This is a genomic window from Erwinia amylovora (assembly GCF_017161565.1).
Taxonomy (GTDB): domain Bacteria; phylum Pseudomonadota; class Gammaproteobacteria; order Enterobacterales; family Enterobacteriaceae; genus Erwinia; species Erwinia amylovora.
The window spans coordinates 3,163,957-3,219,890 of record NZ_CP066796.1 but is presented as its reverse complement, the minus strand read 5'-3'; the positions used below and the strand labels follow the sequence as shown (position 1 = coordinate 3,219,890).

Annotated in this window: 60 protein-coding genes, 1 other RNA gene and 2 pseudogenes (2 of these 63 only partly in view); 40 read left to right on the top strand and 23 right to left on the bottom strand. The window is 54.6% G+C overall.

The features are described from left to right. On the top strand, positions 1–958 hold the 3' portion of the coding sequence (gene mpl / locus JGC47_RS14765) for a UDP-N-acetylmuramate:L-alanyl-gamma-D-glutamyl-meso-diaminopimelate ligase (RefSeq protein WP_004160084.1). The gene continues 395 nt to the left of window position 1, outside the view; 958 of the gene's 1,353 nt are visible here — the last part of the coding sequence; the start codon falls outside the window, past its left edge; the stop codon is at positions 956–958. 99 nt (positions 959–1,057) lie between these two features. Here the strand turns inward: mpl and yjgA are convergent, their stop codons facing one another. Then, a complete protein-coding gene (gene yjgA, locus JGC47_RS14760) occupies positions 1,058–1,600 on the bottom strand; it encodes a ribosome biogenesis factor YjgA (RefSeq protein WP_004160082.1) in 543 nt (180 codons plus the stop codon). Between the two features lie 161 nt (positions 1,601–1,761). Here yjgA and pmbA point away from each other — a divergent pair, with 161 nt between their 5' ends. Beyond that, the gene (gene pmbA / locus JGC47_RS14755; protein WP_004160081.1) at positions 1,762–3,102 is read left to right on the top strand and encodes a metalloprotease PmbA; all 1,341 of its coding nucleotides are present in this window, start codon (positions 1,762–1,764) and stop codon (positions 3,100–3,102) included. A gap of 185 nt (positions 3,103–3,287) precedes the next feature. On the opposite strand, the gene JGC47_RS14750 is transcribed toward pmbA, so the two are convergent. Beyond that, a complete protein-coding gene (locus tag JGC47_RS14750; RefSeq protein ID WP_013035809.1) occupies positions 3,288–3,956 on the bottom strand; it encodes a hypothetical protein in 669 nt (222 codons plus the stop codon). Between the two features lie 431 nt (positions 3,957–4,387). On the opposite strand from JGC47_RS14750, the gene JGC47_RS14745 reads away from it, so the two are divergent. From JGC47_RS14745 to JGC47_RS14705, 9 genes and pseudogenes are all read left to right on the top strand, one after another. After that, positions 4,388–4,726 carry a glycine dehydrogenase gene (locus JGC47_RS14745; protein ID WP_004160080.1) on the top strand — a complete coding sequence of 113 codons (339 nt, stop codon included), beginning with the start codon at positions 4,388–4,390 and terminating at the stop codon, positions 4,724–4,726. Between the two features lie 15 nt (positions 4,727–4,741). Next, complete coding sequence (locus JGC47_RS14740; RefSeq protein ID WP_004160079.1) at positions 4,742–5,101, top strand: SFCGS family glycine-rich protein; 360 nt, start codon at positions 4,742–4,744, stop codon at positions 5,099–5,101. Continuing rightward, positions 5,101–5,400, top strand: a complete 300-nt coding sequence (locus JGC47_RS14735) for a DUF4312 family protein (protein ID WP_004160077.1) — start codon at positions 5,101–5,103, stop codon at positions 5,398–5,400. The genes JGC47_RS14740 and JGC47_RS14735 overlap by 1 nt, the downstream gene beginning before the upstream one ends. A gap of 34 nt (positions 5,401–5,434) precedes the next feature. Beyond that, positions 5,435–6,211 (top strand): DUF4311 domain-containing protein, encoded by a 777-nt coding sequence (locus JGC47_RS14730; RefSeq protein ID WP_004160076.1) that lies wholly within the window; start codon positions 5,435–5,437, stop codon positions 6,209–6,211. A 13-nt stretch (positions 6,212–6,224) separates the two neighbouring features. Further along, positions 6,225–6,869 (top strand): DUF4310 family protein, encoded by a 645-nt coding sequence (locus tag JGC47_RS14725; RefSeq protein WP_004160075.1) that lies wholly within the window; start codon positions 6,225–6,227, stop codon positions 6,867–6,869. Between the two features lie 45 nt (positions 6,870–6,914). Beyond that, entirely contained in the window at positions 6,915–8,048 is a 1,134-nt protein-coding gene (locus tag JGC47_RS14720; RefSeq protein ID WP_004160074.1) for an amidohydrolase/deacetylase family metallohydrolase, read from the top strand. Next, positions 8,032–9,153 (top strand): DgaE family pyridoxal phosphate-dependent ammonia lyase, encoded by a 1,122-nt coding sequence (locus tag JGC47_RS14715; RefSeq protein WP_004160073.1) that lies wholly within the window; start codon positions 8,032–8,034, stop codon positions 9,151–9,153. Before JGC47_RS14720 ends, JGC47_RS14715 begins: the two co-directional genes overlap by 17 nt. After that, positions 9,150–9,890 carry a 2-dehydro-3-deoxy-phosphogluconate aldolase gene (gene dagF / locus JGC47_RS14710; RefSeq protein WP_004160071.1) on the top strand — a complete coding sequence of 247 codons (741 nt, stop codon included), beginning with the start codon at positions 9,150–9,152 and terminating at the stop codon, positions 9,888–9,890. Before JGC47_RS14715 ends, dagF begins: the two co-directional genes overlap by 4 nt. A gap of 108 nt (positions 9,891–9,998) precedes the next feature. Then, positions 9,999–11,935, top strand: a pseudogene (locus tag JGC47_RS14705) (BglG family transcription antiterminator). Between the two features lie 36 nt (positions 11,936–11,971). Here JGC47_RS14705 and dolP read toward each other — a convergent pair. From dolP to JGC47_RS14685, 4 genes are read right to left on the bottom strand one after another with little or no spacing between them, the layout of a single operon-like run. Then, complete coding sequence (gene dolP, locus JGC47_RS14700; RefSeq protein ID WP_004160068.1) at positions 11,972–12,544, bottom strand: division/outer membrane stress-associated lipid-binding lipoprotein; 573 nt, start codon at positions 12,542–12,544, stop codon at positions 11,972–11,974. A 10-nt stretch (positions 12,545–12,554) separates the two neighbouring features. Next, the gene (gene diaA, locus JGC47_RS14695) at positions 12,555–13,145 is read right to left on the bottom strand and encodes a DnaA initiator-associating protein DiaA (protein WP_004160067.1); all 591 of its coding nucleotides are present in this window, start codon (positions 13,143–13,145) and stop codon (positions 12,555–12,557) included. A 30-nt stretch (positions 13,146–13,175) separates the two neighbouring features. Further along, the gene (locus JGC47_RS14690) at positions 13,176–13,568 is read right to left on the bottom strand and encodes a YraN family protein (RefSeq protein WP_004160066.1); all 393 of its coding nucleotides are present in this window, start codon (positions 13,566–13,568) and stop codon (positions 13,176–13,178) included. Beyond that, entirely contained in the window at positions 13,526–15,550 is a 2,025-nt protein-coding gene (locus tag JGC47_RS14685) for a penicillin-binding protein activator (RefSeq protein WP_004160065.1), read from the bottom strand. Before JGC47_RS14685 ends, JGC47_RS14690 begins: the two co-directional genes overlap by 43 nt. A gap of 62 nt (positions 15,551–15,612) precedes the next feature. On the opposite strand from JGC47_RS14685, the gene rsmI reads away from it, so the two are divergent. Together rsmI and rnpB are read left to right on the top strand one after the other, a co-directional pair. Next, the gene (gene rsmI / locus JGC47_RS14680) at positions 15,613–16,476 is read left to right on the top strand and encodes a 16S rRNA (cytidine(1402)-2'-O)-methyltransferase (RefSeq protein WP_004160064.1); all 864 of its coding nucleotides are present in this window, start codon (positions 15,613–15,615) and stop codon (positions 16,474–16,476) included. 32 nt (positions 16,477–16,508) lie between these two features. Next, an RNA gene (gene rnpB / locus JGC47_RS14675) (RNase P RNA component class A) lies at positions 16,509–16,889 on the top strand. A 234-nt stretch (positions 16,890–17,123) separates the two neighbouring features. Here rnpB and JGC47_RS14670 read toward each other — a convergent pair. The 4 genes from JGC47_RS14670 to JGC47_RS14655 all read right to left on the bottom strand — a co-directional run bounded on the left by JGC47_RS14670 (position 17,124) and on the right by JGC47_RS14655 (position 19,061). Continuing rightward, entirely contained in the window at positions 17,124–17,444 is a 321-nt protein-coding gene (locus tag JGC47_RS14670; RefSeq protein WP_013035812.1) for a hypothetical protein, read from the bottom strand. 32 nt (positions 17,445–17,476) lie between these two features. Further along, entirely contained in the window at positions 17,477–17,797 is a 321-nt protein-coding gene (locus JGC47_RS14665; RefSeq protein ID WP_013035813.1) for a hypothetical protein, read from the bottom strand. A gap of 70 nt (positions 17,798–17,867) precedes the next feature. Then, entirely contained in the window at positions 17,868–18,107 is a 240-nt protein-coding gene (locus JGC47_RS14660; protein WP_004160052.1) for a hypothetical protein, read from the bottom strand. A gap of 249 nt (positions 18,108–18,356) precedes the next feature. Beyond that, the gene (locus JGC47_RS14655) at positions 18,357–19,061 is read right to left on the bottom strand and encodes a pirin family protein (protein ID WP_004160051.1); all 705 of its coding nucleotides are present in this window, start codon (positions 19,059–19,061) and stop codon (positions 18,357–18,359) included. 124 nt (positions 19,062–19,185) lie between these two features. Here JGC47_RS14655 and JGC47_RS14650 point away from each other — a divergent pair, with 124 nt between their 5' ends. Further along, positions 19,186–20,112, top strand: coding sequence for a LysR family transcriptional regulator (locus tag JGC47_RS14650; protein ID WP_024015347.1), 927 nt, complete (start codon positions 19,186–19,188; stop codon positions 20,110–20,112). Here the strand turns inward: JGC47_RS14650 and JGC47_RS14645 are convergent. The 8 genes from JGC47_RS14645 to JGC47_RS14610 all read right to left on the bottom strand — a co-directional run bounded on the left by JGC47_RS14645 (position 20,109) and on the right by JGC47_RS14610 (position 23,952). Further along, a complete protein-coding gene (locus JGC47_RS14645) occupies positions 20,109–20,252 on the bottom strand; it encodes a hypothetical protein (RefSeq protein WP_004160049.1) in 144 nt (47 codons plus the stop codon). The genes JGC47_RS14650 and JGC47_RS14645 overlap by 4 nt on opposite strands. A 472-nt stretch (positions 20,253–20,724) precedes the next feature. Then, complete coding sequence (locus tag JGC47_RS14640) at positions 20,725–21,117, bottom strand: DoxX family protein (RefSeq protein ID WP_004160048.1); 393 nt, start codon at positions 21,115–21,117, stop codon at positions 20,725–20,727. A gap of 209 nt (positions 21,118–21,326) precedes the next feature. Further along, positions 21,327–21,608, bottom strand: coding sequence for a YqjK-like family protein (locus JGC47_RS14635; RefSeq protein ID WP_004160039.1), 282 nt, complete (start codon positions 21,606–21,608; stop codon positions 21,327–21,329). After that, positions 21,608–22,000, bottom strand: coding sequence for a phage holin family protein (locus JGC47_RS14630; protein WP_004160038.1), 393 nt, complete (start codon positions 21,998–22,000; stop codon positions 21,608–21,610). The genes JGC47_RS14635 and JGC47_RS14630 overlap by 1 nt, the downstream gene beginning before the upstream one ends. A 1-nt stretch (position 22,001) precedes the next feature. Continuing rightward, the gene (locus JGC47_RS14625; RefSeq protein ID WP_004160037.1) at positions 22,002–22,307 is read right to left on the bottom strand and encodes an ElaB/YgaM/YqjD family protein; all 306 of its coding nucleotides are present in this window, start codon (positions 22,305–22,307) and stop codon (positions 22,002–22,004) included. A 42-nt stretch (positions 22,308–22,349) separates the two neighbouring features. Then, positions 22,350–22,721, bottom strand: coding sequence for a DUF1090 domain-containing protein (locus JGC47_RS14620; RefSeq protein ID WP_004160036.1), 372 nt, complete (start codon positions 22,719–22,721; stop codon positions 22,350–22,352). A 167-nt stretch (positions 22,722–22,888) separates the two neighbouring features. Further along, entirely contained in the window at positions 22,889–23,281 is a 393-nt protein-coding gene (gene mzrA, locus JGC47_RS14615) for an EnvZ/OmpR regulon moderator MzrA (RefSeq protein WP_004160035.1), read from the bottom strand. Next, positions 23,278–23,952, bottom strand: a complete 675-nt coding sequence (locus JGC47_RS14610; RefSeq protein WP_004160034.1) for a DedA family protein — start codon at positions 23,950–23,952, stop codon at positions 23,278–23,280. The genes mzrA and JGC47_RS14610 overlap by 4 nt, the downstream gene beginning before the upstream one ends. Positions 23,953–24,804: 852 nt before the next feature. Between JGC47_RS14610 and JGC47_RS17895 the strand changes: the two genes are divergently transcribed. Next, positions 24,805–24,921 (top strand): type I toxin-antitoxin system Hok family toxin, encoded by a 117-nt coding sequence (locus JGC47_RS17895; protein WP_306475332.1) that lies wholly within the window; start codon positions 24,805–24,807, stop codon positions 24,919–24,921. A 143-nt stretch (positions 24,922–25,064) separates the two neighbouring features. On the opposite strand, the gene sstT is transcribed toward JGC47_RS17895, so the two are convergent. Together sstT and JGC47_RS14595 are read right to left on the bottom strand one after the other, a co-directional pair. Then, a complete protein-coding gene (gene sstT, locus JGC47_RS14600; protein WP_004160030.1) occupies positions 25,065–26,297 on the bottom strand; it encodes a serine/threonine transporter SstT in 1,233 nt (410 codons plus the stop codon). A gap of 234 nt (positions 26,298–26,531) precedes the next feature. Beyond that, positions 26,532–27,512, bottom strand: coding sequence for a TerC family protein (locus tag JGC47_RS14595; protein WP_013035818.1), 981 nt, complete (start codon positions 27,510–27,512; stop codon positions 26,532–26,534). Between the two features lie 412 nt (positions 27,513–27,924). Between JGC47_RS14595 and JGC47_RS14590 the strand changes: the two genes are divergently transcribed. The 4 genes from JGC47_RS14590 (at position 27,925) to JGC47_RS14575 (ending at position 32,798) form a co-directional block, all read left to right on the top strand. After that, positions 27,925–29,616, top strand: a complete 1,692-nt coding sequence (locus tag JGC47_RS14590) for a chloride channel protein (RefSeq protein WP_004160025.1) — start codon at positions 27,925–27,927, stop codon at positions 29,614–29,616. Positions 29,617–29,891: 275 nt separating this feature from the next. Then, positions 29,892–30,953, top strand: a complete 1,062-nt coding sequence (locus JGC47_RS14585; RefSeq protein ID WP_004160023.1) for a zinc-dependent alcohol dehydrogenase — start codon at positions 29,892–29,894, stop codon at positions 30,951–30,953. Between the two features lie 4 nt (positions 30,954–30,957). Further along, on the top strand, positions 30,958–31,599 hold the full coding sequence (locus JGC47_RS14580) for an HAD family hydrolase (protein WP_004160022.1): 642 nt from the start codon (positions 30,958–30,960) through the stop codon (positions 31,597–31,599). Between the two features lie 35 nt (positions 31,600–31,634). Then, a complete protein-coding gene (locus tag JGC47_RS14575) occupies positions 31,635–32,798 on the top strand; it encodes an MFS transporter (RefSeq protein WP_004160021.1) in 1,164 nt (387 codons plus the stop codon). Between the two features lie 60 nt (positions 32,799–32,858). Here JGC47_RS14575 and JGC47_RS14570 read toward each other — a convergent pair whose 3' ends face one another. Continuing rightward, positions 32,859–33,362, bottom strand: a complete 504-nt coding sequence (locus JGC47_RS14570; RefSeq protein ID WP_004160020.1) for a M48 metallopeptidase family protein — start codon at positions 33,360–33,362, stop codon at positions 32,859–32,861. 82 nt (positions 33,363–33,444) lie between these two features. Here JGC47_RS14570 and rlmG point away from each other — a divergent pair, with 82 nt between their 5' ends. After that, entirely contained in the window at positions 33,445–34,572 is a 1,128-nt protein-coding gene (gene rlmG / locus JGC47_RS14565; RefSeq protein WP_004160019.1) for a 23S rRNA (guanine(1835)-N(2))-methyltransferase RlmG, read from the top strand. Positions 34,573–34,641: 69 nt separating this feature from the next. Here the strand turns inward: rlmG and JGC47_RS14560 are convergent, their stop codons facing one another. Beyond that, positions 34,642–36,651: an NADPH-dependent 2,4-dienoyl-CoA reductase gene (locus JGC47_RS14560; protein WP_004163302.1), complete on the bottom strand. Its 2,010-nt coding sequence runs from the start codon at positions 36,649–36,651 to the stop codon at positions 34,642–34,644. Between the two features lie 364 nt (positions 36,652–37,015). On the opposite strand from JGC47_RS14560, the gene JGC47_RS14555 reads away from it, so the two are divergent. From JGC47_RS14555 to JGC47_RS14470, 18 genes are all read left to right on the top strand, one after another. Beyond that, a complete protein-coding gene (locus JGC47_RS14555; protein WP_024015345.1) occupies positions 37,016–37,273 on the top strand; it encodes a hypothetical protein in 258 nt (85 codons plus the stop codon). A gap of 477 nt (positions 37,274–37,750) precedes the next feature. After that, a complete protein-coding gene (locus JGC47_RS14550) occupies positions 37,751–38,410 on the top strand; it encodes a carbonic anhydrase (protein WP_004160008.1) in 660 nt (219 codons plus the stop codon). Next, entirely contained in the window at positions 38,407–39,885 is a 1,479-nt protein-coding gene (locus tag JGC47_RS14545; RefSeq protein ID WP_004160006.1) for a SulP family inorganic anion transporter, read from the top strand. The genes JGC47_RS14550 and JGC47_RS14545 overlap by 4 nt, the downstream gene beginning before the upstream one ends. A 110-nt stretch (positions 39,886–39,995) precedes the next feature. Beyond that, entirely contained in the window at positions 39,996–41,045 is a 1,050-nt protein-coding gene (locus tag JGC47_RS14540) for a dipeptidase (RefSeq protein ID WP_004160003.1), read from the top strand. 170 nt (positions 41,046–41,215) lie between these two features. Further along, positions 41,216–41,290 (top strand): pyrroloquinoline quinone precursor peptide PqqA, encoded by a 75-nt coding sequence (pqqA, locus tag JGC47_RS14535; protein WP_004160001.1) that lies wholly within the window; start codon positions 41,216–41,218, stop codon positions 41,288–41,290. Positions 41,291–41,385: 95 nt separating this feature from the next. After that, complete coding sequence (gene pqqB, locus JGC47_RS14530; protein ID WP_004159998.1) at positions 41,386–42,297, top strand: pyrroloquinoline quinone biosynthesis protein PqqB; 912 nt, start codon at positions 41,386–41,388, stop codon at positions 42,295–42,297. Next, complete coding sequence (gene pqqC / locus JGC47_RS14525) at positions 42,294–43,049, top strand: pyrroloquinoline-quinone synthase PqqC (RefSeq protein ID WP_004159997.1); 756 nt, start codon at positions 42,294–42,296, stop codon at positions 43,047–43,049. The genes pqqB and pqqC overlap by 4 nt, the downstream gene beginning before the upstream one ends. Positions 43,050–43,105: 56 nt before the next feature. Continuing rightward, complete coding sequence (gene pqqD, locus JGC47_RS14520; RefSeq protein WP_229023894.1) at positions 43,106–43,327, top strand: pyrroloquinoline quinone biosynthesis peptide chaperone PqqD; 222 nt, start codon at positions 43,106–43,108, stop codon at positions 43,325–43,327. Continuing rightward, the gene (gene pqqE, locus JGC47_RS14515) at positions 43,314–44,462 is read left to right on the top strand and encodes a pyrroloquinoline quinone biosynthesis protein PqqE (RefSeq protein WP_004159995.1); all 1,149 of its coding nucleotides are present in this window, start codon (positions 43,314–43,316) and stop codon (positions 44,460–44,462) included. Before pqqD ends, pqqE begins: the two co-directional genes overlap by 14 nt. A 3-nt stretch (positions 44,463–44,465) precedes the next feature. Next, entirely contained in the window at positions 44,466–46,856 is a 2,391-nt protein-coding gene (gene pqqF / locus JGC47_RS14510) for a pyrroloquinoline quinone biosynthesis protein PqqF (RefSeq protein ID WP_004163300.1), read from the top strand. Between the two features lie 308 nt (positions 46,857–47,164). Then, positions 47,165–47,398 carry a hypothetical protein gene (locus JGC47_RS14505; RefSeq protein WP_004159993.1) on the top strand — a complete coding sequence of 78 codons (234 nt, stop codon included), beginning with the start codon at positions 47,165–47,167 and terminating at the stop codon, positions 47,396–47,398. A 752-nt stretch (positions 47,399–48,150) separates the two neighbouring features. Next, a complete protein-coding gene (srlA, locus tag JGC47_RS14500) occupies positions 48,151–48,699 on the top strand; it encodes a PTS glucitol/sorbitol transporter subunit IIC (RefSeq protein ID WP_004159991.1) in 549 nt (182 codons plus the stop codon). Between the two features lie 15 nt (positions 48,700–48,714). Further along, on the top strand, positions 48,715–49,716 hold the full coding sequence (srlE, locus tag JGC47_RS14495) for a PTS glucitol/sorbitol transporter subunit IIB (RefSeq protein WP_004159990.1): 1,002 nt from the start codon (positions 48,715–48,717) through the stop codon (positions 49,714–49,716). Positions 49,717–49,730: 14 nt separating this feature from the next. After that, on the top strand, positions 49,731–50,099 hold the full coding sequence (locus JGC47_RS14490; RefSeq protein WP_004159989.1) for a glucitol/sorbitol-specific PTS transporter subunit IIA: 369 nt from the start codon (positions 49,731–49,733) through the stop codon (positions 50,097–50,099). 14 nt (positions 50,100–50,113) lie between these two features. Then, entirely contained in the window at positions 50,114–50,893 is a 780-nt protein-coding gene (gene srlD, locus JGC47_RS14485; protein ID WP_004159988.1) for a sorbitol-6-phosphate dehydrogenase, read from the top strand. Between the two features lie 47 nt (positions 50,894–50,940). Continuing rightward, a complete protein-coding gene (gene gutM / locus JGC47_RS14480) occupies positions 50,941–51,303 on the top strand; it encodes a transcriptional regulator GutM (RefSeq protein ID WP_004159987.1) in 363 nt (120 codons plus the stop codon). Positions 51,304–51,395: 92 nt separating this feature from the next. Continuing rightward, entirely contained in the window at positions 51,396–52,163 is a 768-nt protein-coding gene (gene srlR, locus JGC47_RS14475; RefSeq protein WP_004159986.1) for a glucitol operon DNA-binding transcriptional repressor SrlR, read from the top strand. A 4-nt stretch (positions 52,164–52,167) separates the two neighbouring features. After that, positions 52,168–53,133, top strand: a complete 966-nt coding sequence (locus JGC47_RS14470) for a KpsF/GutQ family sugar-phosphate isomerase (protein WP_004159985.1) — start codon at positions 52,168–52,170, stop codon at positions 53,131–53,133. 75 nt (positions 53,134–53,208) lie between these two features. Here JGC47_RS14470 and JGC47_RS14465 read toward each other — a convergent pair whose 3' ends face one another. Further along, positions 53,209–53,823, bottom strand: coding sequence for a phage repressor protein CI (locus JGC47_RS14465; protein ID WP_004159984.1), 615 nt, complete (start codon positions 53,821–53,823; stop codon positions 53,209–53,211). 1,111 nt (positions 53,824–54,934) lie between these two features. On the opposite strand from JGC47_RS14465, the pseudogene JGC47_RS14460 reads away from it, so the two are divergent. Both JGC47_RS14460 and JGC47_RS14455 read left to right on the top strand, forming a co-directional pair. Beyond that, positions 54,935–55,125, top strand: a pseudogene (locus JGC47_RS14460) (hypothetical protein). A gap of 791 nt (positions 55,126–55,916) precedes the next feature. Continuing rightward, positions 55,917–55,934, top strand: partial view of a hypothetical protein gene (locus JGC47_RS14455; protein WP_004159978.1) — the 5' end (the start) only. It continues 150 nt past the right edge of the window; the window shows 18 of its 168 coding nt (coding positions 1–18); the start codon lies at positions 55,917–55,919; its stop codon lies beyond the right edge, outside the window.

Here is a 55,934-nt window from a genome sequence, read left to right as displayed (position 1 = left end):
GGGCTTTGTTATCGGTGGCGTACCGGGAAATTTCGAGGTTTCGGCAAATTTAGGTAAAAGCCCGTTCTTCGTAATAGAAGCCGACGAGTATGACTGTGCATTTTTCGATAAGCGTGCCAAATTTGTGCATTACTGCCCGCGTACCCTGATCCTGAATAACCTTGAGTTCGATCATGCGGATATCTATGACGATCTGCGCGCCATTCAAAAGCAGTTCCATCACCTGGTGCGTATCGTGCCGGGGCAGGGGAAAATCATCCTGCCGGAGCAGGATGCAAACCTGAAGCAGGTGATGTCGATGGGCTGCTGGAGCGAGCATGAAACAGTAGGTGAAAACGGTTGCTGGCAGGTGAATAAACTGTCGCCGGATGCCTCATGCTGGGAAGTGTTGCTTGATGGCGAACGGGTGGCACAGGTGAACTGGTCACTGGTTGGCGAGCACAATATGCGTAACGGCATGATGGCGATTGCCGCTGCGCGGCATGTGGGGGTGAAGCCGGAAGATGCCGGACGTGCGTTAAATGATTTTATCAACGCCCGTCGTCGTCTGGAGCTACGTGGTGAAAGCAACGGCATCAAGGTTTATGACGACTTTGCCCATCATCCTACGGCCATTCACGCCACGCTGGCGGCGCTGCGCGGTAAAGTAGGCGGCACGGCACGTATTCTGGCAGTGCTGGAACCACGCTCAAATACCATGAAGATGGGCATCAGTAAGGACGATCTTGCTCCGGCATTAGGGCGGGCCGATGAAGTGTTCCTCTACCAGCCACACCACATCCCGTGGCAGGTTTCACAAGTGGCAGATGCCTGCATCCAGCCAGCACACTGGAGTGCGGATATTGATACGTTAGTAGAGGCGATCGCCAAAACGGCCCATCCGGGAGATACGATCCTGGTGATGAGCAACGGGGGTTTTGGCGGTATCCATCAGAAGCTGCTGGACCGGCTGGCATAGCGCACACCGCGTGTGGAGAGCGAGTCTCCACACGCCAACAGGGCTGCCCCAGTCTTTGCCAGAGGTGAACCCTTTCAGAACCGCACGGCGTTGAGCGGATCAGGCTTCGGCCAGCTCACGAAGATACTGGAATATCTGACGATAGGCTTTTGGCGGCTTGTTGCCCGCTTTCTCTTTTTGCGCGTTACGGATCATCGCACGCAGCTGCTGGCGGTCGGCATCCGGATAGAGTGCCAGCACTTCAGCGACAGCATCATCCCCCTGTTCGACCAGACGGTCGCGTACCATCTCCAGCTTATGGAACAGGGCAACCTGCTGATTGTGACGGTTTTTCAGCTTATCCAGCGCGATGCGGATCGGTTCCTCATCGCGCGAGCGTAGCATTTTACCGATCAGCTGCAGCTGGCGGCGACGCGCCTCTTTCTTTATCTTCTGCGCCAGTTCAATGGCGTTGCGCAGATCTTCATCCAGCGGAATTTTGTCGAGGGAATTTTTCCCCAGCTCAATCAGTTCAGCCCCAAGGCGTTTTAACTCTTCGGCGTCACGTTTTATTTCACTTTTACTGACCCAGATAATCTCTTCTTCATCTTCTTCCGGGTTATCGGGTACTTCATCGAGCCACTCATCAGGCTGCTTGGTCATGGTCAGGCTCCAAAAAAAGAGGCTAATGTTATCAGGTTACGCGGCTACTGCGAAATTGTTCTCTGAGTCTGTTAGACTCAAATTAACTTAATCACCATAGCGCGATTTTTACGCAGGCTAAACGCCGAAAAATCGCCCTTTTTTAATTATATGGCAGGTCGATGAAATTACTCTCCCAAGTTGCAGAACAGCGTAAAACCCTGGAACAGGCGGTAGCGACAGCACTCGAACTGGCGAAAGCCAGCAGCGACGGAGCGGAAGTTGCGGTCACTAAAACCACCGGCATCAGCGTCAGCACGCGCCATGGCAGCGTGGAAAACGTTGAATTTAACAGTGATGGTGCGCTGGGCATAACCGTTTACCACCAGAATCGTAAAGGCAGCGCATCTTCTACCGACCTCAGCCATGACGCCATTCAGCGCACCGTGCAGGCCGCGCTGGATATTGCGCGCCACACCTCGCCGGATCCTTATGCCGGCGTGGCGGATCCTGAGCTGCTGGCGTTTGCTGCCCCGGATCTCGACCTGTTTCATCCCAGTGAGATCGATGCCGATCGCGCTATTGAGCTGGCAGCACGCGCAGAGCAGGCCGCGTTAAAATCAGACAAACGCATTACCAATACCGAAGGCGGCAGCTTTAACAGCCACGTCGGCATCAAAGTGTTTGGCAACAGTCATGGCATGATCCAGGGCTATTGCTCCAGCCGACATTCGCTTTCCAGCTGCGTTATCGCGGAAGAGAACGGGGATATGGAGCGGGATTACGCTTATACCATTGGGCGGGCGATGGCGGATCTCAAGTCGCCGGAATATGTCGGTGAAGAGTGCGCGCGCCGCACGCTGTCGCGCCTGTCGCCGCGTAAACTGTCGACGATGAAAGCGCCGGTAATGTTTGCCGCTGAAGCTGCCACCGGGCTGTTTGGTCATCTGGTCGGGGCGATTAGCGGCGGCAGCGTCTACCGCAAATCAACCTTCCTGCTTGACTCACTTGGCCAGCAGGTCCTGCCTGATTGGCTGACCATCGAAGAACATCCCCATCTGCTGAAAGGGCTGGCTTCAACCCCGTTCGACAGCGAAGGCGTGCGCACCCAACGGCGCGACATTATCAAAGATGGCGTGTTGCAGAACTGGTTACTGACCAGCTATTCGGCGCGCAAGCTGGGCTTGCAAAGTACCGGCCACGCGGGTGGAATTCATAACTGGCGCATTGCCGGGCAGGGGCACAGTTTTGATGACATGCTGAAACAGCTGGGAACCGGGCTGCTGGTGACCGAGCTGATGGGGCAGGGCGTCAGCGGGATTACCGGCGATTATTCGCGTGGTGCCTCAGGTTTCTGGGTCGAGAATGGCGTTATTCAATATCCGGTGAGTGAAATCACCATTGCGGGTAACCTGAAAGATATGTGGCGTAATATGGTATCGGTAGGCAGCGATATTGAGACGCGCAGCAATATTCAGTGTGGGTCGGTTCTGTTACCTGAAATGAAGATCGCCGGGCAGTAATTCTCCTCGCTTATTCTGCATGCGAAAAGGCGACGGTGAAAACCGTTGTCTTTATCCCCCTCGCTCATTAGCACCTGAAGCTTCTTACAGGCAAAATACGCCGGTAACGAAAGTCGCCGTGCAAATGTTCAATCCCGCCGATCACAATATTTTGAGGGCAGACGCAACCTGAATGGTGATTTAAATCACTCACAGCTCCGCTTCGAATCGCTGACGGAAGCCAGTATCCTCATAAAATCCTTCAATAAAATAGTGGGTGGGGCACCATTCTTGGTGCTTGCGAAATCTGCCAGCACCTGTGCTTTGTTAGCCGCAAATTTCGCCTGTACGGGAGGTTGTGGAGCCTGACGCTTTACACTTTGTCTAACGCGAACTGAAGCCGCTGAAGGATCGACCTCACTGCACAATGGTCTCTCTTGCAGGGGATCATTAAGCGGACTGCCAGGGGCAGCGTCCACGGCAGCTTTAAACTGCGCTAAGATGCCCGGTTGCGGAGCCGGGCGCTTGGTGCTGTGTGCAATGCGAACTGAAGCCGCTGAAAAATTGAACGCTGCATGAGAGTTGTTGTTCCCGGGTACGGGATCTGGAGACTGACCAATGAAATTATTGAGTTCATCTTTCAGCAGCGCCTCACTGAAGGGCAGACCGGTTGAATCACCGGCGAGGAAGGCTTTAAGGGAAACGCCAGGCTCATTATTTATATTCTGTGGTTTGTCAGCCCTGTTCGACGAGTTTTCAACGCCAGCGAACTTTGATACTAACAAATTACCAGGCCGTGGCATTTTTACTGGCCGTGGAGAAGCTCTCTCAGACGCCCGTAAAAAAAGAGAGGATATTTTACTAAAGTTTGACATTCCTGAACCTCATATTTATTGCTTTAGTACTCGAGTCTCGTTGTTAAGCATTAATAAGTCTATCAAAAAACGCTTTAATCTCCGTTGGTGATACGCGGGCCGGGGCAATCTATTTCAGATCGTCAGCCCAGAGGCAACTCCGTCATATAACCCATATTCAGCCCGTTATCCTGGTCGGATAAAGGTTATAAAGCCGTCCGGGACTTAATCCATCCCGCCCGATTAAGTTAAGGAGGAACGTCAGTCGCGGCGCGCAAATATTATGGTCTTGATGTGAGTTGTCTCGCTTTGCGCTGTTACACGTTTCCACGCCTTTTGCGACTCAGGCCAGTCGTTACCCATTTATTTCCACTTCGCGGCGGAAAAAGTCGTTCTATACAGTCTGCCGTCGTCGGGCTAGTTTATTGCCATTGCGAATAAGGGGGATGACAGTGAGTAAAGTAACGCTGCCGGTGAGTGCAGTGGCAGAACGGGGCGGCGATATTCAGCGACTGGCTGCGCGGGTAATGATGCAAATTGCCGCACTGTTTGCTGCCAGACATATTCAACCCAATCCGTTACAGCAACAGATGTTGACTTCCCATGTTGGCGCGATGGCTTTGCGCTCACTAACCGGTGAAGTGCTGCCTGAAATAGAAGCCGACCTGTTTGAAGATATTTCGCCACAGTCGATGGCGCTGGCGCAGCAGGTGGTGGATCTGTTCGGCAATCTGCCTGTGGCAGAGACATGGCTGCTGTCGGTGCATTTTGAAGTCGCCAAAGAAAACTAACATGAAGGAGTCACTATGTTTCGAATCACCGTTGTTATCGGCGACCGTTTAGGTAAGGGCCAGAAAGTCGCCGCAGGCATTGAGAAAGCGGGCGGCAAGGCCATCGTAGTGCCGGGCGTGGCGGCAGATATGAAGCTGGGCGACGTGATGAAAGCAGAAAACGCCGATTTCGGCATCTCCTTTTGCGGCAGCGGCGGTGCCGGGGCCATTACGGCTCAGAACAAATATGGTTACAAGGCGAAACACGGTATGCGGTCCATCGAGGAAGGCGTTACCGCCATTAATGAAGGGGCTACCGTGCTCGGCTTCGGCTTTATGGATAAAGAAGAGTTGGGTGAACGCCTGTTACAGGCGTGGCACAAGAAGCAAAGCTGATGAAAGAACAATTCGCCACCACGGTGAAGGTCAGTGGCAAAGGCGACAGTAAAGCAAAAGCCTTTGCCGCAGCGCTGAGTCAGGTGCAAAACACGGTGTTGAAATCCAGTAACAGGGTGCTGCTGCGTATTGATCCGGTCGAAGTGAAAGTGTTGCGTGCCGGGCTGTGCGTCAGCAAGGAAAAGTTTCTCTTTCTTTTTCTGACGCGTGAAAAAAAGCTTTATCGCGTTGAGCTGGAAATCGTCGTCAATATTGTCGCGATTGACAGCGATAAGGTGGAATTCACCGTCGATAACTAAAAACGTTTGGCGATAACACCAAAGGAAAAAAAGGATGTTTTTCATCATATTACTTAAATCGTTGATTATTGGCGGCCTGGTCGGCGTGGGGGTGGGGGCCGGGGCAGCGCGGATGTTCCACGCCCCCACCACGCAGGGAATGGGCGCATTTCGTACACTCGGTGAACTGAACTCCTGTGAGGGCGATCCGGCTTCTCACTTCTCTTTCGGTCTCGGATTTTTCTTTAACGCCTGGGCCTCTTCTGTTGCCGCTGGATCCTTCACCCAGGATGTTGACCACCGCATCATCCCCAACTGGGGGGCGGCGGTGCTGATGATGAAAAACCGTCACCTGAGGGAAACCCTGCACAACCCGAAGAAAATGGCGATGGCCTGTGGCCTCATCGGCATGATGGTGGTGGCGTTTCTTAATTCCACGGCATCTGCCGTGCCTGCTGCTTTGCAGGTGACCGCCGTAAAGGTGCTGGTTCCGGCAGCTAATCTGCTGGTGAATACCGTGATGCCGGTGCTGTTCTGGCTGGCGGCAATCGATGCCGGTAAAAAGTCGGGTTGTTGGGCCACTATTTTTGGTGGATTAGCGCAGCTGATGATGGGTAACGCCGTGCCGGGGCTGGTGCTGGGCATCCTGATCGGTAAAGGAGTGGAAGAGAGCGGCTGGAACCGCGTCACCAGGGGGATGATGGCAGCTATTATCCTGTTGTTTATGCTAAGCGGTTTCTTCCGTGGTTTCGATACGGAGATGCTGCAATCCTTCCAGCTCGGCGTGCCTGCATGGCTGGACATGATCCACAACACCCTGAACGGCATATAAGAGGACAACGGCAATGGATGAGTCAAAAAACGGTTTCTGGTATGCGGACGGGTCGTTTCCGATCTTTGTCGGCCTGCTTGCCGCCGGCGTGTTTGCCGGCACGCACATGTATTACGTCTACGGTTTGGGGGCATTTAATGAGGTCGCTTTCGTCTCAATGCTACGTTCCGGTATGGAAACCGGCGTCTATGGCGCAGTAGCGGCCTTTGGTGCCAGCTTTCTGTTTGCGCGCATCATAGAAGGTTCTCTGGTCGGCATTCTTGATATTGGGGGTGCTATCCAGACCGGCATTGGCCTGGGCGTGCCGGCGCTGCTGCTGGGGGCCGGGATTATCTACCCGCTGGCGAACTTTGCCGCCGCGCTGGTTACCGGGCTGGCGCTTGGCATGGCGGTGGGCTACCTGATTATTCTGGCGCGCAAATTCACCATCAATAACAGCAACGCCACCTACGGCGCTGACGTAATGATGGGGGCGGGCAATGCTGCAGGTCGTTTCCTCGGGCCGTTGATCATTCTGTCTGCCGTCAGCGCGTCAATTCCCATTGGCCTCGGTTCACTGGTCGGCTCGCTGCTGTTCTACCTGTGGAATAAGCCGATTACCGGTGGGGCCATTCTCGGTGCAATGCTGTTGGGTGCTCTCTTCCCGCTTGCACTGTAATTAACCCGCGTGGTGACGGGACGCGGTCACGCTCAGGAGTTCGCCATGTTTGATTTGATAATTCGCCAGGCCCGTCTGAGCGACGGTTCGCTGAATGATATTGCGATAAACGAGGGCAATATTGCCGCCGTTGGTACGCTGTCTGGCCCGGCACGGCGTGAGTGGCATCTGGCCGGGCGTTACTGGCTCAGCGCGGGGTGGATTGATTCACACGTCCACTGCTACCCAAACTCACCGATTTACCATGATGATGCCGACCGCATTGGTGTCGCAACCGGCGTGACAACGGTGGTGGATGCCGGCAGTAGCGGAGCCGACGATATCGATGACTTTTTCCAGCTGACTCGCTGTGCCAACACCCGGGTCTATGCGCTGTTAAATATTGCCCGCAGTGGGATCTTCACACAGAACGAGCTGGCCGATATGGCCAGCCTGGACGGGCAGGCGGTGAAAGCCGCGTTGCAGCGCCATCCGGGTTTTATTCGTGGCCTCAAGGCGCGTATCAGCAGCAGCGTGGTGGAACAAAACGGGATTAAACCGTTGCAGCGCGCCAAAGTGATGCAGCGGGATAACGGCCAGCTGCCGCTGATGGTTCATATCGGTAACGATCCGCCGCATCTTGATGAGATCGCTGATTTGCTCATGGCTGGCGACATTATCACTCACTGCTATAACGGCAAGCCGAACCGCATCCTGGCCCCCTGTGGTACTTTGCGCGCATCAGTCACCCGCGCATTGCAGCGCGGCGTGCGGCTGGACGTGGGCCACGGTAGCGCCAGCTTCAGTTTTGAGGTGGCGCGGGCGGCGATAGCACAGGGCATTTTGCCGCACACCATCAGTTCGGATATCTATTGCCGCAACCGTGTTAACGGCCCGGTGCATAGCCTGGCGCACGTAATGTCGAAGTTCCTGCATATCGGCATGACCCTGGCTCAGGTGATCGACTGTGTGACCGTGCATGCCGCAGACGGGCTGCGACTGGCAAATACGGGGCGTCTCGCACCGGGTTATGTCGCCGACCTGACGATTTTTGACCTGCAGCAGGCAGTTTGCCTGTTCGGTGATGCTGACGGGCAGACGCTGCCCGGTGAAATGCAGCTGGTGCCGCTGGCCGCCGTGGTCGGCGGACAGGGATTCGTAACCGACGAAGGGAAGAAACGTAATGACCTCAGTTTATGAAAAATATGGCTTAAAGCAGGTGATTAACGCTGCCGGCCGCATGACCATTCTGGGTGTTTCTACCCCGAGTGAGGATGTAGTGGAAACGGTAAAGTTTGGCCTGAATCACTACTTTGAAATCAACGAGTTAGTGAATAGAAGCGGTGCCTGGATCGCCGGATTACTGGGCTGTGAGGCGGCGGTGGTGGTTTCCTGTGCGTCGGCGGGACTTGCCCAGTCGGTGGCCGCGTTGATTATTAAGGATAACGCCTGGCTGCTGCATAACCTGCATGTTGCCCCGTTAACCGTGGCCCGTGATATCGTGCTGCCGAAAGGACACAACGTTAACTTCGGCGCTCCGGTTGGCACCATGGTGGCATTGGGCGGAGGGCGGCTGGTAGAGGCAGGCTATGCCAATGAATGTTCCGCGCACCAGCTTTCAGCGGCGATCACCGCACAAACTGCCGCAGTCCTGTATATCAAGTCGCACCACTGTGTGCAGAAAAGCCATCTCAGCGTAGAACAGGCAGTTGAGGTGGCGCGTCAGCACGGCGTACCGCTGATTGTTGACGCTGCCGCCGAAGAAGATTTACAGACTTATTATCATGCCGGTGCCGATTTGGTGGTCTACAGCGGTGCCAAGGCGATTGAAGGGCCGACCAGCGGACTTGTCATCGGCAAAACCCGGTATGTGGAGTGGGTGAAGCAGCAGTCGCAGGGGATTGGCCGAGCGATGAAGGTCGGCAAAGAGGGCATTCTCGGTGTGACGCTGGCGATTGAAAACTACCTGCTGCGTGAGAAGGTCAGCGGGGCGCAGATGGTAGAAAAAATGACGCCCTTTATCGCTGACCTTAACCAGCTACCGGGTATCAAGGCGCGTGTGGTGTGGGATGCAGCGGGACGGGATATTGCCCGTGCGGAAATTCATTTCGACGAGGCGAGCGTGGGGCGCACCACCGGGGAGATCGTCCAGGCGCTGAAAACCGGCGATATCGCTATCTATTTCCGTGGCTATAAGGCTAACGAGGGCATCGTCGAGGTGGACGTACGCAGCGTGACCGTCGATCGGCTGCACACCATTTATGCCTGTATTCACGCTTTGCTTTTCGGAGAGAAACGCGCATGACGCTGACCCCACAATTTTACCGTAACCGGGTATGCCTGAACGTTCTGGCCGGTTCAAAACAGAACGCCCGTGATGTCTGGGAAGCGGCCGAAGGCCATGTGCTGGTCGGCGTACTGTCGAAGGATTATGGCGACGTGGACAGCGCGGTAACCGATATGCGCGAATACGCGGCACTGATCGATAATGCATTGTCGGTGGGGCTTGGTGCTGGCGATCCGAACCAGTCAACAATGGTGAGCGCAATCGCCGCCCGTATCCAGCCGCAGCACGTAAACCAGGTGTTTACCGGAGTGGCGACCGCGCGCGCGCTGCTGGGGCAGCCGCAGACGGTCGTTAACGGGTTAATTTCACCCACCGGCCAGCCCGGGATGGTGAAGATTTCTACCGGCACGCTCAGTAGCAGGCAGGCAGAGGGTATTGTCCCGGTGGCTACGGCGGTGGCCATGCTGAAGGATATGGGCGGCAGTTCAGTGAAATACTTCCCGATGGGCGGCCTGCATACCATCGACGAGTTTAAGGCGGTGGCCGCCGCCTGCGCGGCACAGGACTTCTGGCTGGAACCGACCGGCGGCATCGATCTGCATAACTTCGCAGCGATCCTGCAGTTCGCACTGGATGCTGGCGTCACCAGGATCATCCCGCACATATACAGCTCGATAATCGATAAGACCACTGGCCTTACACGACCGGAGGACGTGGCAACGCTGCTGGCAATCACCAGGCAGCTGCTGGATTGATGTTAACCCGCCCCGCGTATCGTGCCGGGGCTGCCTTTTCATCGCGAAAAAATCAGGCTGGTGGAAAGCGTCATTTTCGCTGGCCACCAACGGAAATAGTGGCAACTCGTGAAATTCCCAAACCAACGACTGGTCCAGCTGTTTACTCTCTTGCAAAACGAAACGCTGCCGCAGGACGAGCTGGCACGGCGTCTTAACGTCTCTACGCGTACGGTGCGTACCGATATCAACGTGCTCAACGAGCTGCTGGCCGATTATGCCGCCCGCTTTGTATTAAGCCGCAGTACGGGTTACCAGCTGAAGATTGATGATGCAGACCGCTTTCAGCAGCTCATACAGCAGTCGCCTTGTCATCTGCGCGTGCCGCGCAACTCGGCAGAGCGCATCAATTACCTGTTGACCCGTTTTCTCACCTCGGCTTTTTCACTCAAGCTGGAAGATCTGGCCGACGAATGGTTTGTCAGCCGCAGCACGCTGCAAAATGATATGGCCGGGGTCAGGGAGCGGCTGGGGCGTTATCATCTGGTGATTGAAACCAAACCGCGCTACGGCATGAAGCTGTTTGGCAGCGAGGTGGCAATACGAACCTGTCTGACAAGCCTGCTGTATCAGATAGCCCTTGAGGACAGTGACAGCCCGTTGCTTAAGGCGGGAGGGGTAAACAGCGGCATACTCGCATGGCTTCAGCCACTGCTGCGACAGAGTCTGTCGCTTTTTAATATTCGCCTGGCAGATGATGGCGAATATTATCTGCTCCTCTATTTTGCCGTTTCGCTGCGGCGCATAAGTGAAGGTTACCCGTTGACGGATTTCAGCGCCGAGGATGTGGATGATGAGGTTCGCGCTGCGGCCAGCCATATTGTTAATCTGATGCGCCCTGTGGTTGGCAAGGCAATCTCCCCGGCAGAAGAAGCCTGTTTGCGGATTAATATCGCCGCACGGCGGGTTGAGCAGCAGCAGGTGGCCAGCGCGATCGGTGCCGACGACGGTGACGCGCTGGTGCAATATCTCCTCAGCTACATCAACAGGCACTACAATTTCAATTTACAAAACGACCCGCAGCTGCGCGCCGACCTGCTGACGCATATTAAAACGATGATCACCCGCGTGCGCTATCAGATACATATTCCCAATCCCCTGCTGACCAATATCAAACAGCATTATCCGCTGGCGTGGGATGTAACGCTGGCGGCGGTGACCAGCTGGAGTAAATACTCGCCCTATATCATCTGCGAAAATGAAATCGGTTTTCTGGTACTGCACATCGGCGTCGGGCTGGATCGTCATTACCATGTTGGCTACCAGCGTCATCCGCAAATTTTGCTGGTGTGTGATACCGGCAATTCCACCGTGCGCATGATCCAGGCCATGCTGTGGCGCAAGTACCCGCAGATGGTGGTAAACAAGATTATCTCGCTACGGGATTACGCGTTGCAGGCGAGCATTGAAGAGGACTTTGTTATCTCCACCGTTCGCCTCAGTGATAAAGATAAGCCGGTGATATTAATGTCGCCATTCCCTAGCGAATATCAGCTGGAACAGCTCGCCAGACTGGTGCTGAAGGATCGTACCCGGCCTTATATGCTGGAGAAATTCTTCGATGCCAGTCACTTTATGATCCTCAACAGGCAGACAGATCGCTCATTGCTTTTTCGTCAACTGTGTGACCAGCTGGAGCAGGAAGGAATGGTGGATCATACCTTTTACCCCTCCGTTGAAGAGCGCGAAGCCATCGTCACGACAATGCTGGGCGAAGGTATTGCCCTGCCGCATTCCCTCGGGCTACTGGCCAAAAAACCTGTGTCTATACCGTGCTGGCCCCACAGGGGATTGCATGGGGAGATGAAACGGCGTACGTGATTTTCCTGCTGGCCATCGGCAAGACGGAATATGAAGAAGCGATGGCGATTTACGATCTGTTTGTCACGTTTATGCGTGAAAGGGCGATGGTGAGGCTAAGAGACAGCAAGGATTTTGCCGATTTCAAAGCGGTGGCGATGGAGTGTTTAAATCGTTTCCCCGGCGGAACATGCGGCGCGGGGTGAAAGGACGACCGACACGGCGATCGCCCTTGTCAGCCGCTATTTAAGAAGGGTAAACGCGGTGGTGACGTGCTTCACGCCGCTTACCCGGCTGGCGATATCCGCTGCCGCTTTTGCTTCTTCGTTGGTGACCAGCCCCAGCAGGAACACTTCACCATTTTCGGTGGTCACCTTAACGCTTGATGATTTTACCCGATCGCTACCGAGCAGCTGCGAGCGCACTTTGGTGGTTATCCAGGTGTCGGACGACGCGGTGCCAAAGCTCACCTTATTACCGGTGCGGATCTCGTTATACACCTCTGTGGCTCCGTCGACGCCGACGGCGATCTGCTTCGCGCGTAATGCCAGCTCGCTACCCGGTGCCTGGCCGGTCAGCAGCACCTTGCCCTGATAGGCAGTGGCGACGATATGGGTAGTTTGCTTAATCTGTTCATCTTTAGACAGTGCGTTAGTGACGCGCAGCTCCAGGGTGCCGTCATCCACCTGGGTTCCGACGGTACGCGGGTCGGTGGCGGTTTTGGTGGCCACCGCCGCACTGCCCACTACCGCGGCCACACAGCCCTGTAACATCAACGCGGTAAGGATCACTGCACATGTAGATAGTGCCTTCATTTTAGCTCCTTCAGACTTCCTGGTGTGGAAACAACGTGTTATCAATTAAATCGCACAAACAGTTCACGGTTAACATATGCATTTCCTGAATCCTTGCGCTGCGGTGCGAAGGGATACGGATCTCGACATCCTGTGGCCCCAGCAGGCCGGCGAGTTCTCCGCCATCGTGGCCGGTCAGCGCGACAATGGTCATATCACGCGTGACCGCTGCCTCTACGGCTTTGACAATATCACGACTGTTGCCGCGCGATGAAATCGCCAGCAAAATATCGCCGGTTTGGCCCAGAGCCCGCACCTGCTTGGCATAAATCTCTTCATGCAGTCGGTCATTACCAATGGCCGTCAGCAGCACGTTATCGGCACTGAGGGCGATGGCCGGCAGGCTGGGGCGCTCGGTCTCAAAGCGGTTAATCATACTGGCGGCAAAGTGCTGCGCATTGGCACTGGAGGTGCCGTTACCGCAACTGAGGATTTTATTGCCATTGAGCAGCGACTGCACCAAGGTCATTGCTGCACGAGAAATGGCGTCTGGCAGTGCCTCCGCCGCTGCGATCTGAGTCTGAATACTTTCGGTAAAGCAAACTTTTATTCTTTCCAGCACGTCATTCACCTGGTTGTTTTATGCGGCGACTTATTCCGCGGTAAACGCATTGGGCAGCCATTCAACCTGTTCACCGGTTATCGCCACCACGTCAAAACGGCAGTCGGCCGTATCGAAACTTTGCTTGCGGCTGTGCAGCCACGTTGCTGCCGCCTGTAGCAGCTTCAGCTGTTTACTGCGGGTGACGCTGGTGGCAGCACCGCCGAAAAGGGCATTGCGGCGATAGCGTACTTCAACGAAAACCCACACCTGCTTATCGCGCATGATGAGGTCAATTTCACCGCTGCGGTAACGCACATTGGCAGCGACAAAATGCAGCCCTGAAGTTTCCAGCAGGCGGCGAGCCTGAATTTCACGGCTCGCTCCCTGCTGCTGTCGGCTCAGGTGGCCGGAACGATCTGTCCTTGATGATACTGGCTCCATACTAACTTCCTGTTAATGACGCAGTCCCGATCGGCGCTCAAATTGCCGGTGTCGCCATTGATCTGAAAGCCCGGCTGGGTTCGCATCTCGCTGAAACGGCTAGCCAGCGTCCAGGCATCAATGCCCATGGCATACAGGCGAACCAGTGAATAATTATTGTTAAACATTTTTGCAGCCTGCTGCATCAGCGCCGGGTTAGCACCGGACAGCAGCGGCACATCACTGAACTGCAAGCCCTCCAGCTCCAGACGGAAATCCGGGCCTGCACCGGCCTGGTAGCTGCGCGAGCTGGCGTACAGGCCCACATTATCACGGCTACTGATACGCATGGCGATCATCGATTTAATCAGGATCATTTCGTCCTGAGTGGCGACAATATACACCGAATCGATGCGGCCGTTACTGCTGCTGGCACCAATCTGAGCATCGGTTGGCGCTGGCGGGATAGTCAGGCCGGCAATGGTTACGCCGGCCTGGTGCTGCGGCTGGACGTCAACCGGGGTGCCGCTCAGGCGAATACCCGCGCCGCTGTTCATGCCCTGGTTCAACTCGGCTAATGAACCAAACTGCTGCTGCAATACCGTGGTGCCGCCCAGCTTCTGCCATTCGGTGGCAAAAGCCTTGTTAACGCGATCGCCGAGTGAAGTGCGAGGCGCCAGCAGCAGCGGGGCGCGTTTTCCCTGTTCCCACATATGATGCGCAGCATCGCGGGCTTCGTCTTCAGGCGACAGCGCAAAATAGCAAATATTCGGACGGTTCTGGACGCTCTCCGGCTCATTCAGCGCCAGAACGTTAAGCGCAGTCTGGCTGTTGAGCATTTTATCGACGTCATTTTTCAGCAACGGGCCAACCACCAGCGTGGCACCGTCATTTTGTGCCTGAGTTAATGCCTGTTCAACGGGCTGCGCGCTGGTGTCATAGATCTGAATCTGGGTAAGACTGGACGGTGCGGCGGTTGCAGCGTCGGGAGCCGTGACAGACTGCGGCTGTTCGGCTGGCCGGGCGTCCGCATCTGCCGGACTGGCCGAAGGGCTGACCGCCACGGTTGCATCACCGGGAAGCGCGCCAGGGGCCTGCATCGGCTCCGCAGGTGACGGCGTGACAGTGGCCTGAGCCAGTACGCCATTTTTCGCGTCGTTAAAACCTTTTTGAATAGCGTTGGCATAGACCTGAGCCTGTCCACTTAACGGCAGCAGCAATGCGATTTTAGCCGTCGAGGTGGGATGTAAGTTTTGTGCCTGGGTCAGGGGGCTGGGCAGCAATTTTGCCGCCGGGTTATATGGATAACGCGTCTGCCAGTCACTGATAGCGGATTTCATCATTTCCGGGTCACTGGCGTTAGACTTATAAACGCCCAGCAGATCTAACCAGCCTTGCAGCACGTTTTCATTGGCATTGATAGTCAACGTGCTGAGTTGTTGCTGGGGTAATTGCAGCAGCGCTTGCCAGGTGTCATCAATATTTTTTTGCTTATCCGCCGGGTTGGTCAGCAGCGGCTCTTGTGCAACATAAGCACGCACCACGTCAAGTGACGGTTGGCCCTGACCGGCGGCGATTTGCATCTGGTAGAAGCGAACCTGCTGATCGCGTGAGAGTGCGCTGATATTAACCTGCTTCAGCCTGTCGGCAGCACCCGGCAAATTTTGGCGGGCAATATCAAGCTGAGCCAGCAGCAGCAGCTGTTCCTGATGCTGAACGGCGTTCAGATCCGCTGCCAGCTGCATGAGCGCATCATTGGCCTGGGGAACCTTACCTTCGTTTAACAGCGCTCTGATTGCGAGTAATTGCCAGTCAACCTTGTTATCATCTGAGCTTTGTTGCACCTGCTGCAGATAATAGTCAGAGGTGCCATTGGCCGCGCCCTGCACATTCGCCGGGGGCGTTTGTGGGGCCTGGCCGGTACAACCGGCAAAAATCAGGGCGGCCAGCAGAAGCGGCACGGTGCGTACCGCTTTGCGGTGAACTACTTTCGAAGGAAGCATACTGTATCCAGTGATGTTTTTTTCAAGATGCTCAATATTAAATCGGCTATGCGGATCAAACAATGAAACAACACGATCGGGCAGATATTTCTGCCAGCACGCTCTATATCGTCCCCACTCCAATTGGTAACCTGGGCGATATCACCCAGCGGGCACTGACGGTGCTTGCGAGCGTCGATCTGATCGCTGCGGAAGATACACGTCATACCGGGCTGTTGCTACAACATTTCGCCATCAATGCGCGGCTGTTCGCATTACACGACCATAATGAACAGCAGAAAGCTGAAGTCCTGCTGACGCGTTTGCGCGAGGGGCAAAGCATCGCCCTGGTGTCCGATGCCGGTACGCCGCTGATTAACGATCCGGGCTACCATCTGGTGCGCTTGTGCCGGGAAGCGGGTATTCGGGTGGTGCCGTTACCGGGTGCTTGCGCGGCAATTACCGCGCTAAGCGCCGCCGGATTACCGTCCGACCGCTTTTGTTACGAAGGGTTTCTGCCGGCGAAAAGCAAAGGCCGTTGCGATACCTTGAAAGCGCTTGAGCAGGAGCCTCGCACGCTGATTTTCTACGAATCCACCCACCGTCTGCTCGACAGCCTGCACGATATGGTGACGGTAATGGGGCCGGAGCGTTATGTGGTGCTGGCGCGCGAAATCACCAAAACGTGGGAATCTATCTTTGGTGCGCCGGTCGGCGAGCTGCTGGCCTGGGTACAGGAGGATGAGAATCGCCGTAAGGGCGAGATGGTGCTGATTGTGGAAGGTTATCACGCACAAGAACAGGCTTTGCCGCCTGAAGCGCTGCGCACGCTGGCACTGTTAAAAAGTGAGCTGCCGCTCAAAAAAGCAGCTCAGTTAACTGCCGAAATTTATGGCGTGAAGAAAAATGCATTATATAAGTATGCACTCGGGCAGCAGGGCGAGTGACAAGCAGATGAAAACCCTATACACTTCGCGCCGAAGCTGACCAGACAGTCGCCGCTTTGTTGCCGTCCTCCTTTGGGGGGAGACAGACAGAGGGGAGGAAAGTCCGGGCTCCATAGGGCAGGGTGCCAGGTAACGCCTGGGGGACGCAAGTCCACGACCAGTGCAACAGAGAGCAAACCGCCGATGGCCTATGCAAATAGGATCAGGTAAGGGTGAAAGGGTGCGGTAAGAGCGCACCGCGCGGCTGGCAACAGTTCGTGGCACGGTAAACTCCACCCGGAGCAAGGCCAAATAGGGGTTCACCAGGTACGGCCCGTACTGAACCCGGGTAGGCTGCTTGAGCCAGTGAGCGATTGCTGGCCTAGATGAATGACTGTCCACGACAGAACCCGGCTTACCGGTCAGCTTCACACTATTCAAACAAAACCCTGCTCCGGCGGGGTTTTTGTTTTTCAGACAGAACGGCAGGATGAATGACCGTCCACGACGCTTTCCATGAACAGAGGGCGGCTTACCGGTCAGCTTCACACTATTCAAACAAAACCCTGCTCCGGCGGGGTTTTTGTTTTTGCAAACGGAACGGCAGGACGAATGACCGTCCACGACGCTTTCCATAAACAGAAAGCGGCTTACCGTTCAGCTTCTCATTATTTAAAACAAAACCCTGCTTCGGCGGGGTTTTTGTTTTTCAGACAGAACGTCAGGACGAATGACCGTCCACGACGCTTTCCATGAACAGAGGGCGGCTTACCGGTCAGCTTCACACTATTCAAACAAAACCCTGCTCCGGCGGGGTTTTTGTTTTTCAGACAGAACGGCAGGATGAATGACCGTCCACGACGCTTTCCATGAACAGAGGGCGGCTTACCGGTCAGCTTCACACTATTCAAACAAAACCCTGCTCCGGCGGGGTTTTTGTTTTTGCAAACGGAACGGCAGGACGAATGACCGTCCACGACGCTTTCCATGAACAGAGGGCGGCTTACCGGTCAGCTTCACACTATTCAAACAAAACCCTGCTCCGGCGGGGTTTTTGTTTTTGCAAACGGAACGGCAGGACGAATGACCGTCCACGACGCTTTCCATAAACAGAAAGCGGCTTATCGGTCAGCTTCACACTATTCAGAACAAAACCCTGCTCCGGCGGGGTTTTGTTTTTCAGACAGAACGTCAGGACGAATGACCGTCCACGACGCTTTCCATAAACAGAGGGCGGCTTACCGGTCAGCTTCACACTATTCAAACAAAACCCTGCTCCGGCGGGGTTTTTGTTTTTGCAAACGGAACGGCAGGACGAATGACCGTCCACGACGCTTTCCATAAACAGAAAGCGGCTTACCGTTCAGCTTCACACTATTCAAACAAAACCCTGCTTCGGCGGGGTTTTTGTCTCATTTGCCTGGCGCTACCAGCAGTGCAAACCACTCGGGATTAGTCTCCAGCGCACCGTCAAGCTCGGCCCATTTAATATTATGCGAAGTGACACCTTTTTTTATCTTTGTATTGATGATTTTTCTAACCTCATCAACATTGTCATGTTTTTTTGAAAAGTTATTACGATAGAGCCAGTCTTCTAATTCGTAGTGTTGCTGTTTGCTGGTGTTGACAAACTTATTGTCTTGCTTAGGCATATCGATCTTCCTTGTGATTTTGCAGTGCAATGATTGACTGATATTGACAGATTGATATCTGTTAAAGCCGCTTTAATATCTGTTTCAGCAGTATTTTGTGGTTATTAAACAGAGGCGGTTTTCATCATAAGGATTAGCCGCGCCGGATAGTTTGGCTTAAGTCATATGTCGGGATTTATGGACAAACTACTAATTTAAAAAGGCAGGGCGCAGTGCTGGCAGAAGCTCGGGCATTCACTGTTGTGGCGTTCACAGCGGTAAATCTATCACCAGCGCGCGTACGGGCGTTATCGCCACCAGGGTAACACTCTGCTCATCACGGAGAAACGCGCCATCGCCACAACTCAGGGTTACCTGCTGTAGCGACGGGGTGGCCGCTGTCAGCGAGCCATAAATCGATTGCAGGTAGGCGCGAGGTCCCTTTAATGGCAGGCGGTAATTCTCACCCGGCTTCAGCACCAGCTGATGAATCCACAGCTGCTGGCGAAGCTGCATGCTGCCAGCACTGCCGTCTGGCGAGGCAACCAGGGTGTAGGGTTGGCATTCCGCTATATTCAGCCGTTGAAACTGCGCGTTTTCCAGCTGTGGGCAGGCTTCCATCCACAGCTGCATACGGGTAAGAACCTGTTCTTTGCTGATGTTATGTTCGGAGTAGCTGACGCCGGGCTGGGTTGCCAGCAGCAAGGCTTCACCCGCCTGCGCCTGAGCATAATGTCCTTCGCTGTCGCGGTACTCTGCCGTACCCTGCAAAATCAGGTTGAGCACGTCGACCTTAGGGTAAGTTCGCGGTTGCAAACTGCTGCCGGGTGCCAGGACTTCCTGATTCAGTACGCGTAATGATGCGTAACCCAGTAGTGAGGGATCAAAGTAGTGGCCAAAAGAAAAGGTATAACGCGCTTGCAACCAGCCGTAATCAGCGGTGCCGCACTGTTGAGCGGTTCGACTATCAATCACAGGTATCTCCTTACAGGTCGGCGCTGCCAGCCGTTTCTTATTCTGTCATGGTAAGTTTCTGGACGCCGGATTGTTAGCCAGTTAATCTGCTGGCTATATTCAAAATTACTGACAGAGAATGACTATGGCTAAAGACCGTGCTCTGACGCTGGAAGCGCTGCGCGTTATGGATGCTATCGATCGTCGCGGTAGCTTCGCGGCGGCTGCAGATGAACTCGGCAGAGTGCCTTCCGCGCTCAGTTATACCATGCAGAAACTGGAAGAGGAGCTGGATGTGGTGCTGTTCGACCGCTCCGGCCACCGCACCAAATTTACTAACGTTGGCCGTATGCTGCTTGAACGCGGCCGCGTACTGCTGGAAGCGGCAGACAAATTGACCACCGACGCCGAGGCGCTGGCACGCGGTTGGGAAACCCATCTTACCATTGCCACAGAAGCGCTGGTGTCTAACGAGCTGCTGTTTCCACTGGTAGAAAAACTGGCGCATAAAGCCAATACCCAACTCTCGCTGGTGAAAGAAGTGCTGGCCGGAGCGTGGGAACGTCTGGAGCAGGGGCGCGCAGATATCGTTATTGCCCCGGATATGCACTTTCGCGCCTCGTCGGAGATCAACACCCGTAAGCTTTTTACCCTGATGAGCGTCTATGTCGCCAGCCCGGATCACCCTATCCATCAGGAACCGGAACCGCTGTCGGAAACTACACGCGTCAAGTATCGCGGTATTGCCGTAGCGGATACAGCGCGCGAGCGCCCGGTACTGACGGTAACGCTGCTCGACAAACAGCAGCGTCTGACGGTCAGCACTATTGAAGACAAGCACCGCGCCCTGCTGGCAGGATTAGGTGTGGGTACGATGCCCTATACGATGGTTGAAAAGGATGTTTCCGAAGGGCGCTTACGCGTGGTCAGTCCGGAATATAAACTTGAGGTCGATATCATTATGGCGTGGCGACGCGACAGCATGGGAGAAGCCAAGGCCTGGTGCCTGCGGGAGATCCCTAAACTGCTCGCCCGATGCCAGAGTTGCCCCCCCTGCAGCACTAAAGGCTAAGGAGACGGGTTTTCAGCGACCACTTGCTGAGCCTGCCCGATACCAGAGAAAGTGGTATAAGTCTGATAGTAGTAATGGCCGACGAACGCGATATAGCACAGCAGGACGACGGCGAGACAAACGGCAATAGTTTTGATCATGGCTCTGCTCCCCGGAAGCTTATTCGTATTGGCTGGTTGAGTCAGTAAAGATACGCGAGTGCTCACGGAGAGATGTGTGCCAGATCAACAAAAGGTGCATATTTTTGGGGTGCGGAAAAAATCGGCCCGCATGCCAAAACCGGCCTGTCTTCAGCGGGGAGCAGAGCAACGGTTAAAGCGGCGAACGCGCCCGTGAGGTGCGCCCCAGTGGCGAAGGGCCGATGGTGTTCGTTTAAGCGTCCACCGCCTGACGCGTTATCGTGCCCGCTGTCATAGCGAACGCCGTCAGCCAGTTGTCCGGTCACTTCTCACAAATACGCGACCTATTTTAAACCGCTGGCGTGTGGCAGTGCTGCCTTGACGGAAGATAACCGCCGGATAGTGTCCTTTGCCACGCCAGTACTTCCGGGCGAACAATAAAAAAAGGCAAGGATATGGAGATCCTCGCCCCGATGCAGCCACTGTAGCGGACTTACCCGTTTTTACCCAGCAGACGGTCGATGCTGAATGCGCCAGCACCGGTGATGCCGAGAAGCAGGAAGCCGCCGGCAATTGACAGATTTTTCATGAACATCAGCGAGTTCACGCCCTGAGCAAAGTCGGTATGGAAAATCAATGCCGTCAGCAGCGTGAATACTGCGATGAACAGCGCAGTAAAGCGCGTCAGAAAGCCGAACAGGATAGCCAGTCCACCGCCGAACTCGAGTAAAATAGTCAGCGGCAGGAAGAAGCCCGGCACGCCCATTGCTGCCATATACTGCTGTGTGCCGGCATAATCACTGATTTTTCCCCAGCCTGCGTAGATGAACAGAATGGGCATCAGGATGCGGGCGACTAATAAACCGGTATCTTCATATTTTTTCATGGTGTTCCCCAAACAAGAAATTGATGGTCATGCAGGTGGCATAACCTGACCAGGACCGTGCACGGGGCGGGTTAAGCGCCCAGTGCGATTCGTTATTGGAGATGATAGTTTGCTTACGGAAAGATTGTTAGCGAGATAATCTGTCGATGTTGTTCAAAAAATTGCAGGGAATGCAGCCGCACAGGGCGTGCGGCCAGCAACAGAGTCGATTAACGGCGGGGCAGGTAGTTACGAACCATGCGCCAGGTGCTCCATGCCCCTAAACCACGCCTGGCCCAGCGCGTGATCGTGCGGGGATTGCGCACGGACCAGATAGCCATCACCCCGCCGCCAAGCGCCAGCCAGCGTTTGGCGCTAAGCAGAGCCAGCCAGCCGTGATCGTAGCGTGCCGTACTGTCCAGCCAGGCGTTACGCCCGGCGCTCAGATCCAAACGCTGCTGCTGTATCTGGCGCAGCAGCTCGGCTTTACGCGCTTCACGCTTGCGGCTCATTAGTCACCCTCCAGCAGCTTGCGGTCTTCCGACAGCTCCTTACGTGTGGCACCTAACAGGGTGGAACGCCTTGATTTAATCAGCGTCCACAAGCCAAGGATCAGCGCCAGTGCAAAAAGCACCCCGGTAGTGATGGCCACCGCCATCAACCGATATTGCGCATCTACACCCCAGATAATCAGTACCATCAGGCTCATCAAACCAAATGCGGTAAACAGCATGGTCAGGCCCACCATCAGCAGCATCTGCAGCAGATTAGCTTTTTCCGCTTCAAGCTCCACAACGGCAAGCCGGACACGGGTTTCAACCATGCCCACCAGCGTAGTGATCAGGCGCTGTCCGATATTGATGACCCCCTTGCCGGGGCCGTGGCTTTGCGAATGATCGGCCATGTTAACGACGCGTCAGCAGCACGCCCAGTACCACCCCGACAGCAGCACCGACACCAACGCTGGTCCAGGGGTTATCGCGCACATAAACATCAGCACGCCCGGCCGCATCACGCGTTGTTTGCGCGATAAGGTCGCCGGAGTCGCTAAGACGCGCGCGGGTGTCTTTGAGTGCGTTCTGTGCCTTGTTGCGCAGCTTATCCAGTTCGGACCTGGATTTCTCACTGGAGGAACTCAGTACTTCTTCAAGGGTGTCCGCCAGGCTTTTCAGCTCGGCGCGCAAATTTTCTGAAGTGATATCTTTAGACATTGAAACTCCTCAAATTTTACTTAGTGATGTCGGGCAGAGACCTTAATAGGGTGCATCCAGCACTTTCTTTAGCTCGCGTTGAGCTTCAGAAAGTTTCTTTTCGCGCTTATCAATTTTTGCGCGGCTACCGCCTTTCGCTATTTCCTGCTGTAATTCATGTTTCCGTTCGGTCACTTTCTGCTCGTGCCGTCTGATCTTTTCCCGATGAGTTTTTTTCAGGTCAGTATCGCTACAGTTCGCCTGGATCTCCCTTAATGCCTGCTGTAAGCCAATAATGCGATGTTTATTGTCATGCTTTTGGGCCAGCTCTATCTCATGGTGAACGGCCTGCTCTTTCTGCTGGCAAAGCGTGCCGGCATGAGCGTAGGTGCCCAGAGAGAGCAGGCTGACGCTGAAGATGATATGTAATTTCATCGAAATATTGACCTTCCTTTTAAGCGATATCAACGAGTAATGATATCGGGTTCCTGAAACACGGTTACCATTAGGGTTGTCCGGTAAAGCATAGACAGAAAATGATGAAAGCTCAAAACCGGGAATAATATTAGCGCCAGCCCCTTCCGGACGCCGGGGCCTGCTGGCTAGCCGACAAATTGTGGAAGCAGGCTAATGCGGTTGATCCAGCTGGCTGCGCCCGGGCCTGGCTGATGTGCAATATCAAAGCTCTGCGCAAACAGCTTGCGCAGCACCCTTTCAGCCGCATAACTTTGCTCCGGTGAATCAAAGCGGATCACCAACGAATCTTGCTCCGGCGTAATGCTCTGGATGTGGATCCCTTGTGCGCTCAGTGTTTGGTAGACGTAAAAGCCGTCTGGCAATGAGACTCCCTGACGTGAAGCGCGGATTTGCAAAGTGCTGTCGTGACGAAACAGGGCGGGTATCATCGCCAGCCCTATCAGGGCGACAAAAGCCACAATCAGCCATGGCAACAAGCGCCGCCGTGGATCGCGCTTTTTAATTGAAGCAGTTGTCATGAGTTTCCTTTCTCATTATCTGACCGTTTTTTGCGCCATAACACATACAGCGAACCGCACAGGCCGAATACCAGCAGCACCAGCGGCAGCAACATCAGACAGAACATTAGCTGGTCTTCGTATTGTCGGAAAATTGGCGTTTTACCCAGCGCAAATCCGATTACGGTCAAAATCAGCACCCAAAGAAACGCGCTGACCCAGTTGAAGAACTGAAAGCGTGTATTACTCAGGCCGGAAAGGCCGGCGATTGTTGGCAGCAGCGTGCGAACAAAGGCGATAAAACGGCCAACCAGCAGCGCGGAAAGGCCATGACGGTGAAACATCTGGTGCGCCCGCTGATGATAGTGTGCGGGCAGATGTGACAACCATTTTTGTACCGTCACCGTATTTCCCAGCCATCTTCCCTGTATATAACTGACCCAGCACCCAAGGCTGGCGGCAGTCGTCAGGACAAGTAATGTCATGGTAAAGCTCATCGTTCCTTTAGCGATCAGCACGCCGACCAGAATAAGTAAACTGTCACCCGGCAGGAAAGCGGCTGGCAGCAGGCCATTTTCCAGAAACAAAATGATGAACAGTACCAGGTAGATCGCCCAAACCAGTGAGGGATCTGCAAGGGCGGCATAATCCTGCTGCCACAGGGCTTGTACGAGAGATTTAAAAATATCCATTAGTCGTCCTGAACATCATCGTTGGCCCCTTAAACGGCAATTTGCACACTTAATTAATCGTCTTGTTGGTTCATTATGCAAGTTAAGGGGCGGATAAAACGGTTGGCGCGTAAGAATCGCATCTTTTTTTTAATGGTGCTGAAAGGGTAAAAATAACGGCTAACTGTAACAAAATAACGCATGACAGGACAGTAAGAAACTCCTGACCAATGAAGTTTTACCGAGTTAGAAGGCCGTTGAAAGGAGTTTTACACAGGCTGACACAACTGAACGTATTTTAACCCAAATTAATATCGGCCAGGCAGATTATCGCTTTTTTTGCTTATCAGGGAGGGGATTGCGGATGAAGCCGGTGTTTTAAGCAATAATAGCAAGGAGTCATTGATGTTCTATTCCGGCATGGTGAGTATTTATTGCTTCAGATCGATGTTTTTCGCACCGTTGCTTATGACGCGGCGCACTCTGCGGCGGCCCCATGCCGGCGCTGAAGGCTATCGGGCGGCAGTGAGTTGAACAATGTTGGCAAAAGACGCCTCTTTATCCGGATTGAACGCGGATCGCGACAGATGTATGACATTGCAGGAGGCGGGTGTCTGCTTCGCTTTTCAGAGGAAATAGCGATAAGGTTTGGTGGTATTATGCCAGTGGCGCTTGAGGCTTTTAGCCTTATTGATGTTGCACTGATTCGGACATTGTGAGGCAGAATTAAGAAAGCCCCGTAGTTAATTTTCATTAATCCACGAGGCCATCTGCATGCCATACACATCCAGAATAGCCTCTTACCCGCCGCAAGGCAAGGATGAGAAGGCGATGAAACTGCCAGCGAACTGTCTTATCTGGTGCGTACTTATAGTGTGTGTCACGCTTTTAATATTCACATATCTGACACGAAAATCGCTCTGCGAAATTCGCTATAAGGATGGTTACAGGGAGGTGGCCGCTTTCATGGCTTACGAATCCGGCAAGTAGCAGCCTGAAGACGGGGTGCGATCCCCGTCTTTTACGATTGGTGATGTTCTGACAGGCTGCGAGCGCCGTTATGAAGGGCTTTCCGTTTTGCGGGAAGCCCTTTTGTTACATCAGAGGTGCGCTCTGTGCCGGGAAGCGCATTATCAGGCATTTTGCTCCAGTCTGCGTTCTTCCGCCATACAGGCTGCGGCGGTAAACAAAATATCCGCCGATGAATTTAGCGCGGTTTCTGCTGAATCCTGCAGGACGCCGATAATAAAGCCTACCGCCACCACCTGCATCGCCACTTCATTTGGGATCCCAAACATATTACAGGCCACCGGGATTAGCAGCAGTGAACCGCCCGCCACGCCGGATGCGCCGCAGGCACAAACCGATGCCACCAGGCTTAGCAGGATAGCGGTGCCGACATCAATATGGATGCCTAATGTATGTACCGCCGCCAGCGTCAGCACGGTAATGGTAATCGATGCTCCGGCCATACTGATGTTGGCTCCAATCGGTATCGATACCGTATAGGTGTCCTCGTCAAGACCCAGCTTCTTCGCCAGCGCCATATTTACCGGGATATTGGCGGCGGAGCTGCGGGTAAAGAAGGCGGTGACGCCACTTTCACGCAGGCAGGTAAATACCAGCGGGTACGGGTTACGGCGAATTTGCCACCACACCAGCAGCGGGTTACATACCAGCGCCATAAGCAGCATACAGCCAAGCAGCAGGCCGAGCAGGCTGGCATATTGCCACAGCGCGTTAAATCCGGTTGAGGCAAGAATAGAAGCGACCAGCCCAAAGATGCCGACAGGCGCAATGCGGATCACAATACGCACCAGGCGGGTAACCGCATCGGAGGCGTCGTTAAGAAAGGCGCGGGTACTGTCGCTGCTATGGCGGAAAGCGAAGCCCAGCCCAATTGCCCAGACCAGGATGCCGATGTAGTTGGCCTTCATCAGCGCTTCTACCGGGTTAGTGACCATGCTCATCAGCAGGCCACGCAGTACTTCGATAATGCCGGAAGGCGGCACGATCTCGCTACTGGCGGTTTGCAGCGTCAGGTTTTGCGGTAGCAGGTGGCTGGCCGCCACCGCCACCGCCGCGGCAAAAAAGGTGCTCAGCAGATAGAGCATGACAATCGGGCGAATATTGGTTTTCTGACCCTGCTGATGATTGGCAATGGAGGAGATAACCAGAACCAGTACCAGCAACGGCGCGACCGCTTTTAAGGCATTGACGAACAGCTCGCCAAGCAGGCCGACCGCCTGCGCATTGCTTTTCGATATCCAGGCGAAAGCAACGCCAGCCAGCAGCCCAACCATAATTTGTGTTACCAGGCTGCCGTGCGTCAGGCGCTGTATCAGCCCGTTGTTTTCTTTACTCATAATTTAAAATCGCTGTCATTATCGATGTTCAGCTGCCCACAGATGCCGGCAACATGAGGTGTTTGCCCGAAGGAGTATAAGGAAATGCTCTGACAGGGAAAGGGAAAATTGCGCGATTTTTGCCTGATGTGGCAAAAGACGCAGCAGAAAACAGCCCGTAATGGCGTAAGGGGCTGTTTTCGCTAACGGGCCATATTTTGCTCGCCCGGGGTCGCTGACGGCATGCAGCCGTGATTAACGCGTGGTTTCGGCTCGGGCGGCCTTGCGATCGCGGCGGTAGTTGACCCAGACGTTAATTAACAGCGTCAGCGCCAGAATACCCCCGACGATGCCAAGCGATATGGCAATTGGGATATGGTAAAAATCGACAATCAACATTTTTACCCCGATAAACACCAGAATCAACGACAGGCCATACTTCAGCATTGAAAAACGCTCTGCCACATTCGCCAGCAGGAAGTACATAGCGCGCAGGCCGAGGATGGCAAACAGGTTAGAGGTCAGTACGATAAACGGGTCGGTGGTCACGGCGAAGATCGCCGGAATGCTGTCGACTGCGAAGATCACATCGCTCAACTCCACCATAATCAGTACCAGCAGCAGCGGAGTGGCAAACAGCAGGCCGTTTCGACGCACGAAGAAGTGCTCGCCTTCGATTTTATCGGTCATACGCAGTCGGCCACGTAGCCAGCGCACCAGCGGTTTATCGCCGATGTCGCTATCATCCTCATTCGACAGCGCCATTTTGATCCCGGTAAACAGCAGGAACGCGCCGAACAGGTACAGCAACCAGCTAAACTGGGTGACCAGCCAGCTTCCGGCGAAGATCATGATGGTACGCAACACAATCGCGCCCAGCACGCCGTAAATCAGTACCCGGCGCTGCAATGCAGCCGGCACGGCAAAGTAACCAAACAGCATCAGCCAGACGAACACGTTGTCGACCGCCAACGCTTTTTCGATTAAATAACCGGTGAGGAATGCCAGCGCCTGAGTATCGGCGACTTCGCGCCCGACGGTGCCGGTGAGATACCACCAGAAGGCGGCATTGAATAACAGAGAGAGCGTCACCCATACCAGGGACCAGACCGCGGCCTGCTTCATGCTCATGGTGTGCGCACCGCGACGCCCCTGTAACAGCAGGTCAATCGCCAGCATAATAACGACAACGACAGCGAAGCTGCCCCAAAGTAGTGGCGTACCAACAGTATTCATAGCATATCCCGCGCAAAAAAAATGGCCAACGTCGGAAGACGGCAGCCACTCTGTTATTGCTGCTGTAAGCATGCCTCGCCTCCCGGCAAGGTCTCACTTACAACCTTTGTCGGTTGTTCAGTAACCGGACATCATGCGGATGTCGTATTGACGATTGACTGACGAAGAAGTTACTCCCCTTTGCCATAAGAAAGATAGGATGACGTGCGCCGAAGGTCAATATTCTTCAGTAATATTTAGACATATTTACATATTGCAACCAGCGGCACGGCAGCAATAGTCTGTTCCGATCGGCATTTTGCCCGGCGGTTATCGGATCCCCGGCGGCCGTTAGCGCCCGGCATCTGCCTGAGCAATTTGATTTTTCCGCTATCCTCTCACACGATAAAGCAAATTATTCTGAGGCAATTCGATGAGCTCACACAGCGGACATGCACTAAACTGGACCCGTATTCTGGTCGCTATCCCGGTTGGGCTGGTGGCCTCGCTGGTGACGCTGGCCTTTCGTGAAGCGATAGCCCTGCTTAATGGCCTGCTATTCGGTGGACAGGCTGATATTACCGAGGCGATACGGGTTTATCCCTGGTACTGCTGGCCGCTGATTGTCGGCGTTGGTGGTCTGATTGCCGGGTTCTTTCTGCGCTATGCCACGGCGATTGAGCAAAAGCAGACGCTGCGCACCGATTATCTGGACGTGATCAACGCCCGGCTGGATGCGGTGCCGGCCCGTACCTCGTTGTTTCGCGGGCTTTCTTCCCTTGCCAGTATTAGCAGCGGGGCATCCATTGGACGGGAAGGACCAATGGTGCAGCTTTCTGCACTGAGTGGGAGTCTGATGGGGCGCTGGCTGTTTAAAAAGCTGGCGTTGAAAAATAGCGATGTGGTGGCGATGGCCGCCGCCGCCGGCTTGTCTTCGGTTTATCATGCGCCGCTGGCTTCGGCGATATTCGTCGCGGAAATCGCTTTCGGGATCGCGGCAATGCAGCGGTTGATCCCGCTGATTATCTCTTCCGGCGTAGCGGTATTGACCATGTGGTCGCTGGGTCACGGTTCGGCTATCTACCCGTTTTCCCACGGCCAGTTTGAACTGACGCCGGGCAACATGGCGTTGACCATTGCCATTGGGCTGCTGGCAGGTTTGCTGGGCTGGGGGATGACCGCGCTGATAAGCCACAGCAAACGGCTGTTCGCCCCGCTGCGTTGTCTGCCGCTGCGTCTGGGCCTTGGTGGCCTGCTGGTTGGGGGGCTGGCTGTCGGCAGTAGCCAGATCCTTGGCAACGGCTATGAGGTGATTGTGCGCATTATGGCTGGCGGTTTCCTGTTGCCGATGCTGCTGACGTTGCTGTTGCTTAAAATGCTGGCAACGGCAATTTCCGTCGGTTCCGGTGCCGTGGGTGGGCTGTTTACTCCGGCACTGTTGATCGGTGCATTGATGGGCAGCGTGGTAGCGCTGCTGGCGGTAAAAGCCGGGCTGCCTGTAAGTAACGTTGCGGTGTTTGCGGCGATCGGCATGGGCGCGCTGCTGGCCGCGGTCAGTCAGGCACCGTTGATGGCGATGCTGATGGTACTGGAGATGACGCTAAACAGCAGCCTGTTATTCCCGGCGATGATCGCCAGCGTACTGGCTTCGATGACGGTGTATCGCCTGCACTCCGGCAGCACCTATGCCGTTGTCAGCAGTCATTTTAGCCGCTCGGACGCCAAGTTCGACTTCGACAATGGCGTTGTATCACAATTTATTGTTTCCGGCGCGGCGTTGACACCGCAGGACTCGGTGGGGAAAGCGTTGGCGGTCAGCTCACTGAAGCGTGAGCGCTTTGTATATGTGATCGATGACCAGGGGCAGTTCCTCGGCGCCGTTTCAATTCACGATATCTCCCACAAGGTGCTGGATAAGGAGATCGCGCTGACCTCCCCGGTTAGTTGCGTGATGGATGCGCATTTCCCCATTATTTATGCCGGGCAGACCATCAGAGAAGGGTGGGAAGCTTTCGCTCAGGTCACGCTGGAGCGCCTGCCGGTACTGAATAATGCGCAGGAAAAAAAGTATCTCGGCGCGCTGACAAAAACCAGCCTTATTCAGCAGGCGCAGGATTTTATCTGATGTGCACCGTCTGCCAGCCATAAGCTCCGAACGCGATCGGCCACCGGGCTGTATGGTTTTGACACCCCCAGCCCGCAATATGCAGCTGAAGTTATTGCTATAGCTGCCAAACACGGGCTGATTATTCGTGGTGCACGCTACGGTAAAAGCAACGCGCTAAAAGTTCGTCCTCCTCTGATCTGTACCCGGGAACACTTGCAGGAAATTCTTACCAAGCTGGATGCAACATTTAATGAAATCCAGCAGTCTCCTGTTTACCAAGCGGAGGTTGCATAATGCAGGCGCTTAAATATATCCGTCCATGGCATGTTGAAATTGCTGATATACCGCCGCTGACGTGTTCAGCACCGGATGATGTGATTGTCGACGTCGACGTCTGTGGCATTTGTGGTACTGACGTTGGCATCATTAGCGGCGATTATCCTGTAGCGCTGACAGGTACCACGCTTGGGCATGAAACCAGCGGCGTGGTGACCAGCGTGGGTGAAAGCGTCACTCAGTTTAAAGTGGGTGATCGAGTGGTTGTCAATCCGACTTACTCCTGTCAGCAATGCCGGATGTGCCAGACCGGTAACCCTAACCATTGTGAAATGAAGATCGGCACTGAAGCCGGCGTATCTGCTGATGGGGCTTTTGCAGGTCAGTATCGCGCGAAGGAAGGTTTTTTACGTAAGCTGGATGACCATGTCAGCATGCAGGCGGCAACGCTTACCGAACCGTTAAGCTGCACGATTACCGGGGTGGATAAGCTGGCAATAACCCACACCAATATCCGTGCAGCCGTCGCCGGTGCCGGTCCAATGGGGATGCTCTATTTATGGGTACTGCATCAGCGCGGCGTCGAGGCATTGATGGTAGAAAAGAATCCTCACCGTTATCAGTTTGCCCGTAATAATCTGCCACCTGCCGCGCGCATTTATGACGATTTTGAGCAGGCTCTTGAACAGAAATACGGATCCCGCAACGGCCAGATCGACCTTGTGGTCGATACCACCGGCCAGTTGACCGAACTGGTTTTCGAGCATCTTGCTCCCGGCGGCAAATTATTGAACGTGGCGCTAAAGGATAAACACGCAACCCTCGACATACTGAAAATTGCCGATAAGAGCCTGTCAGTGATCGGTTCGATTGATTCTCTGAACAATAGCTTTGAACGCGCCTACCTTATGATCCGTGATGGGTTGATCCCCGCCGATCGTCTGATAAGCCATGAAATCGACTTTGCCGATTACCAATATGCTTTCCGACGGGTTGGCTGCGACATTGCCAATAAGACAATGGCCCCGCCAGAAGCAGCAAATTGTAAAGTACTGATACGAATGGGTAAAAGGAATTAACAGAGTGAACATAACTTCTCTGACCGTGATTTTTGATATTGACGGTGTGATCGTTGATAGCGAAAAGCTGCATTACGAGGTGCTGCAAGCATGGGTACCCGGGCAGATTCAGCATTATACGCCGCAGCAGCTTATAGGACTTAGCCTTGAGGAAACGCTCAGCTTTATCGGTATCGCCGCTTGTTCCCATCCCGATATCATTGCGCGGGTGGTTGATACCTATAAAGACCTGCTCACCCCACAGGCCTTGCGCCCGGGCGTGCGCGATCTGATCCACAGGCTGCATCGGCAGGGCATCGCTTTTGGCTTTGTTTCCACCGCGCCACGGCATATATGCCTGGCTAATCTGGCGCTGCTCCAGCTGGATGCGCCCGTCCAGCTGATTGGAGGAGACGACATCGCGCGTACCAAGCCGTTCCCCGATCCCTATCTGGAGATGCTCAGCCGACTCAACGCCGATGCAAAGAAAACGGTGGTGATTGAAGATACTGACCTGGGCATTGCGGCGGCTCATCAGGCAGGTATCGCGCAGATATATGCATGGCCTCATGCGCTCTCTGACCAGCAGCAATATCTGCAAGCTTCTGCGGTCATTGCCTCTCTGCAAGATATCGCTGAATTCTCTCAGCTAAACTTAATTCAATGACCCATTCCCCCACTTTATCGTGGGGGTATAAGGATATGTTTGTGACTGAAAAAGATGCCATTCCCCTTATCAACAAACCGATTGCCGCCACGCGCAAAGCCTTTTTCATCGCCGGTTTTTCTCTGGCAAGCTGGGCTCCGCTTATCCCGCTAACGAAAGAGCGCCTGCAGGTGGATAATGGCATGATGGGGGTGATCCTGTTAGCTTTTGGCCTGGGATCGCTGGTCATGATGCCTTTATCCGGGATGTTGGCTGCCCGCTTCGGCTGTCGCCGCGTTTTTACGCTGGCGCTGCTGTTGGTGTTAGTTACGCTGCCGGCGTTAGTGACATTGGATAGTATTGTGCCGCTGGCGCTGGCGCTTTTTTGCTTTGGTGCCGGAATCGGTGCCATGGATGTTGTGGTCAATATTCATGCCGTGATCACCGAGAAATATGCGCAAAGACCGATAATGTCCGGATTTCATGCACTTTTCAGCCTGGGGGGCATTGCCGGTGCTGCCGTCGTCAGCGCACTGCTGTCCTGGGAAGTGCCACCGCTCAAGGTCGTGGCGATCGTCATGGCGCTGTTGGCATCGATCATGCTGTTTGCCTGGTCTGGCCTGATGGATGAGGCGGAACGCCGCAAGACGCCTTTTTTTGTGTTGCCAAAGGGAGCCGTACTTCTGCTGGGACTGCTGTGCTGCGTCGCCTATATGATGGAAGGTTCCATGCTGGACTGGAGCGGGATCCTGCTTATCAGTCAGCATAGCATCGATCTTCGCCAGGCCGGGCTGGGATACACGCTCTTCGCTATCACCATGACTTCAGGGCGTTTGCTGGGTGACAAGGCGGTTGAAAAACTGGGGGCGAAGAAGATCTTTATTGGCAGTGCGATGCTGGCCACCGCGGGATTTATCGTGCTTATTGTCAGTCATACGCTGTTCATCACCGCGTTGGCATTTCTGTTGATTGGTCTTGGCGTTGCCAACATTGCACCGATGCTGTTTACTGCTTCAGGGCAGCAAAAGGATATGCCGGATGCGCTAGCGGTTGCTGCGGTTTATACCCTCGGCTATTCAGGAATATTAGTCGGCCCCGCACTTATTGGCTTCGTTGCTCATCTTTCCTCTTTGATTGGCGCATTTGTTTTTGTCAGTCTGCTTTCAATCATTCTGCTCATTGTTTCAGGCAGGGTCAGATTAACGGCTCAGGGACAATAAGCGTACCGGTAGCCTGGCGCAGGCAGGCTAGCGGTACCCATCAGCAAGCTTGATTATTGATTAGCCTGCACGCCCCTCCAGCGCCTGTGCCGTAAGCCACAGTCGGGTATCGAACTCGAGCTGATGGTATTGTGGCTCCATATGGCAGCACAGCTGGTAAAACGCTTTGTTGTGATCCTTCTCTTTAATGTGCGCCAGTTCATGTACTACGATCATACGCAGAAATGCCTCCGGGGCCTGCTTAAAGATGGTTGCGACGCGGATTTCAGCTTTAGCTTTGAGTTTGCCGCCCTGAACGCGTGATATCGCCGTATGCAGCCCCAACGCGTGCTTCATCACTTTAATTTTGCTGTCGTAGATGACTTTGTTCAGCGGTGGTGCATTGCGTAGCGCCTGATTTTTTAAATTCAGCGCGTAGTCGTACAGCGCTTTGTCGCTGGTGATACTGTGCATCGCGGGGTAACGCTGGCTGACAACTTTTTTCAGCCGCTGCTGTTCAATCAGGGTGCGCACCTGAGACAGCAGCGATTCAGGGTAACCTTGCAGGTAAATAAGCGATGACATACTGACTCCGGTGAAGAAAAACGTTTACTGTACGCCCGTTTTGGGGGATAAAACGCGGGAATTTTACCACTAAGGTGATCCCATGAGCCAACTTGAACTGAGCAACCGCATGCTGACGCTGCATCGCTTTCCCCAAATGCGCGAAGAAAGCCCGTTGCAGGCGTGGGATGCGGCCGATGAATACCTGCTTAACCAGCTGGGGGATGCCCCGGTCAACGGCCCGACGCTCATCTTCAATGATACCTTCGGCGCGCTGGCGTGCGCGCTGGCGGGGGAGGACGTCTGGAGCATCAGCGACTCCTGGTTGAACCAGCAGGCTACCCGGCAGAATCTGGCGCTGAATCAGCTCGACGAGGGCGACGTGCGGCTACTTGATAGCCTGGCTCCTCTGCCCGCGGCGCCGGCGCGGGTGCTGATAAAAGTGCCAAAAACTCTCGCACTACTTGAACATCAGCTGCGTGCGCTGCGCGCAGTAGTCACGCCAGAAACGCAAATCATCGGCGCCGGTAAAGCGAAAGAGATCCACACCTCGACCCTGCAGCTGTTTGAAAAAGTGCTTGGCCCGACCACCACCTCGCTGGCCCGGAAAAAGGCGCGCCTGATCTACGCCTCGTTCAGCAAACCCGAACTGCAACACAGCGAGGTGATAACCCGCTGGCCGCTGGACGGTACGCCCTGGCAAATTCACAATCACGCCAACGTGTTTGCTCGCGGCAGCCTGGATATCGGTGCGCGTTTCTTTATGCAGCATCTGCCGGAAAATATCGACGGCGAAATCATCGATCTCGGCTGCGGCAACGGCGTGATTGGTTTAATTGCCCTGCAACAGAATCCGCTGGCGCAGATCCACTTCCTTGATGAATCCTATATGGCGGTCGCATCCAGCCGTCTGAACGTCGGGCTAAATTGCCCCGACGATCTGGCACGCTGCGAGTTCCGGGTGAACAATGCGCTGGCCGGCTATCCCTCGGACCGCCTGCATGCGGTGCTGTGCAATCCGCCCTTTCACCAGCAGAACGCGGTCACCGATCATATCGCCTGGCAGATGTTCCGCGATGCCCGCCGCTGCCTGCAGTACGGTGGCGAGCTGCGTATCGTCGGTAATCGTCATCTCGACTACTACCACAAAATGAAGAAGCTGTTTGGGAACTGCACCACTGTGGCGACGCAGCAGAAGTTTGTGGTGCTGCGTTCGGTGAAAATGCCTTAGGCGATCGGAGTGGCGAGGGGAGGGGCCGGACAACAAGGCAGCGCCGTTGATCCATCCTCAGGCACGCAGTCAAATCGCTAAACCAAGCCGGGTGCCCTGGGCAATGGCCCGCCGTGCATCAAGTTCGGCGGCAACATCTGCCCCGCCGATGATATGGAGCGGCAGACCAAAAGCCAGCAGATCCTTTTCCAGTTCCCGCTGCGTATCCTGCCCGGCGCAGATCACCACATTATCGACCGCCAGCAGCTGCGGTTCGCCGTTGCGGACAATATGCAGGCCATCGTCGTCAATGCGTTGATAGCGTACGCCGCCCCACATCTCTACCCCATGCTTTTGCAGGCTGGCGCGGTGGATCCAGCCGGTGGTTTTCGCCAGCCCGGCACCGGGTTTGCCCTCTTTGCGCTGCAACAGCCAGATCTGACGTGCATGCCGGGGGGGCTGCGCGGGCAGCAGCCCCCCCGGCTGCTTCAGGCTGCGGTCGATGCCCCATTCCTGACAAAAGCGGCTGATATCCAGACTGGGTGACGGGCCGCTGACGGCGAGGTATTCAGCTGTATCGAAGCCAACGCCCCCGGCACCGATAATGGCTACGCGCTGGCCCAGCGGCTTTTTATCGCCAATCACGTCCAGATAACTGAGTACCGAAGGATGACCGATCCCCGGAATGTCCGGCGTGCGTGGCACGATCCCGGTTGCCAGCACTACTTCATCGAAGCCGATTACATCCTCTGGTTTTACGCGGTGGTTGAGCCGTTGGGTGATGCCGTGAAGCGCCAGCTGGCGGCGAAAGTAGCGCAGCGTTTCGCTAAATTCTTCTTTACCGGGAATTTGCCGGGCGATATTAAACTGGCCGCCGATTTCCGCGTGCGCATCAAACAGCGTGACCGCATGTCCGCGTGCCGCGGCGTTAACGGCAAACGCCAGCCCGGCCGGCCCGGCACCGACCACCGCCAGATTTTTCCGCTGGCGCGCCGGGCGGCTGACCAGTACCGTTTCGTGGCAGGCGCGCGGGTTGACCAGGCAAGAAGTGAGTTCACCGACGAAGACGCGATCGAGGCAGGCCTGATTGCAGCCGATGCAGGTATTAATTTCGTCGCTGCGCCCCTCGCTGGCTTTCAGCACGAACTCGGCGTCGGCGAGAAACGGGCGCGCCATTGACACCATATCGGCACAGCCTTCATCGAGCAGCGCCTGGGCGACAGCAGGATGATTGATGCGGTTGGTGGCAATCAGCGGGATGTTGACATGCGGCCTGAGAATTTGCGTTACCCAGGCAAAGGCAGCACGCGGCACCGAGGTGGCAATCGTCGGGATACGCGCTTCATGCCAGCCGATACCGGTATTGAGCAGCGTGGCGCCCTGCTGTTCCAGCGCTTGTGCCAGGCGGATAGTGTGATCCAGCGTGCTGCCCTGTTCCACCAGGTCCAGCATCGACAGGCGGAAGATGATGATAAACGCCGGCCCGGTAGCTGCGCGCACCGCCCTGAGGATCGCCAGCGCAAAACGCTGGCGGCGTACTTCATCGCCGCCCCATTCGTCGTTGCGCTGATTAGTATGCTCCACAAGGAACTGGTTAATTAAATAGCCTTCAGAACCCATTATTTCCACGCCATCGTAGCCTGCCTGCCTGGCCAGCGCAGCGCAGCGAGCGTAATCAGCAATCAGACGCAAAATGTCTGTATGGCTTAGCTGACGCGGGCAAAACGGGTTGACTGGCGCCTGGATCGCGGACGGGGCGACCAGCCTGGGCTGAAAACTGTAGCGCCCGGCGTGCAGGATCTGCATGGCGATTTTCCCCCCGGCCCGGTGCACTGCATCGGTCACCAGGCGATGCGGTGCCAGCTGTGAAGGGGCATTCAGCACTGACGCCCCGGCGCTGACCACGCCTTCCACCGCTGGCGCAATACCGCCGGTCACGATCAACGCCACCCCGGCGCGGGCGCGCTCGGCATAGAATGCCGCCAGCCTTGCAGGCCCGTCAGGATGCTCTTCCAGCCCGGTATGCATCGATCCCATCAGAAAACGGTTTTTAAGCTGGGTGAAACCCAGGTCCAGCGGGGTAAACAGTGATGCGCTCATGGTCGGCAATCCTGAAGTGGTCGGATGAGTTCAACTGTAGCGGGCAAACGAGCAGGGTGAAAGACAGGATTAGCGCTTTGTGATGAATGCCACTGATTGGTAGCAGGGCGTAAGGACAACCTGCTTCGGGTTATCTGTAACATCAACTTTAGCGATCTCAGTCACGGTTCTGCCAATGCAACCCCGTTTCGCCAACAGGCTACAGAGCGTTATTGCTACTGGGATCTACACTTATCACCATCACGCAATTCTGCATCATTAGCGGTGATTATCGCCAGCATGCCGGGTTCAGCGAAACGGCCCCGCGCCTTGCCGCTGACCCGACACCGCTCGCCAGAGTGCAACTGACTTTCAAAGGATAACCATGACATCTCTTTTCTCACCCGAAAACCAACGGAAACCGATCAGCGGCGCTGTCCGCGGCATCGGGTTGCTGATGGCTCAGGGGCTGGCGCAGCAGCGATGCGTCATGCCGCCCGCCAACAGGGCGCTTGCGCTGCTGCCGCGGAGCTGCAATGGCAAGGCATTGACCCACACGCCGAGGCGTTTAACGTCACCCAACCCGGTAAGGTCAACGCCGCCGGACAAGTGCATCTCGTTTGTTTTACAGGTAACGATCTGACAAGGTTGCACGGAAAGAAATCTGCCATTAGAAGGGCTAAGCGTTGACATATTATGTGCAGCCCGATTATCTAATGTAAATTTGTTTAAATAGCTCCAGATTAACTGACATTTATTGATTACACAGGCAACTAACTAATATATTTCATGGCGCTTATGCTCATCGTTTCACCCTCCTTATTCAATGGTCATCCATGGTTTAAAACCGTTATGAAATAGTTGTAAATTTAAAAAAAATATTTTTTTTGATTGAATGTTAACCGAGGCTTAATTTTTAATTGTATGAAAAATAGCGAAATTTGATCTTGCCTGTGCTTGCGTCGCGCCCGAACTAAGTTTAGTTTACTCAATGTCAGACTGGACTGAACGCATGCAAAAAGACGGCATAATTAATTTAAAAAAAATATACCCATCAAACTTAGGACTATTCCTAATCGCATTTTATTGATCTAAGTGTTAAAACTTATTTCTCAGTTATTTGAATATCTGTTTCTGGAAGAGAGATTATATCTTGAGGACACTCAAACCCCTGTTAGCTAAAAACCGCAGTTGGGCATTACAGCGACAGCAGCGTCATCCACAATATTTTCAGCAAAATGCAGAAGGCCAGCAGCCACATTCATTATGGATTGGCTGTTCCGACAGCCGGGTTCCGGCAGAAGTTCTGACTAATTCGCACCCGGGCGAGCTGTTTGTGCATCGTAATATCGCCAATATGGTCGTCAGCAATGACGATAATTTTATGAGCGTATTGCAATATGCCATCGAATATTTGCAGGTTTCGCGCATTGTCCTTTGTGGACACTATGGCTGCGGCGGCGTGCAGGCGGCGCTGACGCTGCCGGATCTGCCGTTAAATGATGAGAATTCAGCGCTGGCAAGGCGTATCACCCTGTTGCGCGAAGCGCTGTCCGTCCAGCTCGCTGCGCCCAATGCGCAAGAGGACGATGTTGCTCGTCTCAATCGCCTTGTCGAAGCCAATGTACTGGCGCAGTTCAGCCAGCTGGTGCAAACCGTGCCGGTGGTTAACGCGTGGCGTAAAGGAGCCGATCTTGACGTATTTGGTTGCGTTTACGACCTGCACAGCGGACATCTGAAAGAGCTGGTTCAGCAACAGTCAGAGGGGGGTTGCACGTGAATCTACAAACCTTGCGCCGGGACATTCCCGCGGGATTAGTGGTGTTTCTGGTTGCCTTGCCGCTGTGCCTGGGGATTGCCCAGGCCAGCGGTCTGCCACCGTTTGTCGGGCTGCTGACCGGCGTGGTTGGAGGCCTGGTGGTCACCACTTTCAGCCCATCCAGGTTCGCTGTCAGTGGCCCGGCGGCAGGGCTGGTCACTATTGTCACCGGCGCGATTGAAACGCTCGGTTCCTTCTCTGCACTGCTGCTGGCGCTGATCGTGGCCGGCGTACTGCAATTCTCGCTGGGCGTGGTACGCGCGGGGCGATTTATCAGCCTTGTGCCGGGCAGCGTGATCAAAGGAATGCTGGCGGCTATTGGCATCCTTCTGATTATCCAGCAAATTCCGGTTGCTCTTGGCGCAGCGGGTGAAAACGATTTGGCCTCGTGGCTGACCGGCAGTGCACTGAATATCTCTTTACCCGCGATGGCGGTCGCGCTCAGTGGGTTATTGGTTCTCTGGCTGTGGACGACGTCGGCGGTGAAAAAAAATCGCTGGCTGGGCTGGATGCCAGGCCCGCTGATGGCGGTGCTGCTTGGCTGCGTGGCCACCGTTCTCGGCGGGCGTCTGTTTCCTGAATTAGCGAGCAACCTTCCGCGCATTTCATTGCCTGCATTTGACAGCATCACATCGCTGGCCGGTGAGTTGCAGCGCCCTGACTGGATGGCCTGGCAAAACCCGGCGGTGTACATGGTGGCCGTCACGCTGGCCCTGGTCGCCAGCCTGGAAACCCTGCTCAGCCAGGAGGCGTTGCAGAAAATACGTCTGCAGCATCCGGCACCCTCGCCGGACAAAGAGCTACGCGCCCAGGGGCTGGGTAATGCGCTGTGCGGTTTCCTCGGCGGTCTGCCGATCACTGCGGTGATCGTGCGCAGTTCGGTGAACGTGGGCGCCGGGGCGCAGAGTAAGCTGTCCATTTTGATCCACGGCTTGTTATTGCTGATTTGCGGCCTGTGGTTCAGTGGCTTACTGAATGCCATCCCGCTCGCCAGCCTTGCTGCGGTACTGTTATATACCGGCTACAAGCTGGCATCTCCGCGGCTGTTCGTGTCGCAAATTCGTCAGGGGGCGCAGCAGTCGGTGCCTTTCCTCGCCACCGTTGGCGGCATTTTGATCTTCGGTATGCTGGCGGGGATTGCGATTGGCCTTATCACGCAAGTCCTGTTCAGTACCTGGCGCAGCCAGCGTAATGCGATGATGCTGACGCAATATGACGATCATTACGTACTGCGCTTCCAGCAAAACCTGAACTTTATGCATAATCCTCGTCTGAAAGGCCTGCTGGCGCAGATCCCGGAAAACAGCGTGGTGATCGTTGACCACGACAATGCAGAATATCTTGACCCGGATGTGACTGCGGTGCTGCAAGAATTTGGCGATGAGGCGCAACAGCGGGGTATCCAGCTCACTCACTGGCCGGTTAAGCTGGCGTAAAAAGCGTGCAGCAAGAGATAAGGCCACGGCAGCAGAGTGGCCTTTTTGCTGCCCGGCCCCTGATTGGGGGTATATTATTAAGGCTTTACGATTGAGAAGATGGCAACCTGATGACCGATTCCTCCCCGTTAAACCCCGTCTTCGATGGCCATAACGACCTGCTGCTGCATCTGTGGCTGAACCACCCGGAAAACCCTGCCGAGGCCTTTTTCAACCGGCGTCTTAGTGGTCATCTCGATTTTAGCCGTATGCGGCAGGGCGGTTTTGCCGGTGGGCTGTTTGCCGTATTCGTGCCGCCCTCAGATTACGTGGCAACGTTCCACGGACGGGACGCGCAGCAGGAAGCGTTGCGCCACGATGCGCTGGCGATCACTGCAAGCCAGATTGCCATCCTGCAACAGCTTGCATCGCAGTCGGGCGGGCGGGCGAAGATCTGCCGCAGCGCCAGCGAAATTGAGCAGTGCATGGCCGGCGGCGTACTGGCGATGGTGATGCATATTGAAGGGGCGGCAGCGCTGGATGGCGACCTGAGCCAGCTCGATCGCTGGGTGGATGCCGGACTGCGCAGCATCGGGCCGTTCTGGAACCTTCCCAACCGTTTTGGTTTTGGCGTCAGCGGCAGTTTCCCCGGTTCGCCAGATAGCGGGGAGGGGTTGACCGCAGCAGGAAAACAGCTTATCCGCCTGTGTAATCAGCGTCGGCTGATGGTCGATGTTTCACATATGAATGAAAAGGCGTTCTGGGATACCGCCAGACTGAGTAATGCTCCGCTGGTAGCAAGCCATTCAAACGTGCATACCCTGTGCCCGCAACCCCGCAACCTGACAGACGATCAGCTGGCAGCGATCGCCTACAGCGACGGGCTGGTGGGGCTGAACTTTGGTACTGCATTTCTGCGCAGCGATGGCAAGCGTGGCGGCGATATGCCGCTAAGCGTGATGGTCCGGCACCTTGATTACCTGCTGGAAAAGCTGGGGGAAGACCGCGTGGCGTTTGGTTCAGACTTCGACGGGGTCCACCTGGCGGATGATATCCGCGATGTCAGCGGATTGCCCCGGCTGCTGGCCGTACTGCGCGGTGCGGGTTATAGCGAGCCGCTGTTGGCAAAGCTGTGCCGCGCGAACTGGCTAAGGATCCTGCGAAAAACGTGGGGAAATTAATTGGTTAATTTTAAAAAAAGTGGTCCGGTTAGCATAATCTGCTCAAAGTACAGGGTTGATATCGATTTATCATCAGTGCAATCTGTCCCGCTACGTTATTAACTTCGATAATGTAGCTATTTTGGTCAACATTGAAGACTTGAGCTTTTTTTACACCTGAGGAAATGATAATGCAGTGGACTAAACCAACGTTTATCGATATGCGTCTGGGGCTGGAAGTCACGTTATATATATCTAATCGTTAACCCCTCGCCTTATCACAATGTGAATAACGCTGGCTAAAACGGTGATGCCTGTGGTTAAGCCCAGGCATTTTTTCATTCCCTTTCCCGGTTAACCCATGAAAATCAAAGTTCTCGGATCTGCGGCCGGCGGCGGTTTTCCGCAATGGAACTGCTATTGCCCTAATTGCCAGGGCGTGCGTAACGGTAGCATCCGCGCCACGGCCCGCACCCAGTCTTCCATCGCGGTCAGCGATAACGGCAGCGACTGGGTGCTTTGCAACGCCTCGCCCGATATCTGTCATCAGATTGCTGCCAACCCCGAACTTCATCCACAGGGTAAGCTGCGCGGTTCGGGAATTGGCTCCATCATTCTTACCGACAGTCAGATCGATCACTGCACCGGCTTGCTGAATCTGCGAGAAGGTTGCCCACATCATGTGTGGTGCACAGCAGAGGTGCACGCGGATCTGACCAGTGGTTTTCCGATCTTCACCATGCTGCAACACTGGAACGGTGGACTGGTGCATCATGCTATTCAGCTCGCGCAGCCTTTTTCCGTCGCGGTGTGTCCGGCGTTGCGGTTTACTGCTATTCCCATCCTCAGCAACGCCCCACCTTACTCACCGTATCGCGGGCGTCCGCTTCCCGGACACAATATCGCGCTGATGATCGAAAATACCGCCAGCGGCAGCAAACTGCTGTATGCCCCCGGTTTGGGCGAACCAGATGCGCAGCTGTTGGATTTGATGTCGCAGGCCGACTGCCTGCTGGTTGACGGTACGCTGTGGCAGGACAACGAGCTGGCAAATACCGGCGTTGGGCGCAACACCGGCCGCGATATGGGCCACCTGGCGCTGGATGAAGATCGCGGGCTGATGGCGCTACTGGGCGATCTGCCCGCACCGCGCAAGATCCTGATCCATATTAATAATACTAATCCGATCCTTGATGAATCCTCCGCCGAGCGTCTGGCGTTGAGCGCACGCGGCATCGAGGTCAGCTACGACGGCATGAGCATAGAACTATGACCCAACCGGCATTGATGACTCCACAACAGTTTGAACAGGCGCTGCGCGCTCGCGGCGCTTACTACCATATTCATCACCCGTACCATATCGCTATGCATAACGGCGAGGCTACGCGTGAGCAGATCCAGGGCTGGGTGGCGAACCGCTATTATTACCAGACCCGTATTCCTTTGAAAGACGCCGCGATTATGGCGAACTGCCGGGATGCGTTAACCCGGCGTAAATGGGTACAGCGTATTCTCGACCATGATGGCCAGGGCGACAGCGAGGGCGGTATCGAAGCCTGGCTGCGGCTTGGTGAAGCCGTTGGCCTGGATCGTGATGTGCTGCAGTCAGAGCAGCGGGTGCTGCCCGGCGTGCGCTTTGCCGTTGATGCCTACGTTTCCTTTGCCCGCCGTGCCGTCTGGCAGGAAGCCGCCTGTAGCTCACTGACTGAACTGTATGCCCCTGAAATCCATCAGTCGCGTCTCAACAGCTGGCCGCAGCACTACCCGTGGATCGAGGAAGAGGGCTACGGCTATTTCCGTGGTCGCCTGGGCCAGGCCCGGCGCGATGTTGAACATGGTTTACAGCTGGCGCTTGAGTACTGCAACAGCGTTGAAAAACAGCAGCGTATGCTGGAGATCCTGCAATTTAAGCTGGATATTTTGTGGAGCATGCTGGATGCCATGACCATGGCGTATACACTTAACCGTGCGCCTTATCACACCGTGACCGATCAACCCGTCTGGCATAAAGGAAATCTGCTGTGAAATGTGACCAACGCATTCCCATATTCCGCCGTGGATATCGTCTGCAATGGGAAGAGATGCAGAATTGCCATGTCATCCTCTATCCCGAAGGGATGGCTAAACTCAACGACAGCGCAACGATGATCCTCGAACTGGTGGATGGTCAACGCTCGCTGGCTGATATCGCCCGTACGCTGAATGTGCGGTTCCCGGACGCGGGTGGCGTTGATGATGACGTCACCGATTTCTTTGCCGCCGCGCGTGAACAGAAGTGGATAATTTTCCGTGAACCCAGCTGAATCACCGATCAAACCGCCGCTCTGGCTACTGGCGGAGCTGACCTACCGCTGCCCGTTACAATGCCCGTATTGCTCCAACCCGCTTGACTTTGCACGGCAGGAAAAAGAGCTGACGACTGCCCAGTGGATCGACGTCTTTAAGCAGGCGCGGGCGATGGGCGCGGTACAGATTGGCTTTTCGGGTGGCGAACCGCTGGTGCGTAACGATCTGCCCGAGCTGATCCGCAGCGCGCGCGATCTCGGTTTCTATACCAACCTGATTACCTCCGGGATCGGCCTGACGCAGAAGAAGATCGACGCCTTCGCCGAAGCGGGACTGGATCATATTCAGATCAGCTTCCAGGCCAGCGATGAAACCCTGAATGCGGCGCTGGCCGGATCGACAAAGGCATTTCAACAAAAGCTGGAGATGGCGCGTGCGGTTAAAGCGCACGGCTATCCAATGGTGCTGAATTTTGTGCTGCATCGCCACAATATCGACCAGCTTGACCGCATTATCGAGCTGTGCATCGAACTGGAAGCCGATGATGTCGAGCTGGCAACCTGCCAGTTTTACGGCTGGGCGCAGCTCAACCGCGAGGGACTGCTGCCTACCCGCGACCAGCTGGCACGCGCCGAGGCGGTGGTGCACCACTACCGCGAGAAGATGGCCGCCAGCGGTAATCTGGCCAATCTGCTGTTCGTCACCCCGGACTATTATGAAGAGCGGCCTAAGGGCTGCATGGGCGGCTGGGGCGCGATCTTCCTCAGCGTCACGCCGGAAGGCATGGCGCTGCCCTGTCACAGCGCCCGCCAGCTACCGATACCTTTCCCGTCGGTGCTGGAGCACAGCCTGCAGGATATCTGGTTTAACTCGTTTGGCTTTAACCGTTATCGCGGCTTTGACTGGATGCCGGAGCCATGTCGATCCTGTGATGAAAAAGAGAAAGACTTCGGCGGCTGCCGCTGCCAGGCGTTTATGCTGACCGGCAACGCTGATAACGCCGACCCGGTATGCAGCAAGTCAGAACATCACGGCACCATCCTTGCCGCGCGTGAACAGGCCAACTGCAGCCACATTCAGGTGAACCAGCTACGGTTCCGTAATCGCGCAAACTCCCAGCGGGTTAACGCCCAGCTGATCTTCAAGGGCTGACGGATGCAGCCACAGCGACGACGGCTCGACAACGGTTTGCGCGTGGTGTTGATTAGCGATGCGCAGGCAGTACAGGCTGCAGCGCTTTTCCAGGTGGATACCGGTAGCCATTATGAACCGGACAGCTGGCCGGGGCTGGCTCATCTGTTGGAACATTTGCTGTTTGCCGGCAGTTGCGCTTATGCGGATGACGAGCGGCTGATGGCCTGGTTACCGGCCAGGGGAGGGCGGCTGAATGCCACCACCCAGGGCAGCAGCACGGCCTTTTTTTTCGAGTGCGATGCCGGGCTGCTGGCTCCGGGGCTGGCTCGTTTGAGCGATATGCTGCTGGCTCCGCTGTTGGCAGAAAATGCCATCCGCCAGGAAGTGGCTACCATTGACGCCGAGTGCCGCCTGCTGGCCGGGCAGCAGGATACGTTGTGCAATGCCGCGCAGAGCATGGCATTTGCCGCACATCCGTGGCAGCGTTTTCATATCGGTAACGCCGCGAGTTTTACCGGGGACTGGCCGGCACTGCGGCTGGCGTTACAGCAGTTTCATCAACGCTATTATCACGCGGCGAATATCACGCTGTGGTTGCAGGGACCGCAGTCGCCCGAAGCGTTATGGCAGCTGGCCCGACAGTACGGCAGTGCGTTTTCTGCTGTTGGTGTGCCACCGCCAGCGCTTCCGTTACTGCATTATTCATCGCAGCCTGATATGGCTTTGCAACTGGCGGGATCGCCGCGTTTGCGTCTCTCTTTCCTGCTGGACAGGCCGCGCAGTAACGAGCTGACTTTGCTGCGCCAGCTCTTACTGGATGAGGCCGCAGGTGGCCTGATGGCAACGCTGCGTGCGCACCATCTCTGCGATGGCGCGCGGCTGCTGGTGCCTTATCACAGCGCGATGCAAACACTGGTCAGCGTTGAACTGGCGCTGATTGATGAGCAGCAGGCCGCAGAGGTGGAAGGTTGGGTGCATCACTGGCTGCAACGACTGACGGCACTGACGGCGCGGCAGCGCCAGCACTATATGCGGCTCGCTGACTTTCAGTTTGCCAGGCTTTCGCCGATGGATCAGTTACGCGAACACGCCGTTGGTTTTGCTCCGCCGCAAGTACAGCAAGACGACTGGCCAGGGTTCTGTGCGCGGCTGTCAGTAGCGCGTTTAGCCCGCTTGTGGATCGGCGCGCAGTCGCTGGCGCAGCAGTGCAGCGTTCAGGGCTTCAGGCTGCGCTGCGCTGCGCAAACGCGTGCGCCGGTAACCGCGTTAATCCCCGCTGAAGCGCTGACTTTTTTCTGCGAAAGCCAGCCTGACGCTCAGGCAGCATTACCCGCCGGGCAGGTCGCGCTGAACCATCAGCGGGCGGGTAAGGGCCGTGCGGCGCTGTTGCTAAGCCCGCTGGATGAACTTCATGCGCCCTGGGGAGTCATCCTGCAATCGCGCCTGAGAGCGCTGGCAGCCGACTGTGCCCATAAGGGCGGCGATCTGAGCGTCAGCTGCCAGCAGGGTCATTGGCTGATCCAGCTGTGCGGCAGCCCGGCGTTAATGGTGCGCACGCTGGCAACGCTGATCCGCCAGCTGTGTGAGATATCCCCTGTGATGATCGCGCTGGGCGAGCGGCAATACCAACGCCAGCAGCAGGCGCAGCGTGAGGGGATTGCGGTACGCGCCCTGATCGATGCACTGCCCGCGCTGTTGCGTTCATCGGTTTACCAACCGGCAGGGCGGCGGCTGCCGCGCCTGGCGTGGCAGGCGGTCCTCGATGGCGGGGACGATGCGCTCCGCCAGTCGTTGTCGCAGCTGCTTAGCGCATTTCCCGGCACCATCAATCCGCCGGGCCGGATGCAGCCAGAGCCGTTAGCACCGCAGCCTGAATATCAGGTGGCGACCATCAGCCACGATGCGACCTTGTTACGCTTCTGCCCGCTGGTGGAAAACAGCACACAGTGCCTGGCGGCCTGGCAGCTGCTGGCGCTGATCTATCAACCTGCATTTTTCCAACGTCTGCGCGTGGAGCAGAATATTGGTTATGTGGTCAGCTGCCGTTTTTACCAGGCGGCGGGGCGGTCGGGGCTGCTGTTTGCCCTGCAATCTCCCCATCTGAGCACCGGCGAGCTTTCGGCGCATATCGACCGTTTCTTGCCAGGAATGGACGATGAACTGGCCGCTCTCAGCATGGAAACAGTGCGTGAAAAGGGGGCGGCATTGCTGGCGCAACAAAGGCTGGCAGCGTCTGATTTCCAGCAGGAGTGCCGGCAGCGCTGGCTGGCTGCGCAACAGTCGGTACCTCAGCCCGATGAGTACGTTATCCAGGGGCTGACCCCGGAACGCCTGTCAGACTACCATCAGCGCCTGCTCTCCGACCGCCATAACGCCTGGACGCTGGTTGGCATCCCTGCAAATCGCTTCTGAAAGGCGTTTACACATTTCGCTTCTGTCCCCGCTATTGACTAGGGTGACCTTCCCCTGGCGCCCATTTCCTCAGGATGACGATCGGATTTTTACCCGGCTGCGCAAACTCTCTGAATGTAAAGGGATCGTAAAACTGCTTCGGGAGATAATAATTTTATATGCCGTGAAAAAGAGTTTTTGTAGCATATCAAACGGAATAAATTGAGATTATGCGCTAAGAATAAAGCTTCTGACTGTTATCATTCCTGCTTTGAACCATTTCGTTATGAGATTTGTCTTAATGATGCTTATGGTTATGGGGATGGAAAATGAAAATTAGTATAAGAACGACGTGGATAGCCGTCTTCATCTTTTGTGTATTACTTTTGGCGTTGATCTTTGTCTCTTTGATCCGGGTAGCGAACGATATAAAGAAGGCGTTGCAACAGCCTGTTCAAGACGATCCCAACAAGCTGGCCGAACAATTAAAAAAGCTTAAGCTCAATGAGAAGCAAAAAAAGTTTATTGAATCCTTAATCAAAAATGATGAAAAGAAACAGTAGATTACGAATTTTGACAGGCTCAATTCTGACCCAAAAAGCGTTGCGGAGGGTGCTACCTGTTAGTTAAGGGCGGCGTGCTTCAGACACAGAAAGGAGTTTTGCAGGATGATCATGACGGGATCCCTCCGGGTTCCGCTGTTGACTGGATCGTACGGGAAATAATTTTGTCAGCAGCTGAACGTTATTTACCGACGTTAAGGACGGAATAACTGCCGTTTATGACGGTGATGTTCGTCATATTTACCCTCTGGGGTATTTGCCCCTGTGTTATCAGCTTGCTCTTGTTCAGACCAGTGTTTAACCCGACCGGGCCGGGGTTTAAAGGGGCTCCGGTGGCAAACAGGGACCGGAGTGCATAAGGTATCCGCCAGCAGCCTGCACCAGACTTTCAGCTTTTCCTTTAAAACATTTCATTTCACGTTATGCCTGCAGCATATTTAAGCAGCCGGCACAGCCCCGCTGCTGCACTTTCCTTCTGTACTATTTTTCTGCTTTACCTTGCTGATAAAAATCATATTTTACCGTTCATTTTAGTCACCTCTTCGGCTCAGACGCAGCCTGAACTATGCTCATGCATGCTATTGTAAAGGCATTAGTATGTGAAATGAAAGGTAATATCTTTCATTTCTTCTTTCAGATTAAAAGTTTTTATACTCATTTTGTGACTTTGGTAGCTTTATTTACTTCATTTTCGATCTAATTTGTTCCTGCCTTAAGAGAAAACGACAGTTCTTTACGCCAGGAGATCAACAATGATTGAAGCTATCACACATGGGGCCGAATGGTTTATCGGTCTTTTCCAGAAAGGAGGCGAGGTTTTTGTCGGGATGGTGACCGGCATACTCCCTCTCCTTATTAGTCTGTTAGTTATCATGAACGCGCTGATTGTATTTGTCGGTCAGCGCCGCATTGAAAAGCTGGCCCAGAAATGTGCCGGTAACCCTGTTACTCGCTATCTGGTGCTGCCATTTATCGGCACCTTTGTGTTTTGCAATCCCATGACCCACAGCCTGGGCAAGTTTCTGCCGGAGAAATACAAGCCAAGCTATTACGCTGCGGCCTCGTACAGCTGTCATTCAATGAATGGCCTGTTTCCGCATATCAATCCGGGGGAGCTGTTTGTCTATCTTGGCATCGCTAACGGTCTCACTACGCTTGGGGTACCGCTCGGACCTCTTGCCGTGAGCTACCTGCTGGTGGGACTTATCACTAACTTTTTCCGTGGCTGGGTGACCGATCTGACGACCTCTGTTTTTGAGAAAAAGATGGGCATCAAACTTGATAAATCAGTGCATCTATAAGAACCGGAGCAGGAAATGGCCAATACAATTGAGATACGTAAAGGGGAAAGTGGTTGGGGCGGCCCTCTCTCTATTAACGTCACTGCGGGAAAAAAAATCGTTTATATCACTGCCGGCACCAAACCAGCGATTGTTGACCACCTGGTAGCGCTTACCGGTTGGGAGGCGGTAGACGGATTCAAACAGGGCGAGCCGCCGGCTGAAGAGATTGGCGTAGCCGTTATTGACTGTGGCGGGACTCTGCGATGCGGGCTTTACCCTAAGCGACGTATTCCAACTATTAACATCCATGCCACCGGGAAATCAGGCCCGCTGGCGCAATTCATCACCGAAGATATCTATGTGTCAGGCGTCAGGGTGGCCGATATACGTGTCGCCAATGACGCAGAGGCTGCGCCGCCAGAAGTCGCAGTGGCGGACGTTGCCGTCAATGCCGGCAAAGGCACGGGGCGTGATTACGACACCAGTAAAAAGATCACCGAGCAAAGCGATGGCCTGCTGGCCAAAGTCGGGATGGGAATGGGCTCCGCCGTCGCCATTTTGTTCCAGTCAGGACGCGAAACCATCGATACCGTGCTGAAAACCATATTGCCTTTTATGGCATTCGTTTCAGCTTTAATCGGCATCATCATGGCTTCCGGACTCGGTGACTTTATCGCACACGGTTTGACGCCGCTGGCAAACAGCCCGGTAGGATTAGTCACGCTGGCGCTGATTTGTTCTTTCCCGCTGCTGTCACCGTTTCTGGGGCCGGGCGCGGTTATTGCTCAGGTTATTGGCGTGCTGGTTGGGGTGCAGATAGGCCAGGGCACGATACCTCCACATCTGGCGCTGCCTGCCTTATTCGCGATTAACGCCCAGGCGGCATGTGACTTTATTCCGGTCGGGTTGTCGCTGGCTAATGCGCGCCAGGAGACCGTACGTGTTGGCGTACCTGCCGTGCTGGTCGGACGTTTCATTACCGGGGCGCCCACCGTTCTTCTGGCCTGGGCGGCATCCAGCTTTATCTACCATTAACTGGGGAAGAGATTATGACGATTGTGTATGAATCTACTTTTGTTGCTGTCGGTACATCGGCCTGCGAATCATTGGCAGATGACTTTCTCATCACCTTTGGTGAAGGCGCACCAGAAGATATCGCTGAATATTGCTTTATCCACCGTAACGACATTAATCAAGGTGGCTTATTAGGCGCTGGCTCGATGTTGACCATTGGCGAACAGCATTATCCGGTGACCGCAGTCGGCGAGGTTGCAAGGGAAAACTTGCGCGACCTGGGTCATATCACCGTTCGTTTTGATGGGGCAAATCACGCCGAGTTTCCCGGTTCGGTTCACGTAACCGGACAGCCCCCGTTGGTGATTGAACCCGGCCAAAAATTTCGTGTTGTCAGTGAATAATCAGGAGAGATGAGATGGAACAGGTTGCTGTAGTCATCGGTGGTGGTCAGACGTTAGGCGCTTTTCTCTGTGAGGGACTGGCGCAGGCTGGCTATCACGTTGCGGTGGCGGACCTTAATGAAAGTAATGCAAACCGGCTGGCAGATACCATTAACAGCCGTTACGGTGCGGGCCGGGCATACGGCTTTAAGGTGGATGCCACCGATGAAGCCAGCGTGGAGGCCCTGGCGCGTGCAGTAGACGAGACCTTTGGTCGTGCAGACCTGCTGGTTTACAGTGCTGGCGTGGCGAAAGCTGCCCCTATTACCCAGTTCAGGTTGACGGATTTTGACCTGTCGCTGCAGGTTAATCTGGTGGGCTATTTCCTCTGTTCGCGTGAGTTTTCTAAGTTGATGATCAGGGACGGTATCAAGGGGCGGATCATTCAGATCAATTCTAAATCCGGCAAGGTTGGCAGCAAGCATAACTCTGGCTACAGCGCGGCTAAATTTGGTGGTGTGGGCCTGACGCAGTCGCTGGCGCTGGATCTGGCTGAATATGGTATTACCGTACATTCTCTGATGTTGGGTAATCTGCTTAAGTCGCCGATGTTCCAGTCTCTGTTACCACAATATGCGGAAAAACTGGGCATCACGCCTGAAGAGGTTGAACCCTATTACGTCGACAAGGTGCCGCTTAAACGGGGATGTGATTACCAGGATGTACTCAATGTCCTGCTGTTTTACGCGAGTGACAAGGCGGCCTATTGCACAGGCCAGTCGATTAATGTCACCGGTGGGCAGGTGATGTTTTAATGGCAGCTGGCAGCTCAGGCTGCCAGGGCTTTATTCAGAGGTGAAATATGGATGCAACGAATACGCTGATATTGCTGGCCGTGACGGCCTGGGTAGGTCAAATCTTACTGGGATGGTTTCAGATCCAGAACTTCAACCGCGCGCTGGCGGCGCTGGGCCAGACTGGCCAGGTGGTGATTGGACGCTCTGGCGGGCGCTTTAAACCTCGGGTGGTTTTAGCGCTAAGCCTGGATGAGGAGCAGCGCGTGACGGACAATTTTGTGATGAAGGGCGTAACGATTTTTGCACGCCCGGCGAATGAGCCAAAGTTGAATGGCTTGTGCTTAAATGAGATCCAGCCCCAAATATTGTTCCCTAAAAGCGCAGCAACTCAACAAGCGCTTGCTCTGGCCATTTCACATAAAGGATAATTACTTTCGTTTTGAAAGATAATTCCTTTTGCATCACGCGTTGAGGCGGTTGGGATGGGGGGAATACTTTAGCCACCGAAAAGGATATCCCGATGAAACCGATACAACGTCAGGCGCAGATCCTCGAATTTTTGCAGCGCAACGGGCGCACCACGGTAGATCAACTGATCGTGCGCTTCAATACCACCGGAACGACGATCCGTAAGGATCTGACCCATCTTCAACAGGAAGGGGCGGTGATTCGCACTTATGGCGGAGTGATGCTTAATCGTGAGGAGGGAGACCAGCCGCTTGACAGAAAAACGCTGATCAATACGGAAAAAAAGAAGCATATTGCCCGTCGGGCCGCCGAACTGATTAACGAAGGCGACTCACTGATTTTTGACGCTGGCAGCACGGTGCTGCAAATGGTGCCCTATCTGGCCCGCTTCAACAATATCACCGTGATGACCAACAGTCTGACCATCGTTAATCAGCTGGTGGAACACGATAGCGATCGGGTCGTCCTGATGCCCGGGGGCACTTATCGCAGAAATTCAGCCTCTTTTCATGGCAGCGTGGCGGAGTCGGCATTCAGCCATTTCAACTTCGATACCCTGTTTATTGGCGCTGATGGCGTGGATCTGACCGCTGGCGTCACGACGTTTAATGAAGTTTTTTCCGTCAGCCAGGCCATGTGCCGCGCCGCCAAAAAAATTGTTCTGCTGGTCGATTCTTCCAAGTTTGGACGTAAAAGCCCGAATGTGGTGTGCAGCCTGGATGCTGTTGACGTGCTGATTACCGACAACGCGATTTCACCCGATATCGTTAAACAGCTGTCAGGGATGAATATCAGCGTCATCACTGCAGGAGAGGACTGAAACTATGCGCGAGAAATTATTGCAGGCCGCACGGGAAACCATTGCGACGGAACTGAGCGGCGCGATGAACCTGGCTGCGAGGCTGGACGATCATTTTGTGCAGGCGTGTGAAATGATGCGGGCATGCAGGGGAAAAGCGATCGTCAGTGGGATTGGCAAATCCGGGCATATCGGCAAAAAAATCGCCGCGACGTTGGCCAGTACCGGCACCCCGGCTTTTTATGTCCACCCTGCTGAAGCGCTGCACGGCGATCTGGGCATGATTGCCGCCGGGGACGTGGTCATACTTATCTCTTACTCTGGTTTTGCCGCCGAATTTATTCGCATGGTTCCCATGCTCAAGCGCTTACCGGTGGGCATTATTGCTTTTACCGGCAAACCCACCTCGCCTTTGGCAATGGCCGCCGACCAGGTTATCAACATCCATACCGATCGCGAAGCCTGTCCGTTAGGGCTTGCTCCAACCTCATCTGCGGTAAATACCTTGATCATGGGTGATGCGCTGGCTATTGCCTTAATGCGCAGTCGCAACTTCAGCGAGCATGATTATGCCCGTACGCACCCCGGCGGCAGCCTGGGCACCCGCCTGCTGTGCTGCGTGGGGGATATTATGCGCAAAGGGGAGAAACTACCGCGCATCACGCGTGATGTCACCGTCGGTGACGCTCTGGCCGAACTGACCCGTACCGGGCTGGGTTTAGTGGCGGTGACCGACGATGCAGGCGTACTGATCGGGGTATTTACCGACGGCGATCTGCGGCGCTGGCTGCACAAGGGCGAGAATATCCAGGCCGGTATTTCGCGTGTGATGACGGTTGGCAGTAAAACCCTGAACGCCGGTCAGCTGGCGACCGAAGCGCTGGCCATGTTCCATGAGCAGAAAATTTCCGCCGCCCCGGTGGTTGATGAGCAAGGACGGGTAACCGGGGCCATCAATTTGCACGATATTCATGATGCGGGGATTTTCTAAGAGGCAAATTTTGCGCTGCCGGCAAGGCCCGTTTTACGGCCATTTCCATCCCATCCGCAGCGCTACTCAGCATCCTCACCCCGTAAATTCTGTTTTTCCTATTACTTTGCCATGTACCGCAATTTCTGTGGCATAGCATTCAAAGGATGCGGGGCCATTCTCAACGCGTATTCTGTCGCCCGGCAGACGGTAAACATTTTTGATGCTTTTAAAGCCGTCGATTTCAATCAGCCAGCGCCCGTCATTGATCTCGCCGCTAAGTTCATCCACCAGGTAAATCGACTGTTCAAACTTAACCAGCACCAGTGATGCGCTTTGATCGGGGATCAGGCGGGCATCATAGTTCACCCAATCTGAAGAGTTGTAAGCCCCATTTGTGATTTCATGGCACCGCAACGTTATTGCGGATGAGGTGCCGGCAGAGGAAAACGGTTGCCCTTCGCCGGTGGTAAGCCACAGCAGCGATGCGCCGGTATCAAGATGGCAGGCAATCAGCCAGTCGTGGGGAAAGTTATCGCGCATCCAGCGGTTGGCCATGGTGCTTTGTGACACGCCAAGATGATCGCACAACGCCTGTCGGGTGGTTAATCCATAAGCCTGCAGAATACGGGTTATGGCTTCCTTTCCGCCACTTTGAGATGAGAAGTTAAACCTTGTCATCTGTTTCGGGTCTTTATTGGGGGCTGGCATATTGTAATTGAGATCCTGCTATGACTGTCGTGATGTTGCGAGCGCGACGGATGGATTTGAATGGTGAATTATACAACACAAAATGGTGATTCATGCATCATGAAACAACAAATTTTATGGTGTCCGGGCATTAATCTTGTGGTATCTGAACCTCAGGTTACCCAGAATGCGTTTGTTAGCGTAGCGGCGACAAGCTGCCCTTAGCCCGCCGGGCGCACGGCGAAGGGCGTAAGCTCATGGTAAACGAGGCCGCAGTGAACGGCCTGCTTGAAGTGAACAAGCCCGCGATGGAGACTGAAGCGGTCCGGGCCAGCCAGGTTGCCACGGTGGGTTGAACATTGCGGATGGGGTGGGATGTTCGCCGGATCTTATCTACGCATGGGGTGAAGCGGCGGTCAAAACAGGGGAATGAAGGCGGATGCAAGGGGATATCCGTTATAAAATGTGTTGATTTGGCCGTCTGTCTGCAGGGCTGCCAGGGTATTACCCCTGCTTCAGTCATGGTCATTTCCTCTTTTCAAAATCCTTTCTGAGGGTAAACGGTATCTGGCCTCTCCCGGGTAGCAGGCAAAAGGGCGAGAGCTGCACATCGAGGCACGGCCAAATTTTGGAAATTAACCCTATGATTTATATGCATAAACAGCATCCTGAGCGCATCAGAAACGACAGTAAAATGACAATAATTATCATTTACTATGTAGTGATTGATAAAAAGTGCAGAGACGTATTTGCGTAATATGAGTAAAAAAGAGCTGCGTGAGCACAGTGGAGGCTGAAACAGGTAACACCCAGACGCGGCAGAGGCACAGGCAGGAAAACGCCGGTAATCTGTAGCAGCTAATTAAGTCACCATCGGGATCGACAGTAATCAGAAAACGCGCTTTAACCGTCAGGTGACGGGATACGCATTTCTGGCGTGCTCTGCAGCAACGTCAATATGATGAATAGGGTCGGGTTGATAACGCATAAGAGTTATGCGAGCCACTTATCATTGATATTAATTGCACACATCTGATGAGACAGCCAAAAAACATTTTACATTTTAAAATGGCTTCTATACTGTTTATAAAAACAGTTGTAATAATGTACAGTAGTTCTATCAGGAGGGAACATGCAGGACTATCTTTTGGAGTCAGTAAAGCTACAGCGCATTGATTTTTTTATCAAACTTGTTGCTGCGAGTGAATGCGATGAAGAGGAAAAAAGCTCGCTATTCAGTGGGTTTCTGAACTCACAAATGAGTTAATGGCAAAAATACGAAGTCATCAATCCACTCAGTCGACAAGCCATCCCGACCCATGAGGCCGTGCGGTAAAAGTAAGACGTGTTTAACATAGGCCACGCAGCCCTTAATGCTCGTTAAAGAAAAAGGCATGTTGTTTTCGCCAGGATAGTGTTCTGCCCTCTCTGATGCCGCCAGTCCAGCTTAAAAGTCATGGAGTTCAACACCAGATCAGGAAGGAAGACTCATAAGCCGAACCTTGCAGGCAATAAAAAGGGTTTTGCCTGCAAGGTTGGACAACAAATATTGTGCCATACCAGCTGACGATGTGTAATCACCACGCAGATAACTTGCCTGCCCCCGTTGTAACCACGGCTTTAGCTGGCCCAATGCCACAACCGCGCAGATAAGCAGCCCACGCGATATTTGCTTCCCGGCTCATTTTAACTCTGCTCATTATTTATCCCCTTTTCCCGTCACACAGGTCATTGTCAATTGAACCTCATATCGTCCTTTTCATTTTCATCCCTTCAGCCTGAACGTCGATATTTGCCCTTTTCACCTTTCGCCTTTGGCGCACCAGTGACAGCTTGCGACCGTACCTGGCCATTTGCGCCAGCGGTGCGCTGGCAGTTCGGCGTCATGCGTCAAGCCCGGCGCAGAAGGAGCGCCGCATCACACAGATGTACTGAATCAATGAAAATCTGTGCCCATCGAACGAAGACGGGAATCGCCCTCTGCTGGCGTGCTTACGGGCCAATCCGGGATGGTAACGCACAGGCATTACGGCCAAACCGGGCCTGTCAGCAGCTGCCGCGCTGGGTTGTGTTAAAGGCGTGTCAAAGCCGGGGCTAAAAAAGCGCCGTGCAACATGATTCAAGAACAGGCG

Excerpts from the sequence above, each read along its gene's own strand:
- yjgA (WP_004160082.1), bottom strand. The coding sequence starts at position 1,600 with ATGACCAAGCAGCCTGATGAGTGGCTCGATGAAGTACCCGATAACCCG.
- pmbA (WP_004160081.1), top strand. The coding sequence starts at position 1,762 with ATGAAATTACTCTCCCAAGTTGCAGAACAGCGTAAAACCCTGGAACAG.
- JGC47_RS14750 (WP_013035809.1), bottom strand. The coding sequence starts at position 3,956 with ATGTCAAACTTTAGTAAAATATCCTCTCTTTTTTTACGGGCGTCTGAG.
- JGC47_RS14740 (WP_004160079.1), top strand. The coding sequence starts at position 4,742 with ATGTTTCGAATCACCGTTGTTATCGGCGACCGTTTAGGTAAGGGCCAG.
- JGC47_RS14735 (WP_004160077.1), top strand. The coding sequence starts at position 5,101 with ATGAAAGAACAATTCGCCACCACGGTGAAGGTCAGTGGCAAAGGCGAC.
- JGC47_RS14730 (WP_004160076.1), top strand. The coding sequence starts at position 5,435 with ATGTTTTTCATCATATTACTTAAATCGTTGATTATTGGCGGCCTGGTC.
- JGC47_RS14725 (WP_004160075.1), top strand. The coding sequence starts at position 6,225 with ATGGATGAGTCAAAAAACGGTTTCTGGTATGCGGACGGGTCGTTTCCG.
- JGC47_RS14720 (WP_004160074.1), top strand. The coding sequence starts at position 6,915 with ATGTTTGATTTGATAATTCGCCAGGCCCGTCTGAGCGACGGTTCGCTG.
- JGC47_RS14715 (WP_004160073.1), top strand. The coding sequence starts at position 8,032 with ATGACCTCAGTTTATGAAAAATATGGCTTAAAGCAGGTGATTAACGCT.
- dagF (WP_004160071.1), top strand. The coding sequence starts at position 9,150 with ATGACGCTGACCCCACAATTTTACCGTAACCGGGTATGCCTGAACGTT.
- dolP (WP_004160068.1), bottom strand. The coding sequence starts at position 12,544 with ATGAAGGCACTATCTACATGTGCAGTGATCCTTACCGCGTTGATGTTA.
- JGC47_RS14690 (WP_004160066.1), bottom strand. The coding sequence starts at position 13,568 with ATGGAGCCAGTATCATCAAGGACAGATCGTTCCGGCCACCTGAGCCGA.
- JGC47_RS14685 (WP_004160065.1), bottom strand. The coding sequence starts at position 15,550 with ATGCTTCCTTCGAAAGTAGTTCACCGCAAAGCGGTACGCACCGTGCCG.
- rsmI (WP_004160064.1), top strand. The coding sequence starts at position 15,613 with ATGAAACAACACGATCGGGCAGATATTTCTGCCAGCACGCTCTATATC.
- JGC47_RS14670 (WP_013035812.1), bottom strand. The coding sequence starts at position 17,444 with ATGGAAAGCGTCGTGGACGGTCATTCGTCCTGCCGTTCCGTTTGCAAA.
- JGC47_RS14665 (WP_013035813.1), bottom strand. The coding sequence starts at position 17,797 with ATGGAAAGCGTCGTGGACGGTCATTCGTCCTGCCGTTCCGTTTGCAAA.
- JGC47_RS14660 (WP_004160052.1), bottom strand. The coding sequence starts at position 18,107 with ATGCCTAAGCAAGACAATAAGTTTGTCAACACCAGCAAACAGCAACAC.
- JGC47_RS14650 (WP_024015347.1), top strand. The coding sequence starts at position 19,186 with ATGGCTAAAGACCGTGCTCTGACGCTGGAAGCGCTGCGCGTTATGGAT.
- JGC47_RS14645 (WP_004160049.1), bottom strand. The coding sequence starts at position 20,252 with ATGATCAAAACTATTGCCGTTTGTCTCGCCGTCGTCCTGCTGTGCTAT.
- JGC47_RS14640 (WP_004160048.1), bottom strand. The coding sequence starts at position 21,117 with ATGAAAAAATATGAAGATACCGGTTTATTAGTCGCCCGCATCCTGATG.
- JGC47_RS14635 (WP_004160039.1), bottom strand. The coding sequence starts at position 21,608 with ATGAGCCGCAAGCGTGAAGCGCGTAAAGCCGAGCTGCTGCGCCAGATA.
- JGC47_RS14630 (WP_004160038.1), bottom strand. The coding sequence starts at position 22,000 with ATGGCCGATCATTCGCAAAGCCACGGCCCCGGCAAGGGGGTCATCAAT.
- JGC47_RS14625 (WP_004160037.1), bottom strand. The coding sequence starts at position 22,307 with ATGTCTAAAGATATCACTTCAGAAAATTTGCGCGCCGAGCTGAAAAGC.
- JGC47_RS14620 (WP_004160036.1), bottom strand. The coding sequence starts at position 22,721 with ATGAAATTACATATCATCTTCAGCGTCAGCCTGCTCTCTCTGGGCACC.
- mzrA (WP_004160035.1), bottom strand. The coding sequence starts at position 23,281 with ATGACAACTGCTTCAATTAAAAAGCGCGATCCACGGCGGCGCTTGTTG.
- JGC47_RS14610 (WP_004160034.1), bottom strand. The coding sequence starts at position 23,952 with ATGGATATTTTTAAATCTCTCGTACAAGCCCTGTGGCAGCAGGATTAT.
- sstT (WP_004160030.1), bottom strand. The coding sequence starts at position 26,297 with ATGAGTAAAGAAAACAACGGGCTGATACAGCGCCTGACGCACGGCAGC.
- JGC47_RS14595 (WP_013035818.1), bottom strand. The coding sequence starts at position 27,512 with ATGAATACTGTTGGTACGCCACTACTTTGGGGCAGCTTCGCTGTCGTT.
- JGC47_RS14590 (WP_004160025.1), top strand. The coding sequence starts at position 27,925 with ATGAGCTCACACAGCGGACATGCACTAAACTGGACCCGTATTCTGGTC.
- JGC47_RS14585 (WP_004160023.1), top strand. The coding sequence starts at position 29,892 with ATGCAGGCGCTTAAATATATCCGTCCATGGCATGTTGAAATTGCTGAT.
- JGC47_RS14575 (WP_004160021.1), top strand. The coding sequence starts at position 31,635 with ATGTTTGTGACTGAAAAAGATGCCATTCCCCTTATCAACAAACCGATT.
- JGC47_RS14570 (WP_004160020.1), bottom strand. The coding sequence starts at position 33,362 with ATGTCATCGCTTATTTACCTGCAAGGTTACCCTGAATCGCTGCTGTCT.
- rlmG (WP_004160019.1), top strand. The coding sequence starts at position 33,445 with ATGAGCCAACTTGAACTGAGCAACCGCATGCTGACGCTGCATCGCTTT.
- JGC47_RS14560 (WP_004163302.1), bottom strand. The coding sequence starts at position 36,651 with ATGAGCGCATCACTGTTTACCCCGCTGGACCTGGGTTTCACCCAGCTT.
- JGC47_RS14555 (WP_024015345.1), top strand. The coding sequence starts at position 37,016 with ATGACATCTCTTTTCTCACCCGAAAACCAACGGAAACCGATCAGCGGC.
- JGC47_RS14540 (WP_004160003.1), top strand. The coding sequence starts at position 39,996 with ATGACCGATTCCTCCCCGTTAAACCCCGTCTTCGATGGCCATAACGAC.
- pqqB (WP_004159998.1), top strand. The coding sequence starts at position 41,386 with ATGAAAATCAAAGTTCTCGGATCTGCGGCCGGCGGCGGTTTTCCGCAA.
- pqqC (WP_004159997.1), top strand. The coding sequence starts at position 42,294 with ATGACCCAACCGGCATTGATGACTCCACAACAGTTTGAACAGGCGCTG.
- pqqD (WP_229023894.1), top strand. The coding sequence starts at position 43,106 with ATGCAGAATTGCCATGTCATCCTCTATCCCGAAGGGATGGCTAAACTC.
- pqqF (WP_004163300.1), top strand. The coding sequence starts at position 44,466 with ATGCAGCCACAGCGACGACGGCTCGACAACGGTTTGCGCGTGGTGTTG.
- JGC47_RS14505 (WP_004159993.1), top strand. The coding sequence starts at position 47,165 with ATGAAAATTAGTATAAGAACGACGTGGATAGCCGTCTTCATCTTTTGT.
- srlA (WP_004159991.1), top strand. The coding sequence starts at position 48,151 with ATGATTGAAGCTATCACACATGGGGCCGAATGGTTTATCGGTCTTTTC.
- srlE (WP_004159990.1), top strand. The coding sequence starts at position 48,715 with ATGGCCAATACAATTGAGATACGTAAAGGGGAAAGTGGTTGGGGCGGC.
- JGC47_RS14490 (WP_004159989.1), top strand. The coding sequence starts at position 49,731 with ATGACGATTGTGTATGAATCTACTTTTGTTGCTGTCGGTACATCGGCC.
- srlD (WP_004159988.1), top strand. The coding sequence starts at position 50,114 with ATGGAACAGGTTGCTGTAGTCATCGGTGGTGGTCAGACGTTAGGCGCT.
- gutM (WP_004159987.1), top strand. The coding sequence starts at position 50,941 with ATGGATGCAACGAATACGCTGATATTGCTGGCCGTGACGGCCTGGGTA.
- srlR (WP_004159986.1), top strand. The coding sequence starts at position 51,396 with ATGAAACCGATACAACGTCAGGCGCAGATCCTCGAATTTTTGCAGCGC.
- JGC47_RS14470 (WP_004159985.1), top strand. The coding sequence starts at position 52,168 with ATGCGCGAGAAATTATTGCAGGCCGCACGGGAAACCATTGCGACGGAA.
- JGC47_RS14465 (WP_004159984.1), bottom strand. The coding sequence starts at position 53,823 with ATGCCAGCCCCCAATAAAGACCCGAAACAGATGACAAGGTTTAACTTC.